The 57213-nt window shown below is 71.2% G+C and carries 49 protein-coding genes, 1 tRNA gene and 1 riboswitch (1 of these 51 cut by a window edge); of the genes, 25 read left to right on the top strand and 25 right to left on the bottom strand.

The genetic code is table 11. The features are described from left to right. A protein-coding gene (locus tag ACFWAR_RS06385) for an SsgA family sporulation/cell division regulator (RefSeq protein WP_385773682.1) crosses the window boundary here: on the top strand, positions 1 to 101 show its final stretch. 349 nt of this gene lie to the left of the window's left edge; the window shows 101 of its 450 coding nt (coding positions 350-450); its start codon lies beyond the left edge, outside the window; it ends in the stop codon at positions 99 to 101. Between the two features lie 25 nt (positions 102 to 126). Here the strand turns inward: ACFWAR_RS06385 and ACFWAR_RS06380 are convergent, their stop codons facing one another. Beyond that, positions 127 to 1554: a YibE/F family protein gene (locus ACFWAR_RS06380; RefSeq protein WP_385773680.1), complete on the bottom strand. Its 1428-nt coding sequence runs from the start codon at positions 1552 to 1554 to the stop codon at positions 127 to 129. A 39-nt stretch (positions 1555 to 1593) separates the two neighbouring features. Then, a riboswitch (TPP riboswitch) is annotated at positions 1594 to 1732 on the top strand. Here ACFWAR_RS06380 and thiC point away from each other — a divergent pair. Beyond that, complete coding sequence (thiC, locus tag ACFWAR_RS06375; protein ID WP_385773678.1) at positions 1726 to 3513, top strand: phosphomethylpyrimidine synthase ThiC; 1788 nt, start codon at positions 1726 to 1728, stop codon at positions 3511 to 3513. It overlaps the preceding riboswitch by 7 nt. 124 nt (positions 3514 to 3637) lie before the next feature. Here thiC and ACFWAR_RS06370 read toward each other — a convergent pair whose 3' ends face one another. The 3 genes from ACFWAR_RS06370 to ACFWAR_RS06360 form a co-directional block, all read right to left on the bottom strand. Beyond that, positions 3638 to 4447, bottom strand: a complete 810-nt coding sequence (locus ACFWAR_RS06370) for a hypothetical protein (RefSeq protein WP_385773676.1) — start codon at positions 4445 to 4447, stop codon at positions 3638 to 3640. 147 nt (positions 4448 to 4594) lie between these two features. After that, entirely contained in the window at positions 4595 to 5884 is a 1290-nt protein-coding gene (locus ACFWAR_RS06365) for a metallophosphoesterase (RefSeq protein ID WP_385773674.1), read from the bottom strand. Positions 5885 to 6059: 175 nt separating this feature from the next. Next, positions 6060 to 7175 carry a LacI family DNA-binding transcriptional regulator gene (locus ACFWAR_RS06360; RefSeq protein ID WP_354378879.1) on the bottom strand — a complete coding sequence of 372 codons (1116 nt, stop codon included), beginning with the start codon at positions 7173 to 7175 and terminating at the stop codon, positions 6060 to 6062. A 350-nt stretch (positions 7176 to 7525) separates the two neighbouring features. Here ACFWAR_RS06360 and hisC point away from each other — a divergent pair, with 350 nt between their 5' ends. Then, positions 7526 to 8608: a histidinol-phosphate transaminase gene (gene hisC, locus ACFWAR_RS06355; protein ID WP_385773671.1), complete on the top strand. Its 1083-nt coding sequence runs from the start codon at positions 7526 to 7528 to the stop codon at positions 8606 to 8608. Between the two features lie 36 nt (positions 8609 to 8644). Here hisC and ACFWAR_RS06350 read toward each other — a convergent pair whose 3' ends face one another. Continuing rightward, positions 8645 to 9013, bottom strand: coding sequence for a cyclophilin-like fold protein (locus tag ACFWAR_RS06350; protein ID WP_385773669.1), 369 nt, complete (start codon positions 9011 to 9013; stop codon positions 8645 to 8647). A 189-nt stretch (positions 9014 to 9202) separates the two neighbouring features. Between ACFWAR_RS06350 and ACFWAR_RS06345 the strand changes: the two genes are divergently transcribed. The 4 genes from ACFWAR_RS06345 (at position 9203) to ACFWAR_RS06330 (ending at position 17096) form a co-directional block, all read left to right on the top strand. Beyond that, positions 9203 to 10708 (top strand): cytochrome ubiquinol oxidase subunit I, encoded by a 1506-nt coding sequence (locus ACFWAR_RS06345; protein WP_385773667.1) that lies wholly within the window; start codon positions 9203 to 9205, stop codon positions 10706 to 10708. Positions 10709 to 10726: 18 nt separating this feature from the next. After that, positions 10727 to 11728, top strand: coding sequence for a cytochrome d ubiquinol oxidase subunit II (cydB, locus tag ACFWAR_RS06340; protein ID WP_385773665.1), 1002 nt, complete (start codon positions 10727 to 10729; stop codon positions 11726 to 11728). A 31-nt stretch (positions 11729 to 11759) separates the two neighbouring features. Continuing rightward, complete coding sequence (gene cydD, locus ACFWAR_RS06335; RefSeq protein WP_385773663.1) at positions 11760 to 15317, top strand: thiol reductant ABC exporter subunit CydD; 3558 nt, start codon at positions 11760 to 11762, stop codon at positions 15315 to 15317. Between the two features lie 63 nt (positions 15318 to 15380). Next, positions 15381 to 17096: a GAF domain-containing sensor histidine kinase gene (locus ACFWAR_RS06330; RefSeq protein WP_385773661.1), complete on the top strand. Its 1716-nt coding sequence runs from the start codon at positions 15381 to 15383 to the stop codon at positions 17094 to 17096. A gap of 26 nt (positions 17097 to 17122) precedes the next feature. On the opposite strand, the gene ACFWAR_RS06325 is transcribed toward ACFWAR_RS06330, so the two are convergent. Then, positions 17123 to 18007, bottom strand: a complete 885-nt coding sequence (locus tag ACFWAR_RS06325; RefSeq protein ID WP_385773659.1) for a Cof-type HAD-IIB family hydrolase — start codon at positions 18005 to 18007, stop codon at positions 17123 to 17125. Positions 18008 to 18076: 69 nt separating this feature from the next. Here ACFWAR_RS06325 and ACFWAR_RS06320 point away from each other — a divergent pair, with 69 nt between their 5' ends. After that, positions 18077 to 18979 carry an LLM class flavin-dependent oxidoreductase gene (locus ACFWAR_RS06320; RefSeq protein ID WP_385773657.1) on the top strand — a complete coding sequence of 301 codons (903 nt, stop codon included), beginning with the start codon at positions 18077 to 18079 and terminating at the stop codon, positions 18977 to 18979. A 223-nt stretch (positions 18980 to 19202) separates the two neighbouring features. Here the strand turns inward: ACFWAR_RS06320 and ACFWAR_RS06315 are convergent, their stop codons facing one another. Further along, complete coding sequence (locus tag ACFWAR_RS06315; protein ID WP_385773655.1) at positions 19203 to 19742, bottom strand: RNA 2'-phosphotransferase; 540 nt, start codon at positions 19740 to 19742, stop codon at positions 19203 to 19205. Between the two features lie 143 nt (positions 19743 to 19885). Here ACFWAR_RS06315 and ACFWAR_RS06310 point away from each other — a divergent pair, with 143 nt between their 5' ends. Next, the gene (locus tag ACFWAR_RS06310; RefSeq protein ID WP_385773653.1) at positions 19886 to 20794 is read left to right on the top strand and encodes an aquaporin; all 909 of its coding nucleotides are present in this window, start codon (positions 19886 to 19888) and stop codon (positions 20792 to 20794) included. Between the two features lie 169 nt (positions 20795 to 20963). Here ACFWAR_RS06310 and ACFWAR_RS06305 read toward each other — a convergent pair whose 3' ends face one another. The 4 genes from ACFWAR_RS06305 to ACFWAR_RS06290 are packed head-to-tail and all read right to left on the bottom strand — an operon-like array spanning position 20964 to position 25557. Then, positions 20964 to 21920, bottom strand: coding sequence for a MerR family transcriptional regulator (locus tag ACFWAR_RS06305; protein WP_385773651.1), 957 nt, complete (start codon positions 21918 to 21920; stop codon positions 20964 to 20966). Positions 21921 to 21974: 54 nt separating this feature from the next. Continuing rightward, complete coding sequence (locus ACFWAR_RS06300; RefSeq protein ID WP_385773649.1) at positions 21975 to 22877, bottom strand: metal-dependent hydrolase; 903 nt, start codon at positions 22875 to 22877, stop codon at positions 21975 to 21977. Continuing rightward, complete coding sequence (locus ACFWAR_RS06295; RefSeq protein ID WP_385773838.1) at positions 22874 to 24637, bottom strand: SDR family oxidoreductase; 1764 nt, start codon at positions 24635 to 24637, stop codon at positions 22874 to 22876. The genes ACFWAR_RS06300 and ACFWAR_RS06295 overlap by 4 nt, the downstream gene beginning before the upstream one ends. Before the next feature lie 5 nt (positions 24638 to 24642). Next, positions 24643 to 25557, bottom strand: a complete 915-nt coding sequence (locus tag ACFWAR_RS06290) for a M24 family metallopeptidase (RefSeq protein ID WP_385773647.1) — start codon at positions 25555 to 25557, stop codon at positions 24643 to 24645. Positions 25558 to 25780: 223 nt separating this feature from the next. On the opposite strand from ACFWAR_RS06290, the gene ACFWAR_RS06285 reads away from it, so the two are divergent. The 5 genes from ACFWAR_RS06285 (at position 25781) to ACFWAR_RS06265 (ending at position 30060) form a co-directional block, all read left to right on the top strand. Beyond that, the gene (locus ACFWAR_RS06285; protein ID WP_385773645.1) at positions 25781 to 26752 is read left to right on the top strand and encodes an ABC transporter ATP-binding protein; all 972 of its coding nucleotides are present in this window, start codon (positions 25781 to 25783) and stop codon (positions 26750 to 26752) included. Next, positions 26742 to 27629: an ABC transporter permease subunit gene (locus ACFWAR_RS06280; protein ID WP_385773643.1), complete on the top strand. Its 888-nt coding sequence runs from the start codon at positions 26742 to 26744 to the stop codon at positions 27627 to 27629. Before ACFWAR_RS06285 ends, ACFWAR_RS06280 begins: the two co-directional genes overlap by 11 nt. Further along, on the top strand, positions 27626 to 28537 hold the full coding sequence (locus ACFWAR_RS06275) for an ABC transporter ATP-binding protein (RefSeq protein ID WP_385773641.1): 912 nt from the start codon (positions 27626 to 27628) through the stop codon (positions 28535 to 28537). The genes ACFWAR_RS06280 and ACFWAR_RS06275 overlap by 4 nt, the downstream gene beginning before the upstream one ends. Before the next feature lie 16 nt (positions 28538 to 28553). After that, on the top strand, positions 28554 to 29273 hold the full coding sequence (locus ACFWAR_RS06270; protein ID WP_385773639.1) for an ABC transporter permease: 720 nt from the start codon (positions 28554 to 28556) through the stop codon (positions 29271 to 29273). Between the two features lie 85 nt (positions 29274 to 29358). Continuing rightward, positions 29359 to 30060, top strand: a complete 702-nt coding sequence (locus ACFWAR_RS06265) for a rhomboid-like protein (RefSeq protein WP_385773637.1) — start codon at positions 29359 to 29361, stop codon at positions 30058 to 30060. Between the two features lie 129 nt (positions 30061 to 30189). Here ACFWAR_RS06265 and ACFWAR_RS06260 read toward each other — a convergent pair whose 3' ends face one another. The 9 genes from ACFWAR_RS06260 to ACFWAR_RS06220 form a co-directional block, all read right to left on the bottom strand. Further along, positions 30190 to 31002 (bottom strand): HAD family hydrolase, encoded by an 813-nt coding sequence (locus tag ACFWAR_RS06260; RefSeq protein WP_385773635.1) that lies wholly within the window; start codon positions 31000 to 31002, stop codon positions 30190 to 30192. Continuing rightward, positions 30999 to 32288, bottom strand: coding sequence for a serine--tRNA ligase (gene serS / locus ACFWAR_RS06255; protein ID WP_385773633.1), 1290 nt, complete (start codon positions 32286 to 32288; stop codon positions 30999 to 31001). The genes ACFWAR_RS06260 and serS overlap by 4 nt, the downstream gene beginning before the upstream one ends. Before the next feature lie 557 nt (positions 32289 to 32845). Continuing rightward, a complete protein-coding gene (pheA, locus tag ACFWAR_RS06250; protein WP_385773631.1) occupies positions 32846 to 33781 on the bottom strand; it encodes a prephenate dehydratase in 936 nt (311 codons plus the stop codon). A gap of 42 nt (positions 33782 to 33823) precedes the next feature. Continuing rightward, on the bottom strand, positions 33824 to 35083 hold the full coding sequence (gene efeB, locus ACFWAR_RS06245) for an iron uptake transporter deferrochelatase/peroxidase subunit (protein ID WP_385773629.1): 1260 nt from the start codon (positions 35081 to 35083) through the stop codon (positions 33824 to 33826). Positions 35084 to 35088: 5 nt separating this feature from the next. Further along, on the bottom strand, positions 35089 to 37023 hold the full coding sequence (locus ACFWAR_RS06240; RefSeq protein ID WP_385773627.1) for a copper resistance CopC/CopD family protein: 1935 nt from the start codon (positions 37021 to 37023) through the stop codon (positions 35089 to 35091). 22 nt (positions 37024 to 37045) lie between these two features. Next, positions 37046 to 37519 (bottom strand): copper chaperone PCu(A)C, encoded by a 474-nt coding sequence (locus ACFWAR_RS06235; protein ID WP_385773625.1) that lies wholly within the window; start codon positions 37517 to 37519, stop codon positions 37046 to 37048. Beyond that, a complete protein-coding gene (locus tag ACFWAR_RS06230; protein ID WP_385773623.1) occupies positions 37516 to 38166 on the bottom strand; it encodes an SCO family protein in 651 nt (216 codons plus the stop codon). The genes ACFWAR_RS06235 and ACFWAR_RS06230 overlap by 4 nt, the downstream gene beginning before the upstream one ends. Positions 38167 to 38213: 47 nt before the next feature. After that, positions 38214 to 38930 (bottom strand): YcnI family protein, encoded by a 717-nt coding sequence (locus ACFWAR_RS06225; RefSeq protein WP_385773621.1) that lies wholly within the window; start codon positions 38928 to 38930, stop codon positions 38214 to 38216. A gap of 114 nt (positions 38931 to 39044) precedes the next feature. Next, entirely contained in the window at positions 39045 to 39869 is an 825-nt protein-coding gene (locus tag ACFWAR_RS06220; protein ID WP_385773619.1) for a hypothetical protein, read from the bottom strand. A gap of 201 nt (positions 39870 to 40070) precedes the next feature. Here ACFWAR_RS06220 and ACFWAR_RS06215 point away from each other — a divergent pair, with 201 nt between their 5' ends. After that, entirely contained in the window at positions 40071 to 40562 is a 492-nt protein-coding gene (locus ACFWAR_RS06215; RefSeq protein WP_385773617.1) for an ATP-binding protein, read from the top strand. A gap of 67 nt (positions 40563 to 40629) precedes the next feature. Here ACFWAR_RS06215 and ACFWAR_RS06210 read toward each other — a convergent pair whose 3' ends face one another. Continuing rightward, positions 40630 to 42096 (bottom strand): aminopeptidase P family protein, encoded by a 1467-nt coding sequence (locus ACFWAR_RS06210; protein ID WP_385773615.1) that lies wholly within the window; start codon positions 42094 to 42096, stop codon positions 40630 to 40632. Positions 42097 to 42182: 86 nt separating this feature from the next. Continuing rightward, positions 42183 to 43739, bottom strand: coding sequence for a PP2C family protein-serine/threonine phosphatase (locus ACFWAR_RS06205; RefSeq protein WP_385773613.1), 1557 nt, complete (start codon positions 43737 to 43739; stop codon positions 42183 to 42185). A 407-nt stretch (positions 43740 to 44146) separates the two neighbouring features. Between ACFWAR_RS06205 and ACFWAR_RS06200 the strand changes: the two genes are divergently transcribed. Together ACFWAR_RS06200 and ACFWAR_RS06195 are read left to right on the top strand one after the other, a co-directional pair. Then, positions 44147 to 44932, top strand: coding sequence for a bifunctional DNA primase/polymerase (locus ACFWAR_RS06200; RefSeq protein ID WP_385773611.1), 786 nt, complete (start codon positions 44147 to 44149; stop codon positions 44930 to 44932). A 126-nt stretch (positions 44933 to 45058) separates the two neighbouring features. Continuing rightward, a complete protein-coding gene (locus tag ACFWAR_RS06195) occupies positions 45059 to 45607 on the top strand; it encodes a hypothetical protein (protein ID WP_385773609.1) in 549 nt (182 codons plus the stop codon). Between the two features lie 245 nt (positions 45608 to 45852). Here ACFWAR_RS06195 and ACFWAR_RS06190 read toward each other — a convergent pair whose 3' ends face one another. The 3 genes from ACFWAR_RS06190 to ACFWAR_RS06180 form a co-directional block, all read right to left on the bottom strand. Further along, positions 45853 to 46827 carry a DUF5926 family protein gene (locus ACFWAR_RS06190; protein ID WP_385773607.1) on the bottom strand — a complete coding sequence of 325 codons (975 nt, stop codon included), beginning with the start codon at positions 46825 to 46827 and terminating at the stop codon, positions 45853 to 45855. Between the two features lie 164 nt (positions 46828 to 46991). After that, a complete protein-coding gene (locus tag ACFWAR_RS06185; RefSeq protein ID WP_385773605.1) occupies positions 46992 to 47594 on the bottom strand; it encodes an ATP-binding protein in 603 nt (200 codons plus the stop codon). Between the two features lie 85 nt (positions 47595 to 47679). Then, positions 47680 to 48516 carry a glycerophosphodiester phosphodiesterase gene (locus ACFWAR_RS06180; RefSeq protein ID WP_385773603.1) on the bottom strand — a complete coding sequence of 279 codons (837 nt, stop codon included), beginning with the start codon at positions 48514 to 48516 and terminating at the stop codon, positions 47680 to 47682. 241 nt (positions 48517 to 48757) lie between these two features. Here ACFWAR_RS06180 and ACFWAR_RS06175 point away from each other — a divergent pair, with 241 nt between their 5' ends. From ACFWAR_RS06175 to ACFWAR_RS06140, 8 genes are all read left to right on the top strand, one after another. Next, positions 48758 to 50341: a S1C family serine protease gene (locus ACFWAR_RS06175; RefSeq protein WP_385773601.1), complete on the top strand. Its 1584-nt coding sequence runs from the start codon at positions 48758 to 48760 to the stop codon at positions 50339 to 50341. 144 nt (positions 50342 to 50485) lie between these two features. Then, positions 50486 to 51391 carry a LysR family transcriptional regulator gene (locus ACFWAR_RS06170; protein WP_354378917.1) on the top strand — a complete coding sequence of 302 codons (906 nt, stop codon included), beginning with the start codon at positions 50486 to 50488 and terminating at the stop codon, positions 51389 to 51391. A 101-nt stretch (positions 51392 to 51492) separates the two neighbouring features. Further along, positions 51493 to 52047 (top strand): cysteine dioxygenase, encoded by a 555-nt coding sequence (locus ACFWAR_RS06165; RefSeq protein ID WP_385773598.1) that lies wholly within the window; start codon positions 51493 to 51495, stop codon positions 52045 to 52047. Further along, complete coding sequence (locus tag ACFWAR_RS06160; RefSeq protein ID WP_385773596.1) at positions 52047 to 53099, top strand: YeiH family protein; 1053 nt, start codon at positions 52047 to 52049, stop codon at positions 53097 to 53099. The genes ACFWAR_RS06165 and ACFWAR_RS06160 overlap by 1 nt, the downstream gene beginning before the upstream one ends. 187 nt (positions 53100 to 53286) lie before the next feature. Further along, the gene (locus ACFWAR_RS06155; RefSeq protein ID WP_385773594.1) at positions 53287 to 54228 is read left to right on the top strand and encodes a peptidase; all 942 of its coding nucleotides are present in this window, start codon (positions 53287 to 53289) and stop codon (positions 54226 to 54228) included. Positions 54229 to 54274: 46 nt separating this feature from the next. After that, positions 54275 to 54364, top strand: a tRNA-Ser gene (locus ACFWAR_RS06150). Positions 54365 to 54819: 455 nt separating this feature from the next. Then, entirely contained in the window at positions 54820 to 56280 is a 1461-nt protein-coding gene (locus tag ACFWAR_RS06145) for a CHAP domain-containing protein (RefSeq protein WP_385773592.1), read from the top strand. Between the two features lie 74 nt (positions 56281 to 56354). Then, the coding region (locus tag ACFWAR_RS06140) for a transglycosylase family protein (RefSeq protein WP_385773590.1) at positions 56355 to 57213 on the top strand (859 nt) is incomplete at its 3' end.

Below are 57213 nucleotides of genomic sequence, written 5' to 3'. Positions count from 1 at the left end.
TCGGTCAGGAGCGCAACCTCGGTGATTTCGAGGAGAACCTGGAGGAGGCGTTGGACAAGATCCTGGCCGAGGCCCGGCAGAACGAGCAGAACGCCGGCTGAGCAACTGTCACGCCGTCACACCGAGTCACCGCTTCCGGCGACGACCGCGCCCACTGCGGCTCGGCCCCGAGGCCGCTCCAGCGGTCGGGGACCCCGGCCGGTCGGCGGAGACGACGAGTGCGGCCAGGGCCGTGGTCACCGGGACCGAGGCGACGAGACCGATCGAGCCCACGAGGGTCCGTACGATCTCCTCCGCCACCAACTCGCTGTTGGCCACCGCTCCCACACTGCTGTTCGCGATGGAGAACAGCAGCAGCAGCGGCAACGCGGCGCCCGCGTAGGCGAGTACCAGGGTGTTGACGACGGACGCGATGTGGTCGCGACCGATGCGGATGCCCGCCCGGTACAGCGCGCGCGGCCCCATCGACGGGTCCGCCTGGTGGAGTTCCCAGACCGCGGACGTCTGGGTGACCGTCACGTCGTCGAGCACGCCGAGCGATCCGATGATCACGCCTGCCAGCAACAGGCCGCTCATGTCGATGTGCGGGTAGAGCCCGTGGATCAGTCCGGTGTTGTCATCGGTGTTGCCGCTGAGGAAGGCCCAGCCGATGAACACCGAACCCAACAGCCCGATCAGCAGCAGCGAGGCCAGGGTCCCGAGCACGGCGACCGAGGTCCTGGCGGTCAGGCCGTGGCACATGTAGAGCGCGATCAGCATGATCGCGCTGGCGCCGACCACCCCCACGACCAGCGGATTCGAACCCTGGAGGATGGCGGGCAGGATGAAGAGCGTCAGCACGGAGAAGCTGACCGCGAGGGCGATCAGCGCGAACAGCCCGCGCAGTCGGCCGACCACGACCACGGCGATGGCGAAGATCCCGGCCAGCAGTGCCAGCGGGAGCTTGCGGTTCACGTCGATCACGGAGTACTGCAGGTCGCGCGGAGCGGCCGGTGCGTACGCCACCACGATCCCCTGACCTGTCTCCAACTGCCGTGGTGCGCCCGGCTGGACGATCTCGACGAAGCGGTGTCCCCGGTCGGGCCCGGTGCCGATCTCGACCGTGGCCTTCTTGCAGTCGCCGGACGGGGCGGCCTTGCCCTTGGGGGCGGAAGGGCCACTGGACGGCGGGACCTGCGCGGCGTTGACGGACTTGCAGTCGACCAGCTCGATCGACACGACCTTGCCCTGCTGGGTCTGTCGGTCGAAGCCGACTCCGGTGCGCTCGTGCGCGGGGGCGCCGCCCGGCCACAGGACGATCATGCCGACGAGGACGGCGGCGGCGAAGGGGATCAGGACCGCCGCGATGACCTTGCGCAAGTGCTTCGAGACGGGGGCGGCCGGGCCGTGGCTGTGGGAGTGCGAGTGCCCGTGGGACGCGCCCGCGGACGGTCCGTGCGAGGACCCGTGGGGAGGGTGGGCGTGGCCCGAGTGATCCGAGTGATCCGTGGGCTCGGTGGGGGGCTGCGGCGAGGACGTCACCGAGTGATCATCGCAAGAGATGAGGGGGCCCACTGTTCAGCACGCCAAGGATGACGCTAGCGTGGGGGCACCTTTGCACAACGCGGGAGCTCGGAGCACCGGGCTGAGAGGGCGCTGATCACCGTACGTGGACACGTACGGGAGGAGGCTGCGCCGACCGCCGAACCTGTTACCGGGTAATGCCGGCGTAGGGAGATAGGTCTCATGACCATTCAGGACGCACACACGCCTGCCGTCAGCCAGGACAGCAACGGCCAGGAAGAGCGCCAGCCTGGCTGGCACAAGGGGTACGTTGCGGGCTCCCGCCCGGACCTCCGCGTGCCGGTTCGCCAGGTGCACCTCACCAACGGCAAGGACGTGACGCTCTACGACACGTCCGGCCCGTACACCGACCCGCAGATCGAGACCGACGTCCGCCGGGGCCTCGCGCCGCTGCGCGAGAACTGGATCATCAGCCGCGGTGACACCGAGGAGTACGCGGGTCGCCCCGCGCGCCCCGAGGACGACGGCATCAAGCACACCTCGCCCCGCGGCGGACTCAAGAACCTCGACGCGGTCTTCCCGGGTCGCCCGCGGCTGCCCCGTCGGGGCCGCGACGGCCAGGCCGTGACCCAGCTCGCGTACGCCCGCCGCGGTGAGATCACCCCGGAGATGGAGTACGTCGCGATCCGCGAGAACGTCTCCCCCGAGGTCGTCCGCGAGGAGATCGCGGCGGGTCGTGCCGTCCTCCCCGCGAATGTGAACCACCCCGAGATCGAGCCGATGATCATCGGCAAGCGCTTCCTGGTGAAGGTCAACGCCAACATCGGGAACTCGGCCGTCACCTCCTCCATCGAGGAGGAGGTGGACAAGATGACCTGGGCCACCAAGTGGGGCGCCGACACGGTCATGGATCTCTCCACCGGCCGCAACATCCACACCACCCGCGAATGGGTGCTGCGCAACTCCCCCGTCCCGATCGGCACCGTTCCGCTCTACCAGGCGCTGGAGAAGGTCGACGGGCGGGCCGAGGACCTGACCTGGGAGATCTACAAGGACACGGTCATCGAGCAGGCCGAGCAGGGCGTCGACTACATGACCGTCCACGCGGGCGTGCTGCTGCCGTACGTGCCGCTGACCGCGCGCCGCAAGACGGGGATCGTGTCCCGCGGCGGCTCGATCATGGCCGCCTGGTGCCTCGCGCACCACAAGGAGAACTTCCTCTACACGAACTTCGAGGAACTCTGCGACATCCTGGCCACCTACGACGTCACGTACTCGCTGGGTGACGGCCTGCGCCCCGGTTCCATCGCGGACGCCAACGACGCGGCGCAGTTCGCGGAGCTGAAGACGCTGGGCGAGCTGAACACGATCGCCAAGCGCCACAACGTGCAGACCATGATCGAGGGCCCGGGCCATGTCCCGATGCACAAGATCAAGGAGAACATCGACCTCCAGCAGGAGATCTGCGAGGAGGCCCCGTTCTACACCCTGGGCCCGCTGACCACGGACGTCGCCCCCGCCTACGACCACATCACCTCGGGCATCGGCGCCGCGATGATCGCCTGGTGGGGCACCGCGATGCTCTGCTACGTGACGCCCAAGGAGCACCTGGGCCTGCCCAACCGCGATGACGTCAAGACCGGAGTCATCACCTACAAGATCGCCGCGCACGCGGCCGACCTGGCCAAGGGGCACCCCGGCGCACAGGAGTGGGACGACGCGCTGTCCGACGCGCGTTTCGAGTTCCGCTGGGAGGACCAGTTCAACCTGGCCCTCGACCCCGACACGGCGCGGGAGTTCCACGACGAGACCCTGCCGGCCGAGCCGGCGAAGACCGCGCACTTCTGCTCCATGTGCGGTCCGAAGTTCTGCTCGATGAAGATCTCCCAGGACATCCGCCGCGAACACGGCGGGGACCTGAAGGCCGACGAGATCCAGGCGGGCATGGCGGAGAAGTCCGCCGAGTTCGCGGCCGCGGGCAACCGCGTCTACCTGCCGCTGGCCGACTGACGCCGGCGCCCTTCGCGTCGCCTCCGGGGGCCGTCCCCCTCGGGAGCGACGCAGGGCGAGGGCAGTGGGTCGCCGCCGTGAGCGCTGTTTCACGTGAAACAGCGCTCCGTCGACCCTGCCCGCCTCACTCCGGCTCGTGCTCCGGGCCGCCGAAGTCGGGGCTTGTGAAGTCCGGCGGCGTGTAGCCGGGGCGGGGGCCCTGCCCACCCGTACCGCCAGGGCTGGTGAAATCGGGCGGGGTGTAGCCGAGCTGGGGGATGCGCCGGGGCTGACGGCGCGGTGCCGGGAAACCGCCACCGGCGCTGGGATCTGCCAGCGCGTCCCGCAGGAACGGCATGATGCCCCGCTCCAGCAGTGCGTGGCGCCAGGCCTCCCGGGCACGCGAGACTTCGTCCGGGACGGCCTCGGCCACATTCACCGTCACTTCGGTGGAACTGTTGCGGATGGCGGTGACCAGCAGCCCTATCGCCGCGAAGAGGATCGCCGCCGCGGTGAGCGCGCCGAAGAGCCAGCCCGCCGTCAGCATGGTCTCGGCGAAGGCGGGCTCGGGCTCGATCATCTTCAGGATGTAGCCCACCAACAGGAAGATGAGCATGGCCGTGCCGGCCAGGACCGGCGCGAGGACCGCGACCACGGCGCTCACTCCGGCGCCGCCGCCACCCGGATCGTCGTCCGAAGCCGTCGCGGGGGTGGTGGCCGTCCCGTCCCGCAGCTCACCGCGGATCTTCACGTAGTGGTCGTACTCGGCCGCGGCCGCGGCCGTCAGGAGCGCACTGGCGTCCAGAGCCATGGTGCGCAACTGTTCGGCGTTCAGCCGTTCGCCCAGACTCGCGAGTTCGGGCCGTTCGTGTGCGGTGCGCAACGCCTCGTCGAGGAGCCGATCGAACTCCGGCCGGTCTTCGGTCAGCAGGTGCGGAGCGCTGGTCATGTGCATCCCCCGATGCTCCGTGGAGGCCGGTTGGCCCGCGTGGACCGGGCACCGGCACAAACGGAGGAGAGCCTGCTACGGACAGTGCGATGGTAGAGCGCCCACGCCACGCGGTGACAGGGGCTTTCCGGAAATACCCCGCTCCAAGAACACTCAGTCGTTCAACGGGAGTTGTACGACCAGCAGTTTCCCGGCCATGGTGACCCCGCCGTCCATGGCGATCGCGAGGCCGTCCGCGTAGACGTGGGGGCCGTCGATGGACTCGGGCCCGTGGGTGTGCTCGCCGTCCTCGGCGCCCACTTCGCCCAGCAGGTACGGGATGGGACTGTGCCCGTGCACCACGCGCCCGCCCCCGTAGGTGCCGAGCAGCTCGCGCACGGCCTGCGGCCCGGTTTCCTGGTCGCGGAAGGCGAAGCGCTTGGTGAACTTGCGGAACAGGTCCCAGGTCTCGTCCGCGTCGTGCTGGTTGAGCAGCTCGTGGACCTTGTCGTTGACGTCCTCGATGGAGTCGCCGTAGTCCAGGTAGGCCGTGGTGTCGGAGTGCAGCAGCAGGTGGCCGTCCTCCAGGGCGGCCGCGTCCAGCCGGGACATCCACTGCAGGTGCACGTCCTCCAGGCGCTCCATGTCGGTGCGCTGGCCGCCGTTGAGGAGCCAGGCGGCCTGGAAGGTCGCGGTGCCCGCGCCGGACATGACCGGGGTGTCGCCGAACCTCTTGGCGCCGATCAGGAGCAGCTCGTGGTTGCCCATGAGGGCCTTGCAGTAGCCGCCCGCGGCGGCGGCCTCGGCGGACAGCCGCATGACGAGGTCGATCACGCCGATGCCGTCGGGCCCGCGGTCGGTGAAGTCGCCGAGGAACCAGAGCCTGGCGTTGCCGGCCGACCAGTGTCCGTCGGCGTCGATCAGACGCTGGGCCTGGAGCTCGGTGTACAGCTCGTCCAGGTAACCGTGCACGTCGCCGACGACGTAGAGGGGCCCGGGCCCGTCGGCGGGCGCGTCCTGGTGGACGTACTGGACCTGGACGGTGTCGCCCGGTCCGCCGCGACTGATGACGGGGAGGTCGCGCTGGGTCGGCGTGTAGTCCTCGGAGTCCGCGCCCTGATCGGAGTGGCCGTGCTGCTCGGGGTGTTCGGGCACCACCGTGGCGAAGGGCGCGTCGGGATCCGGAGCGGAGTGCGGGCCGGGGCCGGGGCCGTGCACGGGGGCGGGGGTGGGAGCGTAGGCGGGCCGTGGCGGCGGCACGGGCGCGCCGTCGTCGTAGTACGCCGGGTACTCGCCGTAGACGGGGACCTCGCCGGGCATCGCGGCCGCAGCTGTGTCCGTGCCGTACGCGACGGGCGGGGCGGTCGGCACCCGGAAGTCCCGCAGCGTCTCCGTCCGCATCGCGGGTCCCTGACCGGCCCCCTGAGTCATCGACCCCTCCACCACCGTCGCGCTGCCGTACATCTGCGGACCCTCCTGACCTCCAAGGTCGGAGGGTCCGTGATGTCGTGCGCCCATCATAGGAATGTGGCTCGCGCTCTGTGACGCACCAGGGGTGGTGAATCCTGGCCGGAGCGGATTGTTCCTACCGTTTTCTTCCGATATGTGTGTTGCGGGATGGTGCGGGAATCCTCGAAGGTCAGTCTCCGGCCGGGGATCGGGGCGGACTGACGGTGGTGCGCGGTTGCCTGCGCTGTGAGGAAGTTCTGACGATCAGTTCGGTCGGAACCACCTGTTCGACGGGTCGTCCGGTGTCCACTCCCTCGATCGCGTCGATGAGCAACTGGACGACGGCCGTGCCGATGCGACGTGGTTTGAGGGAGAGGGTGGTGATGGGCGGTTCGGTGGTGGCGTACACGGTGGACTCGCTGCAGCAGACCAGCAGGAGGTCCTCGGGGACCCTCAGGCCGTACCGCCGGGCGGCGGCCAGCAGGTCGGTGCCGTTGGGGTCGAACAGCCCGTAGACGGCGTCGGGGCGGTCGGGGCGCGCGAGCAGCCGGTCGGCGGCCACGGCTCCGGCGCACGGGTCGTGAGCGGGGTAGGACTCGTAGACGGGATCCTGGCCGACCCGCTCGCACCAGCTGAGGTAGGCGGTGGTCGAGAGTCGCGTGTAGGTGTCGGTGGTGGTGCCGGTGAGGAGTCCGATGCGACGGGCTCCCGCGGCGGCGAGGTGGTCGAGCAGGTTGAGGACGGCGGCCTCGTGGTCGTTGTCGACCCAGGCCGTGACGGGGAGCGACCCCGCGGGGCGGCCGTCCGACACCACCGGCAGGCCCTGGCGGACCAGCTCGGTGACGACGGGATCGTGGTCGGAGGGGTCGATGACGACGGTGCCGTCGAGGGCGACGTTCGACCAGACGTCGTGTCGGGAGGTGGCGGGGAGGATGACCAGGGCGTAGCCGCGCGCGAGCGCGGCGGAGGTGGCGGCCCTGGCCATCTCGGCGAAGTACGCGAACTCGGTGAAGGTGAAAGGTTCATCCCCGTACGTGGTCACGGTCAGGCCGATGAGGCCCGATTTGCCGGTACGGAGGGTGCGGGCGGCGGCGGAAGGGCGGTAGCCCAGCCGGTCGGCCACCTCGCGGACGTGGCGGCGGGTGGCGTCCGGGAGCCGCCCTTTGCCATTGAGCGCGTCGGAGACGGTCGTGATCGAGACGCCGGCCGCGGCGGCCACGTCCCTGATTCCCGCGCGGCCCGGACGGCCTGCGGTCCGCCGGGGGGTGTCGGTCCGGCTCACCTGATGCTTCCCTGCTGCTGTCATGGCGAGCCGATAGTAGGGCTCGGTGGGGTGGCTGGTCCGTATGCATATGCAGGCGTTGACAGGAACGGTTCTGCATGGTTCGCCACCCCCAATGACCTTGGAAATAAAGGCGTTTAGTAGCAATGAGTGACTATGGCGCTTGTCGTCGGGTACGAGCATGCCAAAGTGAGGAGGTCTCGGACCGGTCTCAACTCACCTGCACGAGGGACGCGCGCCACGGCGCAGGCCACCGGCGCACGCATATATGCATGCGCTCCCCCTCATTCCCGGCGCCGGCCATTCTCGGGAGCGCGGAATCCTCATAAGGTGAGCAGTATTGAGTTGCACGGGATGGTCGAGGAGGACCTGCGGTGAGCGAGAAGAGCCCGAGGCTGCGCGCCGAGCTGGATGGCATTCCCACCTACAAGCCGGGGAAGCCCGCCGCCGCCGGAGGCCCGGTGGCGTACAAGCTGTCCTCCAACGAGAACCCCTACCCGCCGTTGCCGGGCGTGCTGGAGAGCGTCGTGGGGGCGGCCGGGGACTTCAACCGCTACCCCGACATGGCCTGCACGGGGCTCGTCAACGAGATCGCCGAGCGCTTCGGCGTACCGGTCGAGCACGTGGCGACCGGCACCGGGTCGGTCGGCGTCGCGCAGTCGCTGATCCAGGCGACGGCCGGTCCGGGCGACGAGGTCATGTACGCCTGGCGGTCCTTCGAGGCGTACCCGATCATCGTCCAGATCTCCGGGGCGACCTCGGTGAAGGTGCCGTTGACCTCGGGTGACGTGCACGACCTGGACGCGATGGCCGACGCGATCACCGAGCGCACCCGGCTGATCTTCATCTGCAACCCCAACAACCCCACCGGCACCGTCGTGCGGCGGGCGGAGCTGGAGCGGTTCCTGGACCGGGTGCCCTCGGACGTCCTGGTGGTGCTGGACGAGGCGTACCGCGAGTTCGTGCGCGACGCCGAGGTGCCGGACGGCATCGAGATCTACCGGGACCGGCCGAACGTGGCGGTCCTGCGCACCTTCTCCAAGGCGTACGGGCTGGCCGGCCTGCGGGTCGGGTTCGCGATCGCGCACGAGCCGGTGGCCGCCGCGCTGCGCAAGACGGCGGTTCCCTTCGGCGTCAGCCAGCTCGCCCAGGACGCCGCTGTCGCGTCGCTGCGGGCCGAGGACGAGCTGATGGGCCGGGTCGGCTCGCTGCTCGGTGAGCGTGCGCGGGTGTACGAGACGCTGATCGCGCAGGGCTGGTCGGTGGTTCCCGAGACCCAGGCGAACTTCGTGTGGATGCGGCTGGGGGAGCGCACCGCCGACTTCGCGGCGGCCTGCGAGAAGGCCGGTGTGGTGGTCCGGCCCTTCGCGGGTGAGGGCCTGCGGGTCACGATCGGTGAGACCGAGGCGAACGACCTGTTCCTGCACACGGCAGAGGCCTTCTTCAAGGAGCTGTGAGGGGTCGCGGCCGCGGGCCGCGCCCCGTGGGAGCTGTTACGCCAGCTCCACGCGGATGGGGTCGCCGTCATGGACGGTGGCCAGCAGGCGGGGGTCGCCGTCGAACGAGCCCAGGACGTTGCAGGGGCTCGCCAGGCGGCTCTCGCCTCCCCGTGAGATGGGGGTCGGGCCGTAGGGGAGGGCGAGCGCGTCGCCCTCGGTCCAGAAGGCGACCGTGCCCGGGTCGACGACCTGCCGGGCGTCGTCCTCCAGCGCCACGGAAACCCCGGTGTCGAAGTAGACCTCCTCGCCCCAGGTGTTGGCGGAGGCGGAGATCGGGAGTGCCTCCAGCAGGGCCTTGGCCGTGGGGGTGTCGTCGAGGGTCGCGGTGAGCTGGCCGGAGGGCCAGGAGATTCGTATCTGCATGCGCCGCATTCAACAATCTGTTGAATCAATTGGCTAGGGGTACCCCCGCCTGAAAGATGCCGACAGGTGTGCGACATAATGCTTGTGAATGTGAACGCGTTCACAAGCGTGTCTTGTTCATCCCGTATTGGGTGGGATGTAAAGGACACACTGCGGCTGTGACCACGGCGACGCGAAGGAGAAGACGACGTGGACCTAGCTTTGGCGCCGGAGACCCTGGCGCGATGGCAATTCGGCATTACCACCGTCTACCACTTCCTCTTCGTCCCCCTGACGATCTCGCTCGCCGCCCTCGTCGCGGTCTTGCAGACGGCGTGGGTGCGGACGGAGAAGGAGAAGTACCTCAAGGCCACCAAGTTCTGGGGCAAGCTCTTCCTGATCAACATCGCGATGGGTGTCGTCACCGGCATCGTCCAGGAGTTCCAGTTCGGCATGAACTGGTCCGACTACTCGCGGTTCGTCGGTGACGTCTTCGGGGCCCCACTGGCCTTCGAGGCGCTCATCGCCTTCTTCTTCGAGTCGACCTTCATCGGCCTGTGGATCTTCGGCTGGGACAAGCTGCCGAAGAAGATCCACCTCGCCTGCATCTGGATGGTGTCGATCGGCACCATCCTTTCCGCCTACTTCATCCTCGCGGCCAATTCCTGGATGCAGCACCCCGTCGGGTACCGCTTCAACAAGGAGACCGGCCGCGCGGAGCTGACCGACTTCTGGCTCGTGCTGACCCAGAACACCGCGCTCAGCCAGGTCTTCCACACCCTGACGGCGGCCCTGCTGACCGGCGGCGCCTTCATGGTCGGCATCGCCGCCTTCCACCTGCTGCGCAAGAACCACATCGCCGTGATGCGCACCTCGCTGCGCCTCGGCCTGGTCGCCGTGGTGATCGGCGGGCTGCTGACCGCGATCAGCGGCGACACCCTCGCCAAGGTCATGTTCAAGCAGCAGCCGATGAAGATGGCCGCCGCCGAGGCGCTGTGGGACGGGGAGAAGAGCGCGCCCTTCTCGGTCTTCGCCGTCGGGGACGTGGACAAGGGCCACAACAAGGTGGCCATAGAGCTGCCCGGCCTGCTGTCCTTCCTCGCCGACAGCGACTTCGACTCCTTCGTGCCCGGCATCAACGACGTCAACGCGTCGGAGCAGCAGAAGTACGGGCCCGGCGACTACCGCCCGAACATCCCGGTCGCCTACTGGGGCTTCCGCTGGATGATCGGCTTCGGCATGACCTCCTTCGCCATCGGCGCGCTGGGGCTCTGGCTGACCCGACGCAAGTTCCTGCTCCCACCGGCGCTGCGGACCGGCGAGGACGAGCGGCCCCACCTGGTCCTCTTCAAGAGCGCCCTGAGCCCGCGGCTCACCCGCCTCTACTGGCTCGGTGCGATCTGGACGCTCGGCTTCCCGCTGATCGCCAACTCCTGGGGCTGGATCTTCACCGAGATGGGCCGTCAGCCCTGGGCCGTCTACGGGGTCCTGCGCACCGCCGACGCCGTCTCGCCGTCGGTCTCCCAGGGCGAGGTGATCACCTCGATGGCCGTCTTCACCGCGCTCTACGCCGTCCTCGCCGTGATCGAGGTGAAGCTCCTCGTGAAGTACGTCAAGGCCGGGCCGCCGGAGTTGACCGAGGCCGACCTCAACCCGCCCACCAAGATCGGTGGCAACGACGCCGACGCCGACCGGCCGATGGCCTTCTCGTACTGAGGCTGGGGAGACCACACCATGCAACTCCACGACGTCTGGTTCGTACTCATCGCCGTCCTGTGGATCGGCTACTTCTTCCTGGAGGGATTCGACTTCGGGATCGGCGTGCTGACCAAGCTGCTGGCCCGGGACCGCAAGGAGAAGCGGGTCCTGATCAACACGATCGGGCCCGTCTGGGACGGCAACGAGGTCTGGCTGCTCACCGCGGGAGGCGCGACCTTCGCGGCCTTCCCCGACTGGTACGCCACCCTCTTCTCGGGCTTCTACCTGCCGCTGCTGATCATCCTGGTGTGCCTCATCGTCCGGGGCGTGGCCTTCGAGTACCGGCACAAGAGGCCCGAGGACAAGTGGCAGTCCAACTGGGAACACGCCATCTTCTGGACCTCGCTGATCCCCGCCTTCCTGTGGGGCGTCGCCTTCGCCAACATCGTGCGCGGCGTGAAGATCGACGAGCACAAGGAGTACGTCGGCACCTTCTTCGACCTGCTCAACGTCTATTCGATCCTCGGCGGTCTGGTCACCCTCACCCTGTTCACCTTCCACGGCGCGGTCTTCGCCTCGCTCAAGACGGTCGGTGACATCCGGGGCCGCGCGCGGACGCTGGCCACCCGGCTGGGTGTGGTGACCGCCGTGCTGGCGCTCGCCTTCCTGATCTGGACCCAGGTCACCAAGGGCGACGGCGCGAGCCTGGTCGCGATGGTCGTCGCGGTCCTCGCCCTGGTCGGCGCGCTCGGCTTCAACCTGGCGGGCCGTGAAGGCTGGTCGTTCGCCCTGTCCGGGGTCACCATCGCGGCCGCGGTCGCGATGCTGTTCCTGACGCTCTTCCCGAACGTCATGCCCTCGTCGCTGAACGACGCCTGGAGCCTCACGGTCACCAACGCCTCGTCCACGCCCTACACCCTCAAGATCATGACCTGGTGCGCGGGAGTGGCCACGCCGCTCGTCCTGCTCTACCAGAGCTGGACCTACTGGGTGTTCCGCAAGCGGATCGGCACGCAGCACATCGCCGACGCGCACTGATCCCACTCTCCTGCCTGACCCTCCTTGGGGGATGTTTCACGTGAAACCGATCGACCCGCGCCTGCTCCGGTACGCCCGCTCCACCCGTCTCTTCCTGGGGGCCGTGGTGGCTCTGGGACTCGCCGGAGCGGGGCTGGTCGTCGGTCAGGCGATGCTGATCGCCGAGATCGTGGTCGGCGCCTTCGAGGACGGGCTCGACGGGCAGGCGCTCCGGACGCCCCTGTTGCTGCTCGCGGCGGTGGCCCTGGGCCGGGGCCTGGTGGCCTGGCTCACCGAGCTGGCCGCCCACCGGGCCAGCGCCGCGGTCAAGTCGCAACTGCGCGGCCGACTGCTGGAGCGGGCCGCGGACCTGGGCCCGTCCTGGCTCAGCGGGCAGCGGACGGGCTCCTTGGTGGCACTGGCCACCCGGGGCGTGGACGCGCTCGACGACTACTTCTCCCGGTACCTGCCGCAGCTCGGGCTCGCGATCGTGGTGCCGGTGGCGGTCCTCGCCCGGATCGTCACCGAGGACTGGGTCTCGGCGGCCATCATCGTGGTGACGCTGCCGCTGATCCCCGTCTTCATGATCCTCATCGGCTGGGCCACCCAGTCCCGGATGGACCGCCAGTGGCGGCTGCTGTCCCGGCTCTCGGGCCACTTCCTCGACGTGGTCGCCGGACTGCCGACGCTGAAGGTCTTCGGCCGCGCCAAGGCCCAGGCCGAGTCCATCCGGACCATCACCGACGACTACCGGCGCGCCACGATGCGCACGCTGCGGATCGCCTTCCTCTCGTCCTTCGCGCTGGAGCTGCTCGCCACCCTTTCGGTGGCCCTGGTCGCCGTGACCATCGGCATGCGGCTCGTGCACGGTGACCTCGACCTGTACACCGGGCTGGTCATCCTGATCCTGGCGCCCGAGGCGTACCTGCCGCTGCGCCAGGTCGGTGCGCAGTACCACGCGGCCGCCGAGGGACTGGCGGCGGCGGAAGAGATCTTCGAGGTCCTGGAGACGCCGGTGAACGGCGCGGGCGGGACGGCCGCCCCGGCGCCCGTCGCCACCGCCGGGCTGAGCTTCGAGGGCGTCGCCGTGCGCTACGAGGGCCGGGCCGAGCCCTCGCCCGGGCCGATCTCGCTGACGGTCGCGCCGGGGGAGTGCGTCGCGCTCACCGGTCCCAGCGGGGTGGGCAAGTCCACCCTGCTCCAGGTGCTGCTCGGATTCGTGACGCCGACCGAGGGGCGGGTGCGGATCGGCGGCGTGGACCTGTCCGAGCTCTCCCTGGAGCAGTGGCGCGAGCGGATCGCCTGGGTGCCGCAGCGCCCCCACCTGTTCGCGGGGACCATCGCGGAGAACGTACGGCTGGCGCGCCCGGAGGCCTCGGACGAAGAGGTCGCACGGGCGCTGCGGGACGCGGGGGCCGAGGAGTTCGTCGCCGCGCTGCCGGCCGGAGCGGGGACCCTGCTGGGCGAGGGCGGGGTCGGCCTCTCCGCAGGCCAGCGCCAGCGGCTCGCGCTGGCCCGGGCGTTCCTGGCGGACCGGCCGGTGCTGCTGTTGGACGAGCCCACGGCCGCGCTGGACGGGCGGACCGAGGCGGCGGTGGTGGACGCCGTGCGCCGACTGGCCGCCGGTCGCACGGTGCTGCTCGTGGTGCACCGGCCGGCGCTGCTGGCGGTGGCGGACCGGGTGGTGACGGTGGGCACCGCAGGCGCACCGGCGATCCCGGCGCACGCACCGGCCGCGGCCCACGCACCGCACGTACCGGCCCAGCCGCACGCCGAACCCGGGGGCTGGATCCTCGGGGAGGTCGCCGAGCGGGAGGCGGCCGCCGCGACCGGTGGCGGGCGTGGCGGCGACCACCCGCTCACCCGGGTGCGGGCGGCCGCGGCGCAGTGGCAGGGGCGGTTCCGGCTCGGCCTCTTCCTCGGGGCACTGGCCGTCGGATGCAGCGTCGGGCTGATGGCCGTCTCCGGCTGGCTCATCTCCCGGGCCTCCGAACACCCTCCCGTGCTCTACCTGATGGTCGCGGTCACCGCGACCCGGGCCTTCGGCATGGGCCGCGCCGTCTTCCGCTACGCGGAGCGGCTGGTCTCCCACGACGCCGTGCTGCGGATGCTCGCGGAGCTGCGGGTCTCCGTGTACCGGCGGCTGGAGCGGATCGCGCCCGGCGGACTGCGCGAGCGGCGCCGCGGTGACCTGCTGACCCGTCTGGTGGCCGACGCCGACGCGCTGCAGGACTACTGGCTGCGCTGGCTGCTGCCGGTCGGCACCGCCGTGCTCGTCGGGCTCGGCTCGGTCGGCTTCACGGCCTGGCTGCTGCCGGAGGCCGGGGCCGTGCTCGCCGTCGGGCTGCTGGCCGCGGGGATCGTGGTGCCCCTGGTCAGCGGCGCCTGCGCACGACGGGCGGAGCGCAGGCTCGCCCCGGCACGCGGCGAGCTGGCCACCCGGGTGGCGGATCTGCTGTCCGGCACCGCCGAGCTGACCGTCGCCGGGGCGCTGGGCAGCCGCAAGGAGCGGGCGCGCGAGAGCGACGGGGTCCTCACCCGGATCGCCGCCCGGGGCGCCGCGGCCACCGGCATCGGCAGCGGTCTGTCGGCCCTGATCTGTGGCCTGACCGTGGTGGCGGCCGCCGCCGTCGCCGCGGGCGCGGTGCACCAGGGCCGGCTCGGCGGGGTGGCCATGGCCGTGGCGGTGCTCACCCCGCTCGCCGCCTTCGAAGCGGTCAACGGGCTTCCGCTGGCCGTCCAGTACCGCCAGCGGGTACGGCGCAGTGCGGAGCGGGTCCACGAGGTCATCGACGCCCCGGCGCCGGTCGTCGAGCCCGAGGCGCCCGGCCGGGCGCCCGCGTCCGTCTTCCCGCTGCGGCTGACCGGGCTCGCCGCCCGCCACCCCGGGCAGGAGGGCGACGCGCTGCGGGGGATCGACCTGACCCTCGACGCGGGCCGCCGGGTCGCCGTCGTGGGACCCTCCGGCTCGGGCAAGACCACCCTGGCCCAGGTGCTCCTGCGCTTCCTGGACGTGGCCGAGGGCGCGTACACCGTCGGGGGGGTCGACGTACGGACCCTGGACGGGGACGACGTGCGCCGCGGCGTCGGCCTGTGCGCGCAGGACGCGCACATCTTCGACAGCTCGGTCCGGGAGAACCTGCGCCTGGCGCGGACCGGGGCGAGCGAAGCGGAGCTGCGCGCGGCCCTCGCCGCCGCCCGGCTGCTGGAGTGGGCGGACGGGCTGCCCGACGGACTGGACACGCTCGTCGGCGAACACGGCGAGAGGATCTCCGGCGGTCAGCGCCAGCGGCTCGCCCTGGCCCGGGCGCTGCTGGCCGACTTCCCCGTACTGGTCCTGGACGAGCCCGCCGAGCACCTGGACGTGGTCACCGCGGACGCCCTGACCGAGGACCTGCTGCACGCGACCGAGGGGCGGACGACGGTGCTGATCACGCACCGGCTGGCCGGACTGGACGCGGTGGACGAGATCCTCGTGCTGGACGGCGGAAGGGTGGTGCAGCGCGGTCCGTACGCCGAGCTCGTCGCCGTACCGGGCCCGCTGCGGCGGATGGTCGAGCGGGAGCGGGAAGGGGACCTGGCCGGTGCCGGACAGCTGGAATCGGCTTGATCGGGCGGCGGGAAGGCCGGTCCCGACTTTCCCCAGCAAAAGGGACTAACTAGTCTCAAGGACATGTCAGCGCAGGAGTCGCAGGAATCGCCGGACCCGATGGAGGCCGCCACCCAGGCCACGCGGAGTCTGCAGGGGCTGTCCACCGAGCTCACCGCACGTGTCCCGCAACTGCTGGAGGCGATGCGGTCGGTCGGTACCGGCCTCGAACTGCACTCCACGCTGGACCGGATCTGCGAGACCGCCGCGGAGCTGGCCGCCGCCCGCTACGCGGCGATCGGCGTGGTGGACACCGAGGGCCGCGGCCTCTCCGATTTCGTCACCTACGGCATCGACGACGAGACGGCCCGGCGCATCGGGCACCGCCCCGACGGCAAGCGGGGCCTGCTCGGGGCACTGATCGAGCATCCGGACGCGGTCCGCCTCGCCGACCTGTCGAGCGACCCGCGCTCGGCGGGCTTCCCGGCGGGCCACCCGCCCATGAAGACCTTCCTCGGCGTACCGATCCGCGTCCAGGGCGAGATCTTCGGCAATCTGTACCTCGCCGAGAAGCACGGCGGCGCCGAGTTCAACGACTACGACGTCCACATGGTCCGGGTGCTGGCGACCGAGGCGGGCATCGCCATCGGCAACGCCCGCCTGTACGAGGCCGCCACCCAGCGCGAGCGCTGGATCGACGGATCGGTGGCCGTCACCACCGCGCTGCTGTCGGGCGGGGACGCCGACGACGCGCTCGCCGTCGTCGCGGAACAGGCCCGTCGGCTGGCGGACTCGGCGGCCGGGATCGTCATGCTGCCCTCGGAGGAGGGCGGGATGGAGATCGTGGCGGTCTCCGCCGACCACCCGGGCAACTCCCTCGGAGTGCTCATCCCCGGCGACAGCCCCGTGGTGGACAAGCTGCTCCACGGGGAGCCGGTGTTCGTGGACGACGCGTCCGCCGACCCGCGGATGATCGGCCGCCTGACCAGTCAGTACGGACCCTGCATGATGCTCCCGCTGCACAGCGGCGGGCGGGTGCTGGGCGCGCTCGTGACGCCCCGGGCGCGCGGGAAGCGGCCGTTCAGCGAGGCGGAGCGGACCCTGGCCACGCAGTTCGCCTCGCAGGCCGCGCTCGCGCTGATGATGGCCGAGGCCCAGCGCGACCGGGAGCGGCTCGCGGTGTTCGAGGACCGCGACCGGATCGCCCGTGACCTGCACGATCTGGTCATCCAGCGGCTGTTCGCCACCGGGATGATGCTGGAGGGAGCCCAACGCCGCTCCATCGTTCCCGAGGTGCGCGACGGGGTGGGCAAGGCCGTCGACGAGCTGGACGTGACGATCCAGGAGATCCGGACCGCGATCTTCGCCCTCCAGCAGGGCCCGGCGGAGGCCCCGTCGGGTCTGCGCACGCGGGTGCTGCGCGAGATCAACATGGCGGCCGTACCGCTGGGCTTCAAGCCCGCGCACCGCTTCCTGGGACCGATCGACGCCGTGGTCGGCGAGCTGGTCGGCAAGAACCTGATCGCCGCGCTGCGCGAGGCGCTGTCCAACGCGTTCCGGCATTCGGAGGCGGGCCGGATCGAGGTGGTGCTGGACTCGACGATCACGCTCGCGGACGGGCGGCCCGGTGTCCGGCTGGAGGTCGCGGACGACGGGGTGGGCATCCCCGAGGGCGGTCGGCGCAGCGGGCTGCGGAACCTGCGGCGCCGGGCGGAGTCGCTGGGCGGGTCCAGCTCGTACGGCCCGGGCATCGGTGAGGACGGCGGCGGGACGACCCTGGTGTGGGAGGCCCCGCTCTAGCCGGCCTTCCGCGACCCGGACGCGGGTCAGTGCGGGCGGTGGGCCAGGTCGGCCAGGATCTGCTCGATGACCAGGGCGACCCCGTCCTCGTTGTTGGCGACGGTGCGTCCGGACGCGGCCGCGATCACGGCGGGGTGGGCGTTGCCCATCGCGTACGAGGTGCCCGCCCAGGTCAGCATCTCCACGTCATTGGGCATGTCCCCGAAGGCGACGACCTCGGCGCTGGAGATGCCGCGTTCGGCGCAGCAGCGTTCCAGGGTGCTGGCCTTGGACACGCCGAGGCCGCTGATCTCCAGCAGTGCGGTCGGGCTGGAGCGCGTGATCGAGCCGAACTCCCCCGCGGCGGACCGGGCCAGGGTCAAGAACGCGTCCGGCGACAGCTCGGGGTGGTGGGCGAGCAGCTTGAGCACGGGCGCGGCCGTCGTGTCCGGGTCCGCGTACAGGAGCTTCTCCGCGGTGGCCACCGTGGCACCCGGGTCCTGGTAGAAGGGCGGGTACGCGGGCTCGTAGTGGATGCCGGTGGTCAGCTCGACGGCGAAGGAGCTGCCGGGGGCGGCGGCGCGCAGCGCGTGCACGATGGCCAGTGCGTCGGGCCGGGGCAGCTCGCGGACCTGGACGAACTCCCGGCCGGCGTGCAGATCGACGACGGCGGCGCCGTTCGCGCAGATGGCGAGGCCGTGGCCGTGCACGTGCTCGGCGACGACGTCCATCCAGCGGGCCGGACGGCCGGTCACGAAGAAGACCTCGATCCCGGCTTCTTCGGCGGCCGCGAGGGCGGCGACGGTGCGGTCGGACACGGACTTGTCGTCGCGCAGCAGGGTGCCGTCGAGGTCGGTGGCGATGAGGCGGGGCGTGGGTGCGGGCCCGTCCGGGCGCTGGGGAGCCGAGGTCACCGGTCCATCTTCGCCCATGGGCCCGCCCGGCCCGACCAGGGCCGCGGCGGACGGGGTCCGCGTACGGACCGCCGTAGGCTCTGAGGCATGAGTCTGCGCCTGAGCACTGTGATTCTTCCGGTACGTCGCTGGCACGAAGGCGGCCGCGACCAGTGGGTGCGAGCCGAGGAGCTCGGCTTCCACACCGCATACACCTACGACCACCTCTCCTGGCGGACCTTCCGCGACGGCCCGTGGTTCGGCGCCGTGCCCACCCTGACCGCCGCGGCCGCCGCGACCGGGCGGATGCGTCTGGGCACCCTCGTGACCTCGCCGAACTTCCGGCACCCGGTGACCCTCGCCAAGGACCTCATGTCGCTGGACGACATCTCCGGCGGCCGGATCACCCTCGGCATCGGGGCGGGGGGCAACGGCTTCGACGCGACCGCGCTCGGGCAGGAGGCGTGGACCCCGCGCGAGCGGGCCGACCGCTTCGCGGAGTTCGTGCCGCTGCTCGACCGGCTGCTGACCGAGGAGTCGGTGACGTACGAGGGCACCTTCTACTCCGCGGACCAGGCCCGCAACATCCCCGGCTGCGTCCAGCGGCCCCGGCTGCCCTTCGCGGTGGCCGCCAACGGCCCGCGCGGGCTGAAGCTGGCCGCCCGGCACGGGCAGGCCTGGGTGACCACGGGCGACCCGAAGCTCTTCGAGGCGGGCACCGCGGAGCAGTCGGTCCAGGCGCTGCGGGGTCAGATCGAGAAGCTGGGCAAGGCCTGTGCCGAGATCGGCCGGGATCCGGAGTCGGTCGAGAAGATCCTGCTGACCGGTTTCACCCCCGAGGCGAACACGATGCTGAGCTCGCTCGACGCGTTCGTCGACTTCGTGGGACGCCACCGTGAGCTGGGCTTCAGCGAGCTGGTGATCCACGCGCCGATCCCCGACTCGGACTTCGCGGCGGACCAGGACGTGTTCGAGAAGATCGCCACCGAGGGGCTCGCACAGCTGGGCTGACGGGACGCCAGCTGGTCCCGTGCGGCCTCGGCGCGGGGCAGCAGCCAGTCCGGCGCGGCCCCCTGCGGCAGCGGGCGCAGGTCCTCGACGAGGGCGGTCGGACCTCGGACACCGGGTTGTCGCCGATCGCCCGGCGCAGTTGCAGCGGCGCCCGCTCGTAGGCGGCGACGCCCGAGTGGGGCCGGGGCCCGGGGGCGGGTGGGCCCGGGTGGGGTGCGTCCGGCTACGGCAGGCGGAGGAATTGCGGAGGGACGGCGTCCACGAGCCACACCCCGTTGGCGCTGATCCGGAACACGTGCCCGGCCGCCCGCATCGCGCCCGCGTCCACGCTGAGCACCACCGGCCGACCGCGCCGCGCGCCCACCCGGGTCGCGGTCTCCCGGTCGGGGGACAGGTGCACGTGGTGGCGCCGCATGGGGCGCAGGCCCTCGCTGCGGATCGGGTCCAGGGCGGCGGCGACGGTGCCGTGGTAGAGGTAGGCGGGCGGTTCGGCCTCGGGGAGGTCCAGGTCCACGTCGACGGTGTGGCCCTGGTTGGCCCGGATGCGGGTGCCCGCCACGGCGAAGCGCTGCTTGTCGTTGGCGGCGACGACGTGGTCGAGTTCCGCGCGGGTGATGGGGAAGCGGTGGTCCGCGGCCGCGCGCAGGAGGTCGTCGATCTCGACCCAGCCCTGGGCGTCGAGCACCAGTCCGATCCGTTCCGGCTGATGTCGCAGGTGTTTCGAGACGTATTTGGACACCTTCACGGTGCGTTTCTCGTCCATGGACGCCAGGTTGCCCGGTGGAGGGCGGCCTGCCAACGGCTTTACGTTCCCTCGGGCCCTCCGGCTCCCGGTGAGACCCCTCTACCGCGCTTTCGGTATACGGAATACTTTTTCCGTTGGACTTGAATCCTGGGGGAGACACCATGACCGCACCCGCCGTGACCGCACCCGCGGTGACCGCATCAGCCGCGACCGCCGTACCGGTCGTGACCGCATCCGTCGCGGCCTCGCTGCCGCGCCGCGCGGCCGCCGAGCTCATCGGTACCTGTGGGCTCCTCGTCGTCGTCATCGGTTCCGGAATACAGGCCGCCGCCCTGAGCCGGGACGTGGGCGTGGCCCTCGTGGCCAACTCCCTGGCCTCGGCGATCGGCCTCGGCCTGATCATCACGCTGCTCGGGCCGTTGTCCGGGGCGCATCTCAATCCCGTCGTCAGCCTCACCTCCTGGTGGGCGCGCCGGGGCGGGGGCGAGGGCCTGGGCGGTCGTGAGGCCCTCGTCTACACCGTGGCCCAGACGCTGGGGGCGATCGGCGGCGCGGTGCTCGCCGAGGCCATGTTCGGGCGAGTGCCGGGGAACTTCGCCACCCAGGTGCGGGGCGGTGGGCACCTGTTGGTCGGCGAGGTCGTGGCCACGGCCGGGCTGGTCCTGGTCATCCAGGGGCTGGGGCGGATCGGGCGGTCGCGGCTGATCCCGGCGGCGGTGGCCGCGTACATCGCCGCCGCGATCTGGTTCACCTCCTCGGGCTCCTTCGCCAACCCGGCCGGGACCGTCGGGCGCGCCTTCAGCGACTCCTTCACCGGCATCGCGCCGCGCTCGCTGCCCGGTTTCGTCGTGGCGCAGCTGGTGGGCGGGGTGCTGGGACTGCTGCTCGCGGCCTTCTTGTACGGGCGGGGCGCGGGTGCGGAGCCGGGTGCTGACTCGGGTGCTGGTGCTGGTGCTGGTGGGGAGTCGGGTTCGGGGCCCGGGGCCGGCGCCGGGGTCGGCGAGGTGGTCGTCGTGGCGCACGAGGGCGTGGCGGCCGGTCCCGACGCCGACTACGCGCGCGCGGGCTGAGCCGACGCCGGTGCGGGCCGGTGCGGGTCGGCGCGGTCCGGTACGCCCGATGTCGATGTCGGCGTCGGCGTCCGCGTCGGCGTCGGAGGGCCCGTCCACAGGAAATCCCCACTTGTCCACAGCCGATTCGGTGGGGTTTGTCGGCAAACGGGTGACCGCCCTGTGGAAACTAACCGCCGCGCCGCGCCAGCTCGTTCATCGTCCTCGCCTGCAACTCCCGCTCCGTCGCGGCCCGGACGAAGGCCGCCACGTGATCGGCCCCGACCAGCTCCTGCACCGCCCGTACGGTCTCGGCCGGCAGCACGACCGGAGTGGGCCCGGGAGGCTGCGGCGGGCCGACCGTACCCAGGTGCCGCTGGAGGTGCCGGGTCGCGAACAGCCGCATGGCCCGGGCCAGCTCGGCGTCCACCGTCTGCTGGGCCAGCGGCCGCAGCCTGCGCACCATGGCGGCCGCGGCGGTCGCCGCCGCGTCCGTCAAGGTCAGCTCCACGGCGCAGGCGGGGTCGATCGCGGCCGTCGCGTCGGTGTGGTGACCGAGGTAGCGGGCGAAGACGTGCTCGGTGGTGAACTCCAGGAAGCGCGAGGCGATGTGCTCGACCTGGCCGCGCAGCTCCCGCAGGTGCCCGGTGATCGCCGCCAGCGGCACCCCGGCCGCGTACAGCTCGGCGGCCACCGCCAGCTCCTGGGGCGAGGGGACCAGGAACTCGTCCTCCCGCCCCGGGATCCGCTCCAGGACACCCAGCTCGCAGGCCTCGTCCACCGCGGTGTCGTCCGGCTTGCCGCCGAACCGCTCGTTCAGCTCGGCCCGGCTGATCCGGGCCGCCTCCTCGTCCGTCCACGGCCCGTGCACCTCGGCGACCAGACCGAGTACGCCGCCCAGCCCGCGCCCCGCGTCCCAGGCCTCCAGCAGCTCCTTGATGGAGGCCAGGGTGTAGCCGCGGTCCAGCAGGTCGGCGATCTGGCGCAGTCGGGCCAGGTGCGTGTCCCGGTACACGTTCGACCGGCCCCGCCGCTCCGGCTTCGGCAGCAGGCCTCGGTCCTGGTACGCCCGGATCGTGCGCACCGTCGCCCCGCTGTGGTGCGCCAGGTCCTCGATCCGGTACTCGGCTACCGCCTGATCGGACAATCCCACTCCCTACGACAGGCCCACGACAGGCCCACCAAGGGCCCACGACAGGCCCTACGACACGGCGGCTCGGCCGACCGCGCCCGCCGCGGCGCGGGCGGCGGGCGAAGTCGTCAGGTACTCGACCGCCCTGCGCAGCGAGCCCTCCTGCGAGGGATGGTACGACCGCCGGAAGTACCGGGGTATGGCCGCGCCCAGCTCTCTCCAGGTCGGCAGCAGGCCCTTGGCCACGGCCTGGTTGTGGGCGCGCAGCGAATACCGCAGCCGGCCGGCGAGTTCCGGGTCGTTGCGTATCAGGTACGCCGTCCCCCACACCCACAGCCAGGCCAGCACCGGGGCGACCACGGCCATGCCCTCGATCCGACGCGCGTACCGGGCCGCGCCGGTGCCCGCGCAGTGCTGGTACATGTCGAAGGCGACGGAGCGGTGCTCCACCTCCTCCGCGCCGTGCCAGCGCAGCAGGTCCAGCATGATCTCGTCCGAGCCCGCCCGGTCGAGCCCCTCGGCGCGCAGCACCCAGTCGCCGAGCACGGCCGTGAACTGCTCGATCGCGGCGATCAGCGAGAGCCGGAAGCGCAGCCATTCCTGCGCGGGCAGCGGCGCGCCGAACGGCGGGGTCTCGCCGAGCAGCTTCTCGAAGAGGAAGTCGACGTACCGGGTGAACTCCGCGGTCGGGAGCCGCTGTTCGGCGAGGTGGTCCAGGACGTAGGAGTGCTGCACGCTGTGCGTGGCCTCCTGCCCCATGAACCCCTTGACCTCCTGGCGCAGCCCGGGGTCGGTGACCAGGGGCAGGGCTTCCTTGAAGACCTTGACGAACCACCGCTCCCCGGCGGGCAGCAGCAGGTGCAGCACATTGATCACGTGGGTGGCGGTGGGCTCGTCCGGTATCCAGTGCAGCGGGGTGGTCCGCCAGTCGAAGGCCACCCGGCGCGGAGCGATCCGGTACGCCCCGCTCACAGCCGGGGCTCCAGCTTCGCGAAGGCCCGCAGCGCACCGGGGGCGAAGCGGGACATCCACCGGGCGCCCTTGGACTCGGGGGTCACCGGGACCACCGCCTGGTTCTTCACCACGGCGAGCAGGATCGCGTCGGCGACCTTCTCCGGCGGGAAGTTGCGCAGGCCGTAGAGCCGGGAGGACTTCTGCTGGCGGCGCTTCTCCTCCGCCGCGTCCACCCCGGTGAACCGGGAGGTGGCGGTGATGTTGGTGTTGACGATGCCGGGGCAGATCGCCGAGACGCCGATCGAGCGGCCCGCCAGTTCGGCGCGCAGGCACTCCGACAGCATCAGCACCGCCGCCTTCGAGGTGCTGTAGGCGGGCAGGCTCTTGGTGGGCAGGTAGGCCGCGGCGGAGGCGGTGTTGACGATGTGGCCGCCCTGGCCGCGGTCGGCCATCTGCTTGCCGAAGATCCGGCAGCCGTGGATGACGCCCCACAGATTGACGTCGAGGACCTTCTTCCAGTCCTCCGAGCTGGTCTCCAGGAAGGGCCCGGAGAGCCCGATCCCGGCGTTGTTGACCAGGACGTCGACGATGCCGTACTCGGCGGCGACCTTCGCCGCGAGCTTCTCCATCGCCTGTTCGTCGCTGACGTCCACGCACTCGCCCCAGGCCTGCGGGGCGCCCACGAGCCGGGCCATCTCGGCGGTGCGGGCGGCGCCCTCGCCGTCGCGGTCCACGGCCACCACCCGGGCGCCGGCCTCGGCGAAGGCGAAGGCCGTGGCCCGCCCGATGCCGCTGGCCGCGCCGGTGACCAGGACGAGCTGCCCGCCGAAGCGGTCGGCGTAGCGCCCCGGGGTCTTCCGCTCCGGTGCGCGGGTCGCGGGCTCCTCGTGGGAGGTGACGAACTCGCCGATCCACGCGGCCAGCTGGTCGGGGCGGGTCCGCGGGATCCAGTGCTTGGCCGGCAGGGTCCGGCGCAGCAGATCGGGTGCCCACAGCTCCAGGTCGTCGTAGAGCCGCTCGGACAGGAAGGCGTCCCCGGTCGGAGTGATCAGCTGGACGGGCACGTGGGCGTAGGCGTCGGTGCGCGGGCGGCGCAGCCGGGGACGGATGTTGTCCCGGTAGAGCCAGGCGCCGTGCGCCGCGTCGGAGGCGAGCGAAGCGGTCGGGTAGTCACCGGCCGGGACCTTCTCCAGCCGCTCCAGCATCCCGGGCCACCGCTTGCCGAGCGGCCCGCGCCAGGCCAGCTCGGGCAGCACCGGGGTGTGCAGCATGTACACGTACCAGGACTTGGCGCCCTGCCCCAGCAGCTGCGCGGCCCGGCGCGGGGTCGGCCGGGACATCCGCTTCTTGATCCAGTGCCCGAAGTGGTCCAGCGAGGGCCCCGACATGGAGGTGAAGGAGGCGATCCGCCCCTCCGTGCGCCGTACGGTCGCGAACTCCCAGCCCTGTACGGACCCCCAGTCGTGCCCGACCAGGTGCACCGGGCGGTCGGGGCTCACCGCGTCCGCGACCGCGAGGAAGTCATCGGTCAGCTTCTCCAGCGTGAAGCCGCCGCGCAGCGGCACGGGCGCCGTGGACCGGCCGTGCCCGCGCACGTCGTAGAGCACCACGTGGAAGTGCTCCGCGAGGCGCGCGGCCACCTCCGACCAGACTTCCTTGCTGTCCGGGTAGCCGTGCACCAGCACCACGGTCGGCCGCTCGGTGTCGCCCAGTTCCACGACGCACAGCTCGATCCCGCCGGTGCTCACCCGGCGCTCCCGCGCTCCTGCCAGTCCCATGTCGCTCACGCCGCCTTCTCCTCCGCCCAACGCCGCACGTGCGGCAGATCGTCATCCAGCCAGAAGGCGCCCTCCGCGGGATCCCGGGAGTCGGTCACGACCAGGATCTCCTCGAACTTGGCGCCGGTGCCGCGGAAGCCCAGGTGCGGCTCCACCGCCCACAAGCCGGGCTGCGGCGGGTGGTCGGAGAAGGAGTACGGGCTCCACAGCGGGGACCATCCTTCACGGTGCCCGTGCAGCGCGTCACTGGCCAGCCCCTTCAAGGCCTGGGTGCCGAAGCCGAAGGCGGTCGGCGACCAGCGCCGCTCGGCGACCCGGTCCACCTTGTGCGCGATCACCCCGAAGGGATAGGCGCGGTGCCGGTTCGCGTACCCCTGGCGGACCATGAGCCGCTCGACGTCCTCGTAGATGTCGCGCAGCGAGCGCCGCTCGCGCACCTGCTCCAGGATCAGCTCGCGGTGCGCCTTCAGGTCGGACAGCAGCCGGTCGTGCACGGGATTGAGCCCGAGGCAGCCGGAGTACCCGATGTCCGCCGTGTACCCCTTGTAGACCGGTGCCATGTCCAGGATGAAGGGCATTCCCGGCTCCAGCTTCCGGTGGGTGGGGAAGAACTGGAGCGGGATCTTGAAGTTCACGAAGGCGGTCCGGTCCCCGAACCAGGCGAAGGGCATGTGGAACCAGTCCCGCACCCCGCGCTCGCGCAGCCAGTCGCGCTGCATGCGGGCCGCCTCGCGCTCGGTCACCCCGGGTCGCAGCTGCGCCGCGACCGCCTCGGCGCACGCGTACGACAGGCGCTGCACTTCCCTGAATCCGTCGAGATCGGCGGCCCGTGGTCCGGCCCCCGCGCCGGTCTTCGGTCCGCCCGGCGCCCGTCCTGCGGCCGCCCGCGCGGTGCTCCGTTGCTTGGTGTCCCCTGCCATGCCAGCCGTCCGTCCGAGTAGCTGTACGCGTCCGTAACTTGACACTGATGAATGTGACAATGCTTGGAGATCACGTCAAGGCCCGTGCACGGACCTGTGGAAAAGTTCTGCGATGTGGACAGCCGCATCAGTCTTCCGACAGGCCGTGTACGCCTCAAGGCGGAGACGGGGTCCCGCTCCAGGTCTGACGATCCGCGCGGACCCGGCCACTAACGTCGGTTCCGTGACTGTCATCGCGACCGAAAGCCTGAGCAAGCGGTACCCCCGAGTGACCGCCCTCGACCGGCTCTCCCTGGACATCGGGCCCGGCGTAACGGGTCTCGTGGGTGCCAACGGAGCCGGCAAGTCCACGCTGATCAAGATTCTGCTGGGACTGTCCCCCGCCACCGAGGGCCGTGCCGCCGTGCTCGGGCTCGACGTCGCCACGCATGGCAGTGCCATCCGTGAGCGCGTCGGCTACATGCCCGAACACGACTGCCTGCCACCCGACGTCTCGGCCACCGAGTTCGTCGTGCACATGGCCCGCATGTCGGGGCTGCCGCCGACCGCCGCCCGCGAGCGGACCGCCGACACGCTGCGCCACGTCGGGCTCTACGAAGAGCGGTACCGCCCCATCGGCGGCTACTCCACCGGCATGAAGCAACGCGTCAAGCTGGCCCAGGCGCTGGTCCACGACCCGCAGTTGGTCCTCCTCGACGAGCCCACCAACGGCCTCGACCCGGTCGGCCGCGACGAGATGCTCGACCTGATCCGCCGCGTCCACACCGACTTCGGGATCTCCGTCCTGGTCACCTCCCACCTCCTCGGCGAGCTGGAGCGGACCTGCGACCACGTCGTGGTCGTCGACGGCGGCAAGCTGCTGCGCTCCAGCTCCACGAGCGACTTCACCCAGACCACGACCACCCTCGCGGTCGAGGTCACCGACACCGACGCCCACCCGGACGGGACCGCCGCGCTGCGCAAGGCGCTGACCGGGGCGGGCCTGACCCTCCACGCGGCGCAGGAGCAGGGGCTGCCCGGAGCGGGCCACATCCTGCTCGTCGAGGCCGTCGGCGAGGAGACCAACGACACCATCCGCGACATCGTGTCCGACCTCGGTCTCGGCCTGGTCCGGATGGAACAGCGCCGCCACCACATCGCGGAGGTCTTCCGCGACCACGACCAGCAGAAGGGAGCCGGTTCCGATGGCGCCTGACACCTCGACCCAGATCCACAACATCGGCTACCGGTCCTACGAGGGCTCCCGGCTCGGCCGCGCCTACGCGCGCACCTCGCTGTTCTCCCAGTCCCTCCGGGGTTCCTACGGGCTCGGCCGCTCGGCCAAGTCGAAGGTCCTCCCGATGATCCTCTTCGCGGTGATGTGCGTCCCCGCGCTGATCATGGTCGCGGTGGCGATCGCGGTACCGGGCAACACGGACCTGCCGATCAAGTACACGACGTACGCCCTGACCACGCAGATGATCATCGGGTTGTACCTGGCCTCCCAGGCACCCCAGTCCGTCTCCCGCGACCTGCGGTTCAAGACGGTCCCGCTCTACTTCTCGCGGCCCATCGAACGCGTCGACTACGTCCTCGCCAAGTTCGCGGCGATGGCCAGCGCGCTCTTCATCCTCACGGCCACGCCGCTGCTGATCATGTTCATCGGCGCTCTGCTGGCCAAGTTCGACTTCGCCCACCAGGCGAAGGGACTGGGGCAGGGTCTGGTGTCCGTACTGCTGCTGTCGCTGCTCTTCTCCGGCCTCGGGCTGGTCGCCGCGGCCCTCACCCCGCGGCGCGGCTTCGGCGTCGCCGCCGTGATCGGGCTGCTGATCATCCCCTACGGCGCCGTCACCACGGTGCAGGCCGTCGCCTACAACACCGGTACGCCCGAAGCGGTCCAGTGGATGGGCCTGTTCTCCCCGATCACCCTGATCGACGGCGTCCAGACCGCCTTCCTCGGCGGCGCCTCCGCGTTCCCCGGCGGCGAAGGACCCTCGGTCGGCGTCGGATTCGTCTATCTGCTGGTCGTACTCGGCCTCATCGTCGGCTCCTACGCCGCGCTGATGGCCCGCTACCGGAAGGCCGGGCTGTGAGCATCATCGACATCGACCACGCTTCCCGCTGGTTCGGGAACGTCGTCGCCGTGAACGACGTGACCATGCGCATCGGTCCCGGCGTGACCGGTCTGCTGGGCCCCAACGGGGCCGGGAAGTCGACCCTCATCAACATGATGGGTGGCTTCCTCGCCCCCTCCACCGGCACCGTCCAGCTCGACGGGGCGCCGATCTGGCGCAACGAGCAGGTCTACAAGAACGTGGGCGTCGTGCCCGAGCGCGAGGCCATGTACGACTTCCTCACCGGCCGGGAGTTCGTCGTCGCCAACGCCGAGCTGCACGGCCTTGACGACGCGGCCGCCCAGCGGGCACTGGCCACCGTCGAGATGGAGTCCGCCCAGGACCGCAAGATCTCGACCTACTCCAAGGGCATGCGCCAGCGCGTGAAGATGGCCTCCGCCCTGGTGCACGACCCGTCCGTGCTCCTGCTGGACGAGCCGTTCAACGGCATGGACCCGCGCCAGCGCATGCAGCTCATGGAGCTGCTGCGGCGCATGGGCGACGAAGGCCGCACCGTCCTGTTCTCCTCCCACATCCTGGAGGAGGTCGAACAGCTCGCCTCCCACATCGAGGTGGTCGTCGCCGGGCGGCACGCCGCCTCCGGTGACTTCCGCAAGATCCGCCGGCTGATGACGGACCGCCCGCACCGCTATCTGGTCCGCTCCTCCGACGACCGGGCGCTCGCCGCGGCCCTGATCGCCGATCCGTCGACCGCCGGGATCGAGGTCGACCTCAAGGAGGGCGCCCTGCGGATCCAAGCCGTCGACTTCGGGCGCTTCACCGAGCTGCTCCCGCGGGTCGCCCGCGCGCACGGCATCCGACTGATGACGGTCTCGCCCTCCGACGAGTCCCTCGAATCGGTCTTCTCCTACCTCGTCGCGGCCTGAAAGGAGCTGGCACCCGATGTACAACCCCACCGTTGCCCGGCTCACCTACCGAGCCCTGCTCGGCCGGCGCCGCGCGCTGATCCTCTTCGCGCTGCCCGCCCTGCTGATCGTCATCGCCATCGCCGTCCGTGCCCTGACCGGCGTCGACGACAAGGTCGCCGCCGATCTGCTCGGCGGTTTCGCCCTCGCCACGATGGTTCCGCTGATCGGCGTCATCGCCGGTACGGGCGCCATCGGACCGGAGATCGACGACGGCTCGATCGTCTACCTGCTCGCCAAGCCGGTGAAGCGGCCCACGATCATCATGACCAAGCTGATCGTCGCGATCGCCGTGACCATGGCCTTCTCCGCGATCCCCACCCTGATCGCCGGGTTCATCCTCAACGGCAACGGTCAGCAGATCGCCGTCGCCTACACCGTCGCGGCGCTCGTCGCCTCGATCGCCTACAGCGCGCTGTTCCTGCTGCTGGGCACCGTGAGCCGGCACGCGGTCGTCTTCGGCCTGGTCTACGCCCTGATCTGGGAGTCGCTCTTCGGCAGCCTGGTCGAGGGAGCGAAGACCCTGAGCGTCCAGCAGTGGGCGCTCGCGCTCGCCGAGAAGGTGGCCGGTCCCGGGTACGTCGACTCCTCCGTCGGCCTGACCACGGCGGCGCTCCTGCTCGTCGCCGTCACCGTGGGCGCCACCCTCTACGCCGGTCAGAGGCTGCGCCGTCTGACCCTGGCGGGCGAGGAGTAGGACCCGCCGCACCGCACCGCGTCACCTGTGCCCCGCCCGGCCCACATGCCGGGCGGGGCACAGGTTTGCGCGTCATGATCGGGACATGCTGTCGCACTCCGAGCCCGAGCCCTCCAGGCCCCTGTGGTCCTGGGTCCGGGCCTCGCCCGGTACGCACGTCTGGCTCCTGATCATCGCCGTCACCAGCATCATCGTGGCCGTCTCCCCCGACGCGGTCGACCACTTCCTCTTCCACCGCAACAGCAGCAACATCCACCAGCTGGTCAAGCACCCCTTCCAGGCGCTGATCGGCAGCGCCTTCTGGATCGAGAACCCGGCCTCGCTGGCCCTCTACGCCGTGCTCTTCGAGGTGTTCCACGCCTCGGTGGAACGCTGGCTGGGCACCCTGCGCTGGCTGATGATCGTCGCCAGCGCCCACGTCGTCGCGACGCTGATCAGCCAGAAACTGGTCCTCACCGCGATCCAGGACCACCGTGCTCCACGGAGCATGGCCCACGTCGTCGACATCGGAGTCAGCTACGGCCTCGCCGCGGCCATCGGCGTCCTCGTCTACCGCCTGCCGAACCCCTGGCGGTGGTTCTACCTGGCCGGAGCCGTGGCCTTCTTCGGGCTCCCGCTGCTCACCGGCGGCACCTTCACGGACGCCGGGCACGCCATCGCGCTCTCCATCGGCCTGCTCGCCTGGCCGCTCACCCGGCACCCGCACCCGCACGTGCATTCCGACGCGCACCACCCTCGTGTTTCACGTGAAACAGGAAGCGGTCCGCGCCCCGCCGACCGGCGGTAATTCGCTGGTAAGGGACCCGGACCGGGGGCAGAGTGAGCTGTGCGGGGAGCAACAAAAAGGTCCGGGGCGGCCACTTCGAGCGCGCCTCGCGGCGCGGGCCGTCCCGGACCTTCCCTGCGGTCCTCGTGCTCAGGCGGCGCCGAGCAGGCGCTCCAGTACCACCGCGATGCCGTCGGCCTGGTTCGAGGTGGTCACCTCGTCGGCCACCGCTTTCAGCTCCGGGTGGGCATTGGCCATCGCCACGCCGTGCGCGGACCATCCGAACATCGGGATGTCGTTGGGCATGTCGCCGAAGGCGATGGTCTGCGCCGCCTTCACTCCCAGCCGACGGGCCGCGAGCGACAGGCCCGTGGCCTTGCTCAGGCCGAGCGGCAGGATCTCCACGACGCCCGGTCCGGCCATCACCACGTCCACGAGACTGCCGACGGTCGCGCGGGCCACACGGACCAGCTCGTCGTCGTCCAGCTCGTGGTGCTGGATGTACAGCTTGTTGAGCGGAGCCGTCCAGACCTCGGTGGTGTCCCGCAGGTACACCGCCGGAAGCCCTTCCTGCACCTGGTACCCGGGACCGAACAGCACGTCGCCGTCCACCCCGTCACGGCTCGCCGCGAGGGCCAGCGGCCCCACCTCGGCCTCGATCTTGGCGAGCGCCAGACCGGCCAACTGCCGGTCCAGCGTCACCGAGGTGAGGAGCTTGCGGGCGCCGGCGTCGTACAGCTGCGCGCCCTGCCCGCACACCGCGATGCCCTTGTAGCCGAGGTCTTCCAGCACGTGCCGGGTCCAGGGCACGGCGCGTCCGGTGACGATGATGTGCACCGCACCCGCCGCGGTGGCCGCGAGCAGGGCCTCGCGGGTGCGTTCCGAGACCGTGTCGTCGTCACGCAGGAGCGTGCCGTCGAGATCGGTCGCGACGAGCTTGTACGGGAACGGTGCGGGGATCACTTGGCGATCGGCTCCAGAACTTCCCGGCCGCCCAGGTAGGGACGGAGGATCGGGGGCACCCGGACCGAACCGTCGGCCTGCTGGTGGTTCTCCAGGATGGCCACGATGGTGCGGGGGACGGCGCACAGGGTGCCGTTGAGCGTGGACAGCGGGCGGGTGACCTTCTTGCCGTCCTTGGTCTCGCGCATCCGCACGGACAGGCGGCGGGCCTGGAAGCCGTTGCAGTTCGAGGCGGAGGTCAGCTCGCGGTACTTGCCCTGGGTCGGGATCCACGCCTCGCAGTCGAACTTGCGGGAGGCCGAGGAGCCCAGGTCGCCGGTGGCGACGTCGATCACCTGGAACGGCAGCTCCAGAGCGGTGAGCCACTGCTTCTCCCACTCCAGGAGACGCTGGTGCTCGGCTTCGGCGTCCTCCGGTGCGACGTACGAGAACATCTCGACCTTGTCGAACTGGTGGACGCGGAAGATGCCGCGGGTGTCCTTGCCGTACGTGCCGGCCTCGCGGCGGAAGCACGGCGAGAACCCGGCGTAGCGCAGCGGCAGCTGGTCCGCCTCCAGGATCTCGTCCATGTGGTACGCCGCGAGCGGGACCTCGGAGGTGCCGACGAGGTAGAAGTCGTCCTTCTCCAGGTGGTACACGTTCTCCGCGGCCTGGCCGAGGAAGCCGGTGCCCTCCATGGCGCGCGGGCGGACCAGCGCGGGGGTGAGCATCGGGATGAATCCGGCCTCGCCCGCCTGCGCGATCGCCGCGTTCACCAGGGCGAGCTCCAGCAGGGCGCCGACGCCCGTGAGGTAGTAGAAGCGCGAGCCGGAGACCTTCGCGCCGCGCTCGACGTCGATGGCGCCGAGGGACTCGCCGAGCTCCAGGTGGTCCTTGGGCTCGAAGCCCTCCGCGCCGAAGTCACGGATGGTGCCGTGGGTCTCCAGGACGGTGAAGTCCTCTTCCCCGCCGACGGGGACGTCCGGGTGCACGATGTTGCCGAGCTGGAGCAGCAGCCGCTTGGCGGTCTCGTCCGCCTCGTTCTGCTCGGCCTCGGCGGCCTTGACGCTGGTCTTGAGCTGTTCGGCCTGCTTCAGCAGCTCGGCGCGCTCGTCGGGCGAGGCCTTGGGGATCAGCTTTCCCAGCGACCTCTGCTCATTGCGCAGCTCGTCGAAGCGGGAGCCGGAGGACCTGCGGCGCTCGTCGGCGGAGAGCAGTGCGTCGACGAGGTCGACGTCCTCTCCACGGGCGCGCTGCGAGGCGCGGACACGGTCAGGGTCTTCACGGAGCAGCCGGAGGTCAATCACCCCACCAGGCTACCGGGCCGTCTTCGAGGCCTCGTACCGATATAACGCTGCGTGTCACTATGTCCCAATTGCCGCGAATGCAAAACTCCTGGCGCGTGGCCGGAAGTGGACCTCCGTGCCGGTCCGATCCACCCCTGATCCCGGGCTGATAAAACTGCCCGAATCCCCGAAATGGGGCGCATCGCCCGCCCCCGCCCCGGTGGCTGAGCAGGGGCGAAGGGGCCTCTTGTCCACAGGAATTGTGATCCCGGGCGGCTTATCCACAGGCTGTGCGCTGTATCTGTGGACACGAAAAGAGATCATTCCCGGGCGATGCGGCTCGGGGGCGAATCAGGGTTCAAACCCCCCTCACACACTCATTCGGGTGGGAATGGCTCGCCCCAAAGAGTTGATCAGCGATGTACGGGTGACGCCGTTCACCCTCCGATCCCCAGCGCGAAACCTGGGCCCCCGACCGATTTGTCGACCTTGTCGTGCCGCACTGTCGACTTGTCCCCAGGTCTCCACATGCTCCTGTGGATAACTCTGTGGATAAGTGGCGCCGTCCTGTGTGCGAGCTAGGCCCGGCCGTCCAGGCAGCGGGTCAGCCAGTCGGAAGCGGCCGTGAAATCGCCATCCGAGGTGCCGGGGCGGGCCGCGCGCACCTCACTCAGAGCGACGCCCGCGCGCGGGTAGGAGCCGAGGAAGCGGACCTGCGGGCAGGTGCGCTTGAGACCCATGAGGGCCTCGCTGACCCGGCGGTCGGAGATGTGGCCCTCGGCGTCGACGGCGAAGCAGTAGTTGCCGATGCCCTCGCCGGTCGGCCGGGACTGGATCAGCATCAGGTTGACCCCGCGGACGGCGAACTCCTGGAGGAGTTCGAGGAGCGCGCCGGGGTGGTCCTCGCCGAGCCAGAGCACGACGGAGGTCTTGTCCGCACCGGTCGGCGCCGCGGGCCGGGCCGGTCGGCCGACCAGGACGAAACGGGTCTCGGCGTTCTCCGCGTCGTGGATCTCGGTGACGAGGGGTTCCAGCCCGTAGGTGACGGCGGCGAACTCACCGGCGAAGGCGGCGTCGAAACGGCCCTCCTGGACGAGCCGGGCGCCGTCCGCGTTGGAGGCGGCGGACTCCCACACGGCGTCGGGCAGGTTGGCGCGCAGCCAGTTGCGCACCTGCGGCTGGGCGACCGGGTGCCCGGTGACCGTCTTGACGTCGGACAGCTTGGTCCCGGGCCGCACCAGCAGGGCGAAGGCGATGGGCAGCAGCACCTCGCGGTAGATCATCAGCGGCTCGCCGGAGGACAGCTCGTCGAGGGTGGCGGTGACACCGCCCTCCACGGAGTTCTCGATCGGAACCAGGGCCGCTGCCGCCTCCCCGTTCCGTACGGCGTCGAGTGCCGCCGGGACCGACACCATGGGAACGAGTTCCCGGGTCGCGGCTTCCGGCAGCGTGCGCAGGGCGGCTTCGGTGAAGGTGCCCTCGGGACCGAGATACGTGAAGCGGGTGGCCGACATGTGATCAGCCTAATGCCGCTGCCCCTTGCCCCGAGGTGCTGTTCATCCTTCGAGCAGCGGCTGTCCCACGTACTCCTCGGTGCGCGGGCCGCGCGGGACGGCGTACAGCCCGCTCGCCTCGTGGCGGATGAACTCCGACAGCGCGTCCCCCCGGTCGAGCTTGCGCTGGACGGGGACGAAGCCGCGCATCGGGTCAGCCTGCCAGCAGATGAAGAGGAGACCGGCGTCGGGGGTGCCGTCGGAGTCGATGCCGTCGTGGAAGGAGAAGGGGCGCCGGAGCATGGCGGCCCCGCCGTTCTGCGCGGGGGCGGAGATCCGGGCGTGGGCGTTGGAGGGGATGACCGGCTTGCCGTCGCTGCCGAACTTGTCGAGCTCCAGCTTGGTGGTCTCGGTGCCGCCGGTCAGGGGCGCCCCGTCCGCCTTCTTGCGACCGATGACCTGCTCCTGCTTGGCGAGCGGCTGCTTGTCCCAGTCGTCGAGCAGCATCCGGATGCGTCGGACGACGGCGTACGAGCCCCCGGCCATCCACGCGTGTTCGGCCGGGCCGGGACCGGCGCCGGGCACGAAGATCCGCTTGTCGAAGTCGGCCTCGGACGGCTTGGGGTTGCCCGTGCCGTCGATCTGGCCCATGAGGTTGCGGGCGGTCATCGGCTTCGCCGTGGCTCCCGGCGTCCGGTTGAAGCCGTTCATCTGCCAGCGGACACGGGCCGCTTCCCCCGCGTCCTTCTGCAGGGTGCGCAGCGCGTGGAAGGCGACGAGCCCGTCGTCGGCGCCGATCTGGACCCACAGGTCCCCGTTGCCGCGCTGGGGGTCGAGCCGGTCCGCCGAGAACTCGGGGAGCGGATCGAGCGCGGTGGGCCGCCGCGCCGTGAGGCCGGTGCGGTCGAAGAACGAGTGGCCGAAGCCGAAGGTGACGGTGAGCGAGCACGGTCCGGCGTCCAGGGCGATCCCCGAGTCGGCCGCCCCCGCCGTGTCACCGGCCATCAGCCGGCGGGCGCTGTCTGACCAGCGGCGCATCAGGGCGACGGCCTCCTTGCGACCCGCCCCGGGGGCCAGGTCGAAGGCCAGGACGTGGCCCTTGGCCTGGAGGGGCGTGGTGATGCCGGCCTGGTGCTCGCCGTGGAAGTCGACCTCGGTGGCGCCGAGTGCCTGCGTCGGGCCGTTGCCGTCGTTCCCGGCGAGCGCGGCGTGCACGAGGGCGCCACCGGTGGCGCCGAGTGCGAGACCGGTGGCGCCCGCGGCACCAACGGTGCCCAGCAGCCGGCGCCGGGAGATCTCGATGTCGGGGTTGCTCTCGGTCATGCTGTTCAGCCGATCTTGACGGTCTTCTGGACGGTCGTCTGGTCGATGTCGGAGGTACGCAGGCTCACGTCGATGCGCCATTCACCGGCCAGTGGCAGCTGGACGCCGGAGGCGCTCCAGTGCCCCGGCGCCGCGTGATCGGGGGCGAGCGGCAGCGGGCCGATGTCCTTGGCGGGGAGGGTGAAGGCGACCTTCACCTCGGGGATGTCGAAGGGCCGCCCGTCCGGGGAGTCCACCCAGACGTGCAGGCTGTTGGCGCCGACCCGGCCCGGGTCCAGTTCGATCCGCACGCTGCCCTTGCCGTTCTGGCCGCCGGTGTCGAAGGGCAGGGTGATCTTCACGGCGCGGTTGGGTACGGCGGTGACCTCGCGGCCGCCCTCCAGCTCGGCGGCCCGACCGGGCTCGGTGCCGGTCAGCAGGGTGGCGACGGCGAGCAGGACGACGGCGACGGCCGCCTCGGCGAGGACGGAACGGCGCAGTCCCGCGCGATCGGGATCGGCGTCCCGGATCCGCTTGTCCCGCGCGCTCTCGCGGGCGGCGCGCTGACGGGCCAGCTGGGCGGCGCGCTTGGCGCTCGGCGGGACGGTGACCGCCGCCTCTGTTTCACGTGAAACATCGCGCTGGGCGACGACCTGCGGGGCGCGGTCGGCCGCGTCCCCGGCCAGTCGGCCGGTCCACTTCCGCGAGACGGAGGCGATGGCGACCAGGACGGCGATCAGAGCGACCTTGACGAGGAGGTACCGGCCGTACTCCGTGCCGGTCAGCGCGGACCAGCTGCCGAGCTGGCGCCAGGACTGGTAGACGCCGGTGGCGGTGAGGACGAGGACGCTGACGAAGGCGACGCGGGAGAAGCGCCGGATGGCTTCGCGCTCGATGTCCGGGACCTTGTGCAGGGCGATCAGCAGCGCGGCGAGACCACCGAGCCAGGTGGCGACGGCCAGCAGGTGCACGATGTCGACCGGCATGGCGATGCCCGGCTGGATGCCCGTGGAGGCGTGCTCGGACAGCGACCAGGTGGCGGCGATGCCGGCCGCGACCACGGCCCCGCCGATGGCCAGCCCGAAGGTGAGGTCGCTGGTGTCCTTGGCGTCCTCCTCGCTCGCGCCGCTGCCCTGCACCTTGCGGGCGAAGGTACCGAAGAGAACGGCCATGAAGAGGGCCACGGCGCCGAGCAGCAGCAGCCGGGACACCAGGGAGGCTCCGGTCTTGGTCTCCAGGACGGCCTTGAGGCCGTCGAGGTCGAAGACGTCGGAGAATTCGCCCGAGCCGGTGTAGGGGTTGCGCAGCACCAGCATGGCGAGCGTGGCGGCCGTCAGCGTCACCCAGGCGCGCAGTACGAGCTTTTGCAGCGGCCGCTCGGCGGCGCCCCGGCGCCAGCACAGCAGGATGAAGGCGGCGCCGCCGACGAGTACGGCGAACCCGCCGTAGGCGGCGTAGCGCGCGATGCCGTAGGCGATGCCCACCGGTCCGCCGCCCGCCACCTGCGAGGGCAGCGAGACGCTGGTCGCGGAGGGGGCGCCGATGGAGAAGGTGAAGGCGCCGGAGACCGGGTGGCTGTCGGCGGAGACCGCCTGCCAGGCCACGGTGTAGGTGCCGTTGGGCAGGCCGCTGTGCAACGCGGTCCCGTAGCGGATGGTGGAGCCGCTGCACAGGTCGCGCAGCTCCCCGGTGTCGATCCGCTTGCCCTGGGGGTCCATGACCCGGATGGAGTCGCCGTTCATGGCGACGGCCTCGGAGAAGGAGAGGGTGACCTGGGCGGGGGCCGTGGCGACCACCGCCCCGTCCCTGGGATCGCTCGCGGTGAGCGCGGCATGTGCCGAGGCCGGTCCGGCCGCGGTGAACAGGGCCGCGGCCAGAGCGGCGAGGACCAGCAGGAGCCGCGGCAGGAATGCCGCCGCGGCCGTGCGGGCCGTGGAAGGGGCGGGGGCGGTGGCCGTCATGGCGTGTCAGTCCCTCGGTCCGTCAGTTGGTTTTCTGCGGCTGGTACGTGCGTTCCTTCACGTCCAACTCGACCTTGACCGGGTCCGACTTCTCGAAGCGCAGCTCGACGGTCACCTTGTCGCCGACCTTCGGCTTGTTCTTCAGGCCCATGAACATGATGTGGTCGCCGCCCCGCGCGAGCTTCAGCTCGCCCTTGGCCGGCACGTCGAGGGCCTGGACCTGCTGCATCTTCTGGTCTTTGGTCTCGTGGATCGTCACGTCGCCCGAGATCGTGCTCGTCACGGCGGTGAGCTTGTCCGCCGCCTTCGAGTCGTTCTTGATGACCATGAACGCGCCGGCCATCTTGTCGTCGATCGGTTCGGGCATGTACCCGCCGCTGACCTTCAGCTCGGGCTTGCCGTCGCCCGCGTCGGAATCGGAGGAGCAGCCGGATATGGCGAGCGCTGCCGACAGGGAGAGGACGGCGGCGATGGTGCGGGTGGTGCGGCGGTTCACGGGTTCTCTCCCTTGATGATCTTCGGCAGATCCTTGGTGTAGTCCTCGACGGTGGTCGACTCCCCGTAGAGGACGTAGCCCTCGTCGGTCTTCGGCGAGAAGGCGATGACCTGCGCGCCGTGCATGGAGACGATGTCGCCGTTGGCCTCCTTCTTGGCGGCCTCGATGCCGATGCCGAGGCTGCGGGCACCTGCCTGGATCTTGGCGAATTCCCCGGTGAGACCGATGAAGGCCGGGTCCTGGGACTTGAGCCACTGACCGAGGGACTCGGGGGTGTCCCGGTCGGGGTCGGTCGTGACGAAGACGACCTGGAGGTTGTCCTGGTCGGCCTTGGGCAGCGCCTTCTTGGCGACGGCGATGTTGCTCATCGTCAGCGGGCAGACGTCCGGGCACTTGGTGTAGCCGAAGTAGATGAGCGTCGGCTTGCCCTTGGTCTGCTCGCGCAGGCTCCACGGCTTGCCGTTGGTGTCGGTGAGCACCAGGTCCGGCTTGTCGAAGGGGCGGTCGAGCACGGTACCCGGCTTGTTCTTGGCGGGGGCGTTGACCTCCGCGAGCGACGTGCTCTTGCCGGTGTCACTGCCGCAGGCGGTGAGGGCGAGGGCGGCCGCCGCCACGAGGGCGGCGACCGTCACACGTGTGGTGCGCATGGGATGTCCCTGAGATCGGGGGTGGTTCGGATATCTGCGGACGTCGGTCAGGACGTGCGACGGCGCGAGGCCACGCCGAAGGCGACCCCGCCCAGGCCGACGACGATCCCGGCGATGCCGAGGGCGCGCGCGGTCGTGTCGGAGCCGGCCGACGCGGTGTTCCCGGCGCCGTCCTCGTGGTCGGTGTTCTTGGCCTCGTCGGCCTTCTTCGCACCGTCGTCGTGGTGGTCGCCACCGGCCGCGGCCGTCAGCTTGAGCACGGGAGCCGGGTTCTGCGGCTCGGCGGCGCCCTCCTTGGCCTCTTCGATCCAGCGCACGACCTCGTTGTTGTCGTAGGTCTGGATGGCCTTGAAGGTGAGCTTGTCGACGTCCGAGGGGAGCTGGCCGATCGAGAGCGGGAACTGCTGGAACTTGCCGGGCTCGATCTTGCCGCCGGTCCAGGTCACCTTGGTGACGGCTTCGTTGATCTGCTTGCCGTGGACCGTGAGCGGCTTGTCGAGCTTGCTCTTCTCCACGGTGACCGTCCAGCCCGGGACGTCCTGCGGCATGACCGAGGAGAGCGGGTGGTCGGTCGGGAAGCTGACTTCGAGCTTGTTGGTCGCGGCGTTGTCGCGCTCGTTCGGGACCTTGAAGTTGATCGTCGCGTAGCCGCCCTTGGCGGCCTCGCCCGGCTGGATGCCGACGTGGGCGAAGGCGGTGCCGGACAGGACGAGGACGGTACCGGCGGCGAGGGCGGCGGCGAAGGAGACGCGAGAGGTCTTCATGGCAGGAACACTCCACGGAAGCAGGGGTGACGGTGGCTCCGGCGCACAGGCGCGCGCGGAGTTCGCGGCACCGGTGCTCCGCCGGGTGTCCCGGGGAGTGGAGGTGGTGCCGCGTCAGGCTGCGAGGGCGAGGGCCGCTGGTGGGCCGCGCCTGATCACCGTGTGGTGGAGTGCCGTCCGGCCGGGGGCCACGGCCCGGTCCGGGGTGCTGCGCGGCGCCCGCGGGGTACGTCCGGGCGTGCCCGGAAGTCCGGCGCCCAGGGCCCGGACGAGGGCCAGGGCGGTCCGCAGGGCGCGGACCGGGGCGGCCGGTGCGGCGAGCCGGGACAGTTCGACGAGCCGGAACAGGGCCGCGTCCCCGCGGCTCAGCAGCCAGCCGGCGACCAGCGCGGCCGCCAGGTGGCCCAGCAGCATCGGCAGGCTGAGCAGCCCGGTCGAGGGAGCCGTGACCGCCTGCGCCACGTGGGCGTGGGCTTCGTGCGCGGGGACGGCGACCGCGGCCGGATTCAGGCCCGCGGTCTCCAGCACCTGTCGGGCGTCCGCCGGGCTGAGGGGTACGGAGTTGCCCCCGCAGATCAGCCGGGCCGCGAGCGCCGCGAGCGAGGTGTCGGAGGCGGCCTGAGCGGAAGCGCCCGCGGCCGCGGAACCGGTGGATGCGCTGGCGGCGCCGTGCTGGCCGAGGCCGAACAGCGTGTGCAGCCCCAGCTGGCCCACGGCGAGGGCGCCGGCGAGCCCCGGCAGGGTGCGCCGACGGCCCGCGAGCAGGGAGGCGACCGCGAACACGGCCAGGAACCCCGCGCAGAGCGTCCACCAGGGAACGGTGGCGCACGAGGCGAGGGCGTGCCCGACGGCGGACAGCACGACGCAGACCGCGGTGAACACCGCGGCCCGCAGGATCCGGAGCCCGGCTCCTGCACGCATCGTGTGGGGGGCAGTCATGGCCGGGCCATCATCGCACTGCGCTTAGGTCTCCCATACGGCAGGTCCGGAAGGTCCCTTGAGTCCCCCTGGACGGAGTCCGCCCGCCAGCGCCCCGGACCGTCGCATACACCGGCGTCCGGGCGGGTCGCATCGGCCGAACGAGCGCTCCGACGGCCGCACGGGGCTTACACAGTGCTCCGGGCGGCAATAGGTAACGGTATGAGCATCTGGTGGTCTCTCCACTTGCGGCGCGAGGCCGCGAGCGTTCCGCTCGCCAGGCGACTGCTGCTGGGGACGATGGAGACCGCGGGGGTGGACCCCGACATCTCCTTCGACCTGTCGGTGGCGCTGAGCGAGGCGTGCGCGAACGCCGTGGAGCACGGAGGTCCGGTGGCCGGGGACGGCGACGACGCCCCCGCCGCAGGCGTCGGGCCCGCTCCCGCCGATCCCGCGGCCTGTGCGGCGTACCGCGTCACGGCCTATCTCGACGGCGACCGCTGCCGGATCGAGGTGAGCGATTCGGGCCCGGGCTTCCCGCCCACGACGGTGTCCCGCCGCAGACCCGCGCTGGCGGAGCACGGCCGGGGGCTGTCGCTGATCGCCGAGCTGGCCGATCACGCCCGGTTCCGCAACCGCCCGGGCCGGGGAGCCGTCGTCAGTTTCGACAAGATCCTCAAATGGCAGGACGGAGCGCTGCTGAAGGCGTCCTGAGCGGCCGATGGGCGGGGTCCCGGTACAGGGGACCCCGCCCATCGGCGGTGGTGCGGTGGCGGAAGGGTCAGCCCTTCAGCGCGGCCATCCAGCTCTCGACCTCGTCGGAACGGCGCGGCAGACCAGCGGACAGGTTCCGGTTGCCGTCCTCGGTGACGAGGATGTCGTCCTCGATCCGGACGCCGATGCCGCGGTACTCCTGCGGCACGGTCAGGTCGTCGGCCTGGAAGTACAGGCCGGGCTCGACGGTGAGGCACACGCCGGGCTCCAGGGTGCCGTCCACGTAGGCCTCGGTGCGGGCGGCGGCGCAGTCGTGGACGTCCATGCCGAGCATGTGACCGGTGCCGTGCAGGGTCCAGCGGCGCTGCAGACCCAGCTCCAGGACGCGCTCGACCGGACCCTCCACCAGGCCCCACTCGACGAGCTTCTCGGCGAGCACGTGCTGCGCGGCGTCGTGGAAGTCGCGGAACTTCCCGCCCGGGCGCACGGCGGCGATACCGGCCTCCTGGGCCTCGTACACGGCGTCGTAGATCTTGCGCTGGATCTCGGTGAACCGGCCGTTGATCGGCAGGGTGCGCGTGACGTCGGCGGTGTACAGCGACTGCGTCTCCACGCCGGCGTCCAGCAGCAGCAGGTCGCCGGAGCGGACGGGACCGTCGTTGCGGACCCAGTGCAGGGTGCAGGCGTGCGGGCCGGCGGCGCAGATCGAGCCGTAGCCGACGTCGTTGCCGTCGACGCGGGCGCGCAGGAAGAAGGTGCCCTCGATGTAGCGCTCGCTGGTGGCCTCGGCCTTGTCGAGGACCTTCACGCAGTCCTCGAACCCGCGGACGGTGGAGTCGACGGCCTTCTGCAGCTCGCCGATCTCGAACGCGTCCTTGACCACGCGCGCCTCGGAGAGGTTCACGCGCAGCTCGCCGTCGCGCTCGGCGGTGACCTTGTCGGCCAGGGCCGCCTCGATGACCGCGTCGTGGCCGCGGACGATCCGGACCGGGCCGGTGGCCTCGGTCAGGGCCTCGGCCAGGGCGCGGACGTCCTTCGCCGGGATGCCCAGGAGCTGCTCGGCCTCGGTGAGGGAGTGGCGGCGGCCGACCCACAGCTCGCCCTGGCCGGACAGCCAGAACTCGCCGTTCTCGCGGTCGGAGCGCGGGAGCAGGTAGATGGTCGCGCTGTGGCCCGTCGGGCCGGTGGGCTCCAGGACCAGGACGCCGTTCTCGCTCTGGTCGCCGGTCAGGTAGGCGTACTCGGTCGAGGCACGGAAGGGGTACTCCGTGTCGTTCGAGCGCGTCTTGAGGCGGCCCGCGGGGACGACGAGGCGTTCGCCCGGGAAGCTCGCGGACAGCGTGTCGCGGCGCGCGGCCGTGTGCGCGGCCTGGGCGATGGGCTCCAGGCCGTGCAGCTCGGTGTCCGCCCAGCCGGTGCGCATGTTCTCCGCGAGTTCGTCGCTGAGGCCCGGGTACAGCCCGTTCTTGCGCTGCTTGTGCGTCTTCTTGGGCTGCTCTTCTTCCGGGGTCTCCGGGGTGAGCTCGTCAGCCACGTCATCTCCTCAGCTACGACAGGACCGGGTACGGACCCCGTCCATCGTATGTGCGAGAGGAAGTGGCCCCGCAGGGCTGTGATAAATCAGTCAAACCGGGCAGCCAGCAGGACGACGTCCTCGGTGCAGCCGCTCGCCGACCCGTTCCCGGTCCCGCCCGTGAAGTCCTCGTCCGGCAGCACGGTGCGCAGGACGTGGTCCACGATCGCGGCCGGGTCCTCGCGGGCGGCCCGCGGTACCGAGGCGGCGGCCGCGTGCAGCCGGGCGTACGCGCGGTCCATGGCGTCACCGGTACGGCGCAGCAGCCCGTCGGTGTAGAGCAGCACCGTTTCTCCGGCGGCGGGCTCGATCTCCACGCTCGGCGCCTCCCAGCAGGCGAGCATGCCGAGCGGCGCGGACAGCGTGGTCTCCACGTACTCGGTGCGGTGCTCGCCGATGAGCAGCGGCGGCGCGTGTCCGGCGCCCGCCAGGAGGATCTTCCGGGAGCCCGGCTCGCAGTAGGCGAAGAGCGCGGTGGCCGACCTCGCGGGCTCGGTCAGCCGCAGCAGCAGCTCCAGGTCGGAGAGGACCGCGACCGGGTCCTCGCCCTCCATCACGGCGTACGCGCGCAGCGAGGCCCGCAGTCGGCCCATCGCGGCGATCGCGCTGGGCCCGGCTCCGGTGACGGACCCGATGGCCAGTCCGAGGGCGCCCTCGGGCAGCGGCAGGGCGTCGTACCAATCGCCGCCGCCGTGCGGTCCGGTGTGGTGGCGGGCGGCGAGCTGGACCCCCGGTACCCGGGGCAGCCTGCTCGGCAGCAGTTCCTCGGCGACGGTGGCGAGCCGGGTCCGGGCGCGCTGGGCTTCCAGGACGCGGGCCAGGTGCTCGGCCCCGTGCCGTACGTAGAGACCGGCGAGGTCGCGCTGGCGGTCGCTCGGCTCGACCTGGTCCTCGTACAGCCAGACGACGGCGCCGAGGCGGCCGGTGGCCTCGGCGGTCAGCGGCAGCGCGTAGCTGGCGGCGTAGCCCAGACGCGCCGCGACCTCGCGGTGCTGCGGGTCGACGGGGGTCGCGTACCCGCCGCAGCCGGGGGGCGCGCCGACGTCCGGGAGCACCTCGGAGCCGCCGGCGGCGCCGGGGGTTCCGTCGAGGATGCGGCCGTACGAGGTGGCGGCGCGCGGCACGGTCTCGATGTGACCGAGGTCCGCGCGGCTCAGGCCCAGCCCGATGGTGGTGGCGGGGCCGAGGCCGTCGACGGGCTCCAGCACGATCAGCCCCCGACGGGCGCCGACGAGCGCGGCTCCGGCGCGCAGGAACTCCTGGAGGCAGGAGTCGAGGCCGGCGGACCGGGCGAGGCGCTCGGTCAGCTCGTGCAGGGTGGTCAGGTCGGAGACCATGCCCGCCAGGCGGTCCTGGATCAGGGTGCTGGGGGCGGGTACCGCGGTCGGTGTGGGAGCGGTGCGCGCGGGCACGGGCGCCGCAGTGTGAGGGGAAGCCGTAACTACTGAATCGATTCCAGCCACTTTCGGCGGATGCGGGGCGCTCATGGCGTCCGGCTTTCCACCTGGTGCGATTCGCCGAATAGCATCGCAAACCCCCAGATCGTTCTGCGCCGCCATCAATGGATCCACATCTACACGCACACGTGGATCGATGTCCAGCATTGCCCAGGTGGGAATCCTGGTGTCCGTGAGACGACAACTCACCGTTCGGTCAAGGGTAAAACTTGGCCGGAAAAGGTTGGATGGGATGCCTTTTTGCGGTCGACTGGACGGGCGTCACCGTCGGCACGGGTACGTAAGCGGTGGTGCGCGGGGTGAGTTGACGCCACCCCGGACCCGCCGGGAACCGTCCGGTACGGGCCGCCGTCCTTAGCGGCGGCGGCTGGGCGCGGCCCGTCACGGGTCGCGCACCGCCCTTGCTGGACGTTCCATGGACCCGTACGACGACTGCACGAACCGTGTGAACCTGCTTCTGGCGGAACAGTGACGCGAAACGTGTACGTGTGGTGAAACACCGCATACATGGTGTGATGTGGCCCTCGGCGTTCAACGGAAAGGAACGAGCGCTCATGCGCGAGATCCTCGGAAGGCGTCTCCAGCGACTCCGCAGTTCCCTTCGGACCGCCCAGTCCCTTCGGACGCTCCAGTCCCTTCGGACCCTCCAGCCTCTACGGACCCTCCAGTCCCTCCGATTCGCCCAGCGGGCCGGGTCCCGGCCGGGGGCCGCCCCCGCCCACCCGCCGTCCCTCGACGCCGCATTGGTGTGCGCCGCCGACTGGGCGTGGCCCGTGCTCCCCGGTGTGGGCCTGGCCGGCGCGGACGGTGCGCGCTGCGCGTGCCCGGACCCGGACTGCGTGGTTCCCGGCGCCCACCCCTTCGACCCGGGCCTCCTCGCGGCCACCACCGACCCCCGGATGGTGGGTTGGTGGTGGACCAACCGGCCGAGCGCTCCCCTGCTCCTGGCCACCGGCGGGGCCGCTCCCTGCGCGGTGAGCCTGCCGGCGGCGGCGGCCGCGCGGGCGCTGGTCCGGCTCGACCAGCGCGGCCTGCGGCTCGGTCCGGTCGTCGCGACGCCCACGCGCTGGTCGCTGCTGGTGGCGCCGTACTCGCTGGAGCGGCTCGGCGAACTCCTCTACGCCAAGGACCACGTGCCGTCCTCGCTGCGCTTCCACGGCGAGGGCGGGTACCTGCTGCTGCCGCCCTCCGCCGCGTCCTGCGGCGGCCAGGTGCGCTGGGAGCGGGAACCGGTGGCGCAGGACGGGCCGCCGTGGCTCCCGGAGGTGGAGGCGGTCGTGGACGCGCTGGTGGAGGCGAGCACCGGAGCGCCGGGCGGCGGCAGCCGACTTGCGTACTGACGCTCGTACGGGCTCATCGGCGGGCCGACCGCCGAATCACTCGAACGGGTGTCACCAGTGCCCGATTCCAAGGGAATTGGGCGCGGGCATCTCCGGGGCCCATCGCCGCATCGCTATCTTCGGCGAATGAATCTCCGCCTGATCGGTATCGGCGCCGGTGTGCTGATCATCTTGTCGCTTCCGCTCGCGGGTGCGATCGCCGGACCGGACCTCGCCGCGCGGGACGACGGAAAGGGCGGCGGACTGCTTTCCTCGCTGGGGCTGTCGGATCCTTCCGGTCGCCGGGGCGGGTCGAAGGCGGCGCCGCCCGGACCGGCCGAGCAGCCCCGCACGGACTCGCGCTGCGGCCCCGAACTCTCCTCGCCCCAGGGGGTCGAGGCGCAGACGTGCGTGCTGACCGGCGAGGGGCAGAGTTGGGGGCGCAGTTACTACCGCAACACCAGCGGGCGGGCGTTGGAATCCGTACTGACCGTGATGGGGCCGGCGGGTCGGACGGTGCAGATCCGCTGCGCGATCGGGACGGGCGACGAGCCGGGTCTGTGCGAGACGCCCAAGGAGGACTCCCTGGGAACCCCGGACCGGTACAGCGCAGTAGCGGAATTTGCAGTTCCGGATGCTGAAGGACCCCTGCTCCTGCGGTCCGGGAGCAACTCACCGGGACCGGGCGGCGGTTGAGCGCCACCGGAAATGGAAGGGCCCGGTCGCTGGCGACGGGGGATGCACCAGCGACCGGGCTACAAGAACGGTAACAAGAGATCGCCTGTTCGCAAATTCGATCTCGGATATTCGGACATCGATTTGCAGACGATTAGCGGGAGTTGTGACTCCGGTCACCGCCCGTGGCGCGCTCCGGGAGGGCCCGCGGGGGCCTTCGGGGGCCCGTGCGGGCCCGTCGTGGGCCCGCACGGACGACCCCGGGGTCAGCTCAGGGTGACCTGGCGGTTGGTCAGGCCGCCGCGTGCCCGGCGCTCCTCCGGGGTCAGCGGGGCGTCCGTGGTCAGGGCCTTGGCGAGGCGCTCCGCGAGCCGGGCCGCGGGCTCTTCCGCCTGGTCGGCGGTGTAGCCGACGGGCAGGTCCCAGACGGGGACCATCAGGCCGTGCGCGCGGAAGGAGCCGACGAGCTTGGTGCCCTCGCCGAGCGAGGACTCGCCCGCCGCGGTCAGCCGCGCCAGGGCGTCGAGCAGCTGCTCCTCGGGGTGCGGCATGACCCAGCGCAGGTGGTTCTTCTCCGGGGTCTCGCACCAGTAGGCCGCGTCGACGCCGGTGAGCTTGACGGTCGGGATGGCGGCCGCGTTGGCGCGCTCCAGCGAGGCGGCGATCTCCGGGGAGGCGGCCTGGGCGGTCTCCGCATCCGGAATCCAGAATTCGAAGCCGCTGTGTACAACCGGCTCGAAAACGCCGTCCGGGTCCAGGAGATCCTGAAGTCGGGGCCCCTCGGCGGGCACGCGGCGGGCGGCGATCGGGTTGCCGGGCTCGGCGACGAGCGCGCGCTCCAGGGTGTCGGCGAGGTCGCGGGCGAGGTTCCCGCTGGAGGACTCGTTCTGCAGGCCGAGCAGGACGGACCCGTCCTCGCGGCGCAGCGCCGGCCAGGCCATGGGCAGTACGGTCACCAGCGTGACGGACGGCACGCCCTCGGGCAGGCCGCCCTTGAGGGTGAGCGGGATGGTGGCGGCCGGCACCAGCTCGCGCAGCGCCACCCAGTCGCACTCGGACGGCAGGCCCTCGAAGGGGCGCTGCACCAGCTCGGTGACGGCATGTGAGGCGGCGGCGCCGTGACAGGCCTTGTAGCGGCGCCCGGATCCGCAGGGGCAGGGCTCGCGGGCGCCCACCACGGGGATCTCCCCGTCCTTGAGCTGCGGCTTTGCAGTCTTCGCTGCGGGGCGCTTCTTGGCCATCGTGGGTGTCTCCCGGTTGCGGCGGTACGTCGGTACGTGACGGCGCGAGCCTAGCCGTTCGTGCCGCCGCAACCGGGCGGGTGCGGCCGGGAGCGCGGTCGCAAGCACGGTCGGCGTGTGCTCCCGGGCGCGCGCTCGGGTCGGAGCGCGGGTGCGGGATCGGGTCAGGGATCCAGGTCGTCGAAGGGGGCGGCGAAGGCGATCGCGGGCGCAGCGACGCGCGTAGCGAAATCGTCGTGACGGGGTCCGCACGCGACCGTCACCCATACGGTGACCTCGCCGCCCGCGCCGTCCCGGACGCCCCAGTCCTGGGCCAGGGCGCTGATGATGTTCAGCCCCCGGCCGCCGCGCGCGGTGACCGAAGGCGTGGCCGGAACCGGGCGGGTGGGCCCGCCCCCGTCCGTGACCTCGACCGTCAGTCGCCCCGCCTTGTCGACGCGCCATGCGGCGCGTATGTCCCCGGCGCCGATCTCCTGGGTGCCCAGGGGCCTGCCGTGCCGGCAGGCGTTGCTGAGCAGTTCGGAAAGGATCAGGACGGCATCGTCCACGACCGAATCGGGCAGTCCGCCGATACGCAGCTGCTCACGCATGCGGTGCCTCGCCGTGCCCACGCCCGCAGGGCCATGGGGTACGGCCATGCACGACGACGTGGGCACCTCCTGTGCCATCACCAACGTCACCCCCGGAACCTCCTTAGCCCCACGCCAAGGTCTGGATGCCCCATTGGCCTGGACCGGAAACCGCCGTGGCGGGGGCCTCTGACGCATTCATGACGACTGAATGCGGAGCGGATGCGCCGGTGCACACCCTGTCACGGGAGGTGAAGGGGGGACGGGTGGGCAAAAGGGGGCGTCAGCGGCCAAGTTGTGACAGAACTTGGCGGGGTCGGTTCGTGATGATTGCTTCCACACCCAGATCAGCGCAGAGCTGAACGTCCTCGGGTTCGTTCACGGTCCACACGTGGACCGAGTGCCCGGCGGCTTGAAGTTTGCGGATGAAGCCGGGGTGGCTGCGGACGATCCGCATGCCCGGCCCGGCGATCCGGACCCCGGCGGGCAGCCGCCCGTCGCGCATCCGGGGCGATACGAACTGCATCAGGTACACGGTCGGGATCGTCGGCGCGGCCGCGCGGACCCGGTGCAGGGAGCGCGCGGAGAAGCTCATGATCCGTACGGGGTGGGGGCCCTCGGCGGGCGGGGAGTCCAGGCCGAAGCGCTTGAGCAGGAACAGCAGCCGCTCCTCCACCTGTCCGGCCCAGCGGGTCGGGTGCTTCGTCTCGATCGCGAGCTGCACCGGCCGCCCGGCGTCCGCGACCAGCTCCAGCAGCCGCTCCAGGGTGAGCACGGAGGTGCGCTCCGGATCGGGCTCCTTGCCGTACTCGCCGGCGGCGCCCGCTCCGGCGTCCCAGTCGGGGGACTCCTCGCGGTCCTTCCAGGAGCCGAAGTCGAGGGCGGCGAGATCGGCCAGTTCCAGGGCCGAGACCGCGCCGCGGCCGTTGGACGTGCGGTTCACCCGGCGGTCGTGGACCAGTACGAGATGGCCGTCGGCGGTGAGCCGGACGTCGCATTCGAGCGCGTCCGCTCCGTCCTCGACGGCTTTGCGGTAGGCGGCCAGGGTGTGCTCGGGGGCGTCCTCCGAGGCACCGCGGTGGGCGACGACCTGGATGGGGCGCGGCGTTGCGTGGGTCACCGGGTCATGGTGCCAGGGTCCGGCCCTCCGGCGTGGGGCGGGACCCTGGAGATGCGTCCGAAATGCCCGGCATAAAGGATGGGGTCAGGACACACAGGTCCGGCTTACAGTGCTCTGACGGTTGATGGGAAAGGCTTTGCCCAGGAACTTGTACGACCGGTCGAACGTTCAGCCGGACCGATGTCCCACCGGATGTACCGTCCGATATCCAACACGCCGTGTGTGACGAGGAGAGAGCGCTGTGAGCACCGAGAACGAGGGCACCGCGGCCCCGACGCCCCCCGCGGCCCCGTCCGCACCTCCCGTGCCGGTGGCCGCGCCGACCCCCGAGCCGGTGGCCCCGGCGGATGCGGCCCCCGTGGACGCACCCCCCGTGGACATGGGCAAGGCACCGGTCGCCGCCGACCAGGGGTACGCCGCCGAGCCCGCGACCCAGCAGCTCCCGCCGACCCCGCCGCCCGGGGCCGAGCCGACCCAGCAGCTCCCGCCGACCCCCGCCGCGGACCCGTACGGGGCTCCGGCCGCGGCTGCGGTCCCGGGCCCGCCCGCGGCTCCGTACGGCGCTCCCGCCGCGCACGGCGCGGAGGCCTGGCCGCCGCCCCCGCCGGCCGTTCCGGCGTACGGAGCCGGGGGCCACGACGGTGGCAACGGCGCCGGGGTCTGGGGCGCTCCCCCGCTCGGCGACGGCGCTCCGCAGCACAAGGCGAAGGGCCGGGGCGGCCTGATCGCGGCAGTGCTCGCGGCCGCACTGCTCGCGGGCGGCGTGGGCGGCGGCATCGGCTACAAGCTCGCCGACGGCAGCCTCGACGGTTCCGGATCCACCACGGTCAACTCCTCCGGCGAGGCGCCCAAGGACCTCAAGCGCGAGCCCGGTTCGATCGCGGGCCTGGCGGCCAAGGCGCTGCCCAGCGTCGTGACCATCGAGGCCCAGGGCGGTGACGGCGAAGGCGGTACGGGTACCGGCTTCGTCTACGACCAGGAGGGCCACATCCTGACCAACAACCACGTCGTGGCCTCCGCCGCCAACGGTGGCAAGCTCTCCGCCACCTTCTCCAACGGCAAGAAGTTCGACGCCGAGGTCGTGGGCCGGGCCCAGGGCTACGACGTGGCCGTGCTGAAGCTGAAGAACCCGCCGGCCGGGCTCAACCCGCTCCAGCTCGGTGACTCCGACAAGGTCGCCGTCGGTGACACGACCATCGCGATCGGCGCGCCCTTCGGCCTGTCGAACACGGTGACCACCGGCATCGTCAGTGCGAAGAACCGCCCGGTGGCCTCGGGCGACGGCGCCAGCAACAAGAACTCGTACATGAGCGCCCTCCAGACGGACGCCTCGATCAACCCGGGCAACTCCGGCGGTCCGCTGCTCGACGGGCGCGGCGCGGTCATCGGCATCAACTCCGCCATCCAGTCGGCGGGCAACGGCGGCTTCGGCGGCGGCCAGGCCGGTTCGATCGGCCTCGGCTTCGCGATCCCGATCAACCAGGCGAAGAACGTCGCCCAGCAGCTCATCAAGACCGGCAAGCCGACCTACCCGGTGATCGGCGTCTCCGTGGACCTCCAGTCCAAGACGGACGGCGCGAAGATCTCCGAGCAGGGCGCCGCGGCCAACGAGCTGGTCGACCCGGCCGGTCCGGCGGGCAAGGCCGGCCTCAAGCCCGGCGACGTGATCACCCAGTTCGGTGACAAGACGATCGACAGCGGCCCGACGCTCATCAGTGAGATCTGGACGTACAAGCCCGGTGACACGGTGAAGCTGACGTACTTGCGCGGTGGGAAGCCGACCACGGTCGACATCACCCTCGGGTCGCGGGTCGGCGACAAGTGATCCCCGGCGTGTGATCCTGGGCGAGTGATCCAGGACGAGTGAGTCCGGGCGACGGATGGTCCGGGCCACAGGAAATCCTGTGGGGAGGGGCCGTAGGCGCGATTGCGCCTACGGCCCCTCCCAACGTCCGCTTATGCTTCGGTCGTGTTCGATTCGCGGCACATACGCACGTTTCACGAGGTGGTCGCCTCCGGGTCGTACTCGGCGGCCGCCCGCGTCTTGGGCTACACCCAGCCCGCGATCACCCAGCAGATGAAGGCCCTGGAGCGGGCCGTCGGCACCCCGCTGTTCACCCGGGTCGGCCGCCGCATGCAGCTCACCGAGGCGGGCAATTCGCTGGCCAGGCACGCGGAGTCGATCCTCGGATCCCTCTCCGCCGCCGAGGCGCAGATGAAGGCCTATGCGCGACTGCGCGCCGGCAGGGTCCGGCTGTGCGGATTCCCCAGCGTCAACGTCACCCTCGTCCCCGAGGCGTTGAGCGGGCTCGCCAAGGACCACCCCGGCGTGCAGGTGGAGCTCTTGGAAGGCGAACCCCCGGACTCGCTGCGCAGGCTGGAGCGCGGGGAGTGCGACATCACGCTGGCCTTCACCTATCCCGGTCTCCACGAGGAGATACCGGAGGAGGTGGCCGAGGTGAAACTGCTGGAGGACCAGCTGACGGTGCTGCTGCCGACCGGGCACCCCCTGGCCCGCCGGCGCGCCGTGCACCTGGCGGACCTCGCGGAGGAGCGCTGGATCGCGGGCTGTCCGCGCTGCCGGGCCAACCTGCTGCACGAGTGCGCCGAGCTGGGCTTCGTCCCCGACATCCGGTTCTCCACCGATGACAACCTGGTCGTGCAGAGCCTGGTGGCCCAAGGGCTCGGTGTGGCCATGATGCCGGCGCTGGTCCTTCCCTCGCTCTCCCTGAACAAGGTGTGCGGACGGCCGCTGGCGCCGATGGCCCGCCGCCACATCGCCGCCTACGTCTACCGGGACCACCTGCGGATACCGGCGACGGCGGCCGTCCTGGACGAGCTGAAGCGGGTGGCCGCCAACCGCGTCGGCTGCTGACCCGACGGACGCCTCCCCTCCCCCAATCCATAAGCGGCACTTGGGATTTCGGGTGGAAACTGTCGTTGGACGTGATGGATCGGCTGCCCGATGCTGCCGATATGACCACCACCACGCCGGCCCGTACCACTGCGAGGATGGCCGCCCTCGTCGCTGAGATCCGTACGGTCGTGGACCGGGGGCTCGCACCCGACCTCACCGCCTATCTGGTCGGAGAGCTCGTCGGGCCGCAGCTTGGTACGCCCGACCTGCTCACCGACGAGCAGTGCGAGGGCCACACCGACCGCTACCGGCAGCACATCCTGCACGCGGAGCCGGACGGCAGCTTCTCGGTGGTGGCACTGGTCTGGCTGCCCGGCCAGGAGACGAGCATCCACGACCACGTGTCGTGGTGCGTGGCCGGAGTCCACGAGGGCACGGAGAGCGAACGGCGCTACCGGCTCGCCCCGGCAACGGGCACCGCGGGAGCCCGGCTGGTGGCCACCGAGGAGATCCTCAACGGTCCCGGGGACGTCTGCGGCTTCGCGCCCCCCGGCGACATCCACAAGGTCCGCAACTCCTGTCGTACCAAGGCGATATCCCTCCACGTCTACGGCGCTGACGTCGCCCGCCTGGGAAGCAGCGTCCGGCGGGTCTACACGCTCCCCACCGACTGATGGCGCTGCTGCACCGGTCCACACCGCGGGTCGATGGGGATCGGCCTGTTTCACGTGAAACACCCACCCCCTGGCCCGGATTGGCGGCCGCGGTGGTCGGGGCCGCGATCGCCTGGGCGATCCACTGGCTCGTGCCCGCGGTGCCCTGGCTCACCGCGTCGGTGGTGCTGGGCATCGCGGCCGCGCATCTGCCCCGGATCCGCACCTTCGTCCGCGGAGCCGCCCGGCCGGGCCTTTCGCTCGCCGGTCGGCGGCTGATGCGGATCGGGATCGTCCTGCTGGGCCTGGGGCTCGGCCTGGACGACGTGTTGGGGCTGGGCTGGGCCACGGTGGCCATGGTCGTCGCCGTGGTCGCCGCGACCTTCCTGGGCACGCTGTGGCTGGGCCGGAGGCTCGGGCTGCGCGGAGACCAGCCGCTGCTGATCGCGACGGGGTACTCGATCTGCGGAGCCTCGGCGATCGGTGCGGTCAGCGAGGTCTCCGGCAGCGACGAGGAGGACGTGGCCGCCTCGGTGGCCCTGGTGACCTTGTGCGGCACCCTCGCCATCGCGGTCCTGCCGCTGCTCCAGGGGCCGTTGGGGCTCACCGACCCGGAGTTCGGCCGGTGGGTGGGGGCCAGCGTGCACGACGTCGGCCAGGTCGTGGCCACCGCTCAGACCGCCGGGCCGGACGCGCTCGGCGAGGCCGTCCTGGTCAAGCTGATGCGGGTGGCCCTGCTGGCCCCGCTGGTGGCCGCCGTGGCCTTCTCGCTACGGGCCCGCCGACGCGGGATGCGCAGCGCCTCGGGGCGGCGACCGACACCGGTTCCGCTGTTCGTCGCCGGGTTCCTGGCGGCGGCGGCGCTGCGCGCCACCGGGGTCGTGCCCGAGGCCGCACTGGAGTGGGCCCACTCGGCGCAGGAGGCCCTGCTGGCCGCCGCGCTGTTCGGTCTGGGGAGCGCGGTGCACCTGCCGACGCTGGCGCGGACCGGAGGGCGGGCCGCGGTGCTGGGCCTGAGCTCGTGGGCCGTGGTGGCGGGGGTCTCGTACGCCGGGGTCCTGCTCACCATGTAGCGCGTGGCGGGGCCGAGTTCGGCCGTAGCGGGCCGAACCGGCCAATCGGGGCGACGCCCGCTGACAATCGCGCACCACCGTGCCACGCTGCCCGGGCAATCCGCACTGCCGATCCGCACCGACAACTCTTCCTACCCCACCCCTGCCCGGGTCCCACGGGCCCAGGGCACGGCAGAAGGAGTCATGCGTGAATCGTCATCGAACGGCCGCGTCCGTCCTCCTGGCCGCAGGCGCCCTGATCGCGGGCGTGCTCACGGCCGCGCCCGCGTCCGCGGCGTCCCCCCTCGCCCCGGACCCCGGCTTCTGGACGGCGGCCCGGATGAGGGCGGCCACCCCGCTCGACGTGACGGCGGCCCCCGGATCCACCCGCGGCGCGCCGACGGCGGTCGCCGCCCCCACGACGATCGCTCCGACCGCACCCCAGCCCCAGGCTTCCCCGAGCGCGTTCCCGCAGGCGGGTGGCGCCTGGACGGGCGGCGGGGCGATCGTGAAGACCTCCGGCCGGGTCTTCTTCACCATGGGCGACCGCACGGCCTCCTGCTCCGGCGACTCGATCACCAGCGCCAACGGCAGCACGGTCATCACGGCTGGCCACTGCGTGAAGTACCAGGGCGCCTGGCACACCAACTGGATCTTCGTCCCGGCGTACAACAACGGCAACGCGCCGTACGGCCAGTGGTCCGCCACCAAGACCCTCGCGACCGACCAGTGGGTGGCGAGCGAGGACATGAACATGGACGTCGGCCTCGCCGTGGTCGCCCCGCTCGGCGGCCGCAAGCTCAGCGAGGTCGTCGGGGCCCAGGGCATCCAGTTCAACGGCGGCTACAACAAGAAGATGTACTCCTTCGGCTTCCCCGCGGCCGCTCCGTACGACGGCACGAAGCTCGTCTACTGCAGCGGCAACACGGGCAAGGACTTCCTCCTCACCAAGGACCACAGCTTGTCCTGCAACATGACGGGCGGCTCCAGCGGTGGCCCCTGGCTGCAGAACTTCGACGAGGCCTCCGGCCTCGGCACGCAGGTCTCGGTGAACAGCTTCGGCTACACCTTCCTGCCGAACCGGATGTACGGCCCGTACTTCGGCGACGAGGTGAAGGCGGCCTACGACAGGGCCCAGACCTCCTCCTGACCGCAGCCCCCGTGCACCCCACCTGCCCGGTACTCTGTACCCGCCAGGTGGGTTGCCCGAGCGGCCTAAGGGAACGGTCTTGAAAACCGTCGTGGCAGCGATGTCACCGTGGGTTCAAATCCCACACCCACCGCCAGCTCAGCGAACGTGCTGACCAGAAGGGGTGCCCCTCACGGAGGGGCACCCCTTCTGCGTTCACCCGGTCTCACCCCGGATGTGATCCACAAGGACGCTCCGGCGCGGTGGAGCGAGTACGGCGCACCGCAGCGCGGTGCTCCGCACCATGCGCTCGCGGTGACCTCGGGCCGAGGACACGGGAGGCCCGCGGGGCCTGTCCGGGGTCGCCCGGTTGGACGGATGGGGTCAGAAGCGGTTCCGTCCAGCGAAAAGCCCTTATACCCGCCCTGAGCAGCGGCGATGCTGGTGAGCGCCGGTAGGGGGCGCCTCCCGGCGACTCAGACCGGACGGAGCGTCACCGCGGGACGCGAGACCGGATCCGTGGGCCACCGGTCCACACCGTCGTCCTCAGCCCGTCCGCCCTTCCCCGTGTCGACCCTGCCCGTCGTCGCAGCCTCGTCTTGGAGATCCCGCATGCCCGTGAAGCCCGTCCGCCGTGCCCTGAACACCTCGATAGCCCTGGCCTCCGTCGCCCCGGCGCTGCTCCTTGCCGCTTCGGCCGCTTCGGCCAGCGGCTCCGGGATCGTCGACACCGCCCGCGCCAATGTCGGTGACGGGGCCTGTTCCACCAACAGCGCGGGCGGCACCGGCTTCTACTCGAGCTGCACCGGCAACTTCGGTACTCCGGAGGCGTGGTGCGCCGACTTCGCGAAGTGGGTGTGGTCCCGCAATGGCGTCAACGTCGCCGGCCTCACTCCGGCCGCCGGCAGCTTCGGGACGTACAACGGCGGCCTCGGCAGCACCCCGCACGTCGGCGACGCGGTCGTCTTCAACTACAACGGGGCGGGCTACGCCGATCACGTCGCGATCGTGGCGTCGGTCGGCAACGGAACGATCACCACCATCGGCGGCAACGAAGGTGGTGTGAGCGGCAACTTCTCGGCCACTTCGCGGGTGAAGGAGTCCTCCCCGTTCAACTCCGCGGTGGGAAGCGCCGCTCGTGGCCAGACCATCAGCGGATACGTGTCCCCGATCGGCGGAAGCGAGCCCACTCCCCCCGCGGAGACCGCGGCCGTGAACGTGCAGCTCGACATCGCGGGTTCCGGCGGTTCGATGCTCAGCCAGTTCGGCAACTACGAGCAGGGCCGGTTCAACCCGAACTGGACGGACGTCGGCGGCGCGGCCCTGACCAAGGTCACCAGCACCACGGTCGGCGACACCGTGCACTTCTACGGGATCGCCGACGGCCGGGTGTACGGCCGGGACCACTTCTCCGCCTCCAACACCTGGACCCCGTGGGCCGAGATCCCCGGCGGCGCGAGCGGGGTCAAGGACATCGCCGCGAGCTCCAACGGCAAGAACGTGGTCCTGTCGGTCATCGGCGGGGACGGCGTCCTCTACACGCAGTACGGAAACTATGAGCAGGGCCACTTCGACCAGAGCTGGATCAAGCGCAACGGCGTCGGCCTGACGAGCATCACCTCGGTCAGCGGCAACAGCAACACGATCCGGATCTACGCGGTCGGTAGTGGCGGCCGGGTGTACGGCGAGGACTTCACGCTGTCGACGAACAGCGTCGGCGAGTGGGGCGAGATCCCCGGCGGTGTGCAGGGGGTCAAGGACATCGCCGCCAGCGCGAACGGCACCAACGTCGTCCTGTCCATCGCAGGGGCGGACGGCGTCCTGTACACGCAGTACGGAAACTACGACAAGGGCCACTTCGACCAGAGCTGGATCAAGCGCAACGGCGTCGGTCTGACCAATGTCACCTCGGTCACGGGCAACAGCAACACGATCCGGATCTACGCGGTCGGCGGTGGCGGCCGGGTGTACGGCGAGGACTTCACGCTGTCGACGAACAGCGTCAGCGAGTGGGGCGAGATCCCCGGCGGCGCGGCCGGGGCCAAGGACATCACCGCGTCCATGTCGCACTGACCCAGCACCAGCCCCACGCCCCAGCCCATGGCGCCCCTGCCGCCGTGGCCGCCGCACCTGATCGAAGGATTCCCATGCTCCGCACCGCTCGCGCGAAGTACGCTCCGGCCGTCGCGCTCACCTCGCTGATCGCCGTCACCGCATCGATAGCCGGGGTGGGACCCGCATCCGCCGCTTCCGTGAGTACGTGGGACAGGGTCGCCCAGTGCGAGAGCGGAGGCAACTGGAGCATCAACACGGGCAACGGCTACTACGGTGGTCTGCAGTTCAGCTCGGGTACGTGGGCGGCTTTCGGCGGCACCGGGTACGCGTCGCAGGCCCATCTCGCGACGAAGCAGCAGCAGATACTCATCGGCGAGAAGGTGCTCGCGGTCCAGGGCGAAGGGGCCTGGCCGAGCTGTGGACCGAATGCGGCACTGGGGTCCGACCACGCCGATCCGTATCCGCAGACTCCGCCGACTCCCGCCACGCGCAATGTGCAGCTGGACATCGTGGGTGGCGACGGAGGGATGTACAGCCAGTTCGGGAACTACCAGCAGGGCCGTTTCAACGGGTCCTGGGCGACGGTGGGCGGCGCCTCACTGACGAAGATCACCAGCGCGAACGTCGGCGATGACCTGGTGCACTTCTACGGGGTCTCGGGCGGCCGGGTCTACGGGCGGGACCACGTTCCCTCGGAGAACCGGTGGACCAGCTGGGCCGAGATTCCCGGTGGTGCGACCGGGGTGAAGGATGTCGCGGCGAGTACGAGTGGGAACAACGTCGTGCTGTCGATGGTGGGCGGGGACGGTGTGCTGTACACGCAGTACGGAAATTACGACCAGGGTCGTTTCGACGCGGCTTGGACGAAGCGCAATGGGGTCGGTCTGACGAGTGTCACGTCGGTCAGCGGCAACAGCAATACGATCCGGATCTACGCGGTCGGTGGTGGTG

The sequence above is a fragment of the Streptomyces sp. NPDC059917 genome, assembly GCF_042730635.1.
Classification (GTDB): domain Bacteria; phylum Actinomycetota; class Actinomycetes; order Streptomycetales; family Streptomycetaceae; genus Streptomyces.
The sequence above is the reverse complement of the archived record's forward strand: the minus strand, read 5'-3'. Positions and strand labels throughout refer to the sequence as shown.

Coding starts and splice junctions, on each gene's coding strand:
- thiC (WP_385773678.1), top strand. CDS start 1,726: ATGACCATTCAGGACGCACACACGCCTGCCGTCAGCCAGGACAGCAAC.
- ACFWAR_RS06370 (WP_385773676.1), bottom strand. CDS start 4,447: ATGCACATGACCAGCGCTCCGCACCTGCTGACCGAAGACCGGCCGGAG.
- ACFWAR_RS06365 (WP_385773674.1), bottom strand. CDS start 5,884: ATGTACGGCAGCGCGACGGTGGTGGAGGGGTCGATGACTCAGGGGGCC.
- ACFWAR_RS06360 (WP_354378879.1), bottom strand. CDS start 7,175: ATGACAGCAGCAGGGAAGCATCAGGTGAGCCGGACCGACACCCCCCGG.
- ACFWAR_RS06350 (WP_385773669.1), bottom strand. CDS start 9,013: ATGCAGATACGAATCTCCTGGCCCTCCGGCCAGCTCACCGCGACCCTC.
- cydB (WP_385773665.1), top strand. CDS start 10,727: ATGCAACTCCACGACGTCTGGTTCGTACTCATCGCCGTCCTGTGGATC.
- cydD (WP_385773663.1), top strand. CDS start 11,760: ATGTTTCACGTGAAACCGATCGACCCGCGCCTGCTCCGGTACGCCCGC.
- ACFWAR_RS06330 (WP_385773661.1), top strand. CDS start 15,381: ATGTCAGCGCAGGAGTCGCAGGAATCGCCGGACCCGATGGAGGCCGCC.
- ACFWAR_RS06325 (WP_385773659.1), bottom strand. CDS start 18,007: ATGGGCGAAGATGGACCGGTGACCTCGGCTCCCCAGCGCCCGGACGGG.
- ACFWAR_RS06320 (WP_385773657.1), top strand. CDS start 18,077: ATGAGTCTGCGCCTGAGCACTGTGATTCTTCCGGTACGTCGCTGGCAC.
- ACFWAR_RS06315 (WP_385773655.1), bottom strand. CDS start 19,742: ATGGACGAGAAACGCACCGTGAAGGTGTCCAAATACGTCTCGAAACAC.
- ACFWAR_RS06310 (WP_385773653.1), top strand. CDS start 19,886: ATGACCGCACCCGCCGTGACCGCACCCGCGGTGACCGCATCAGCCGCG.
- ACFWAR_RS06295 (WP_385773838.1), bottom strand. CDS start 24,637: ATGGGACTGGCAGGAGCGCGGGAGCGCCGGGTGAGCACCGGCGGGATC.
- ACFWAR_RS06290 (WP_385773647.1), bottom strand. CDS start 25,557: ATGGCAGGGGACACCAAGCAACGGAGCACCGCGCGGGCGGCCGCAGGA.
- ACFWAR_RS06280 (WP_385773643.1), top strand. CDS start 26,742: ATGGCGCCTGACACCTCGACCCAGATCCACAACATCGGCTACCGGTCC.
- ACFWAR_RS06270 (WP_385773639.1), top strand. CDS start 28,554: ATGTACAACCCCACCGTTGCCCGGCTCACCTACCGAGCCCTGCTCGGC.
- ACFWAR_RS06265 (WP_385773637.1), top strand. CDS start 29,359: ATGCTGTCGCACTCCGAGCCCGAGCCCTCCAGGCCCCTGTGGTCCTGG.
- pheA (WP_385773631.1), bottom strand. CDS start 33,781: ATGTCGGCCACCCGCTTCACGTATCTCGGTCCCGAGGGCACCTTCACC.
- efeB (WP_385773629.1), bottom strand. CDS start 35,083: ATGACCGAGAGCAACCCCGACATCGAGATCTCCCGGCGCCGGCTGCTG.
- ACFWAR_RS06240 (WP_385773627.1), bottom strand. CDS start 37,023: ATGACGGCCACCGCCCCCGCCCCTTCCACGGCCCGCACGGCCGCGGCG.
- ACFWAR_RS06230 (WP_385773623.1), bottom strand. CDS start 38,166: ATGCGCACCACACGTGTGACGGTCGCCGCCCTCGTGGCGGCGGCCGCC.
- ACFWAR_RS06225 (WP_385773621.1), bottom strand. CDS start 38,930: ATGAAGACCTCTCGCGTCTCCTTCGCCGCCGCCCTCGCCGCCGGTACC.
- ACFWAR_RS06220 (WP_385773619.1), bottom strand. CDS start 39,869: ATGACTGCCCCCCACACGATGCGTGCAGGAGCCGGGCTCCGGATCCTG.
- ACFWAR_RS06215 (WP_385773617.1), top strand. CDS start 40,071: ATGAGCATCTGGTGGTCTCTCCACTTGCGGCGCGAGGCCGCGAGCGTT.
- ACFWAR_RS06205 (WP_385773613.1), bottom strand. CDS start 43,739: ATGCTGGACATCGATCCACGTGTGCGTGTAGATGTGGATCCATTGATG.
- ACFWAR_RS06200 (WP_385773611.1), top strand. CDS start 44,147: ATGCGCGAGATCCTCGGAAGGCGTCTCCAGCGACTCCGCAGTTCCCTT.
- ACFWAR_RS06195 (WP_385773609.1), top strand. CDS start 45,059: ATGAATCTCCGCCTGATCGGTATCGGCGCCGGTGTGCTGATCATCTTG.
- ACFWAR_RS06190 (WP_385773607.1), bottom strand. CDS start 46,827: ATGGCCAAGAAGCGCCCCGCAGCGAAGACTGCAAAGCCGCAGCTCAAG.
- ACFWAR_RS06185 (WP_385773605.1), bottom strand. CDS start 47,594: ATGCGTCAGAGGCCCCCGCCACGGCGGTTTCCGGTCCAGGCCAATGGG.
- ACFWAR_RS06165 (WP_385773598.1), top strand. CDS start 51,493: ATGACCACCACCACGCCGGCCCGTACCACTGCGAGGATGGCCGCCCTC.
- ACFWAR_RS06160 (WP_385773596.1), top strand. CDS start 52,047: ATGGCGCTGCTGCACCGGTCCACACCGCGGGTCGATGGGGATCGGCCT.
- ACFWAR_RS06145 (WP_385773592.1), top strand. CDS start 54,820: ATGCCCGTGAAGCCCGTCCGCCGTGCCCTGAACACCTCGATAGCCCTG.